The following is a 56,974-nucleotide window of genomic DNA, read 5'->3' as shown; positions in this document are numbered from 1 at the left end:
CGCGCTCCCGAACGATCGCGGCCGAGGTGAACAGGATCATCGTCATCGTGAGGATCACCCCCACAAGACCTGGCACGATATTGACTGCGGATCGCTGTTCGGGGTTGAAGTAGAGCGTCACCTCAAATGTCGGAACCTGCCGGTTGGCAGGTAGCCTCAGCAATTCGGTCAAGGGCATTGTCCGCAGGGATTTGATCGCGCTTGCCACCATCGTGTCCGAGCCATCGACGATCCAATGCGCGACGGGTCGACTGCTGGTTTGATCTGTTGAATTGGGCAAGCCTAGCCCGACAGACGGGCTGCGGGCAAGGCGTTGGCTGACGTCTGGGGGGATGATCAGTGCGGCCCGCACGCGGGATTGTGTGATCGCGCGCTCGGCCTCTTGTGGGGTTGCCAGTTGTTCGGTGACCGTCACGACCTGCGTGGCCTGAACCATCTGCGTCAACATGCGTGACAGCTCGGTTTGGGATTGATCGACAACAGCCACAGGCACGTGGCGCAGATTGGTGTTGATCGCGTATCCGAACAACAAAAGCTGGATCAGCGGGATCATGATGACCATGGCGAAGGTCATCCTGTCCCGCCGCAGCTGCAACAGCTCTTTCCTGAGGACGGCTGCGATCCGGCGGGCCGAGATCATTGGTCTTCCCCCCGCGTGGCGCTGACAAAGACGTCTTCTAGATTTGGCCTCTGGGGTGTCAGGGACAGATCGGAAAACCCCTCAAGCCGGGCGCGCAGCATGTCCACCGGCTGAGGCTCGGCTTTGTCCACCAGAACCCGCAAGCGAGAGCCGACCTGAGCGGTCGACAATATCTTTGGCGTGCCGTCCAGCTCATGTTTGACCTTGCGCAGATCCGGGCCTTCAATCTCGACAACGTCGGCTTGAAGATCATTCATAAGCTGGCGCGGTGATCCGTCCGCTTTCTTGACACCATGCTGAAGGATGGCCAGACGGTGGCAGCGTTCGGCCTCATCCATGAAGTGGGTAGAAACGATCATGGTGGCACCCTGATCGACGAGATCGAACAATTGCTCCCAGAATGTGCGGCGTGTTTCGGGATCAACAGCCGAGGTCGGCTCGTCCAGAAACAGCAGTTTGGGCCGGTGCAGGATCGTGGCGGCAAGGGCCAGCTTTTGCCGCTGCCCTCCGCTCATGCTGCCGCTGAGTTGATTTACGTTGGTCGTCAGGTCGTAGGTGTGTAGCAGCTCGTCGATCCGATCTTTCGCTGCTTTTACCGGGATACCGTAGATTTCCGCCGCGAACCTGAGGTTTTCCAGCACGGTCAGGTCGCGGTAGTAGGAGAAGATCTGGGTCATGTACCCGATCTCATTCTTCAGCGGTTCTGCCGCCTCAGGCATGGATCGACCAAGAACCGAGATGGATCCGCTGGTCGGTGTCAGTAGCCCAGTCAACATGCGCATGGTCGTGGTCTTGCCACAGCCGTTGGGGCCGAGAAACCCGTAGATCTGGCCTGTTCTGATCTCAAGATCCAGATCGTTGACGGCGGTGTTTGTTCCGAACTGCCGGGTCAGGCCGCGTGTCGACACAACGACATCCGTCATGGCATGGGAACCTGCACTGGAACCCCGGCAGGCAGGTCCGGCGACGCTGAGGGCAGATCAATTTCGGCCAGATAGACAAGCCGCGTCCGGTCATCTTGGTTCAAACCATAGTAAGGGGTGAAGGATGCGTCGTCGCTGATCCAACGGACCACGCCCTCCAGTGGATCATCCAGCCCGTCGACATTCACCTCCAGCGTATCGCCGGGTTTCAGGTTCACGCGATGCGGTTCGGGCACATAAACGCGGGCATAGGGTGTCTGCCCCGTGACCAGAACGGCCACGGGGCTGCCGGTTGTCACCCGTTCACCAAGGTTCCAGGGCAGCGAGTCCAAGACGCCGTCGCGTGTTGCGACAACGGTCAGATCCTCCAATATGGTCTGTTCCGCGTCAACCGACGCTTCGGCTGCGCGGACGTTGGCTTCGGCGACGGCGAGATCTTCGGGGCGGGTGCCGTTCTGAAGCTCTTTCAACGTTTCCTGAGCACCGACCAATTCGGCACGCGCAGAGTCCCGCAAGGCCAGATCATTTGCGACCTGCGCCTCGGTCACGACCGAGTTTTCAACCAAACGGGCATTGCGTTCATAGATTGCTTCAGCATCGGCCAATCGCGCGGTAGCCCCGGCGACCTTGGCTTGGGCAATTGCGATCTCTTCCTCGCGGGGCCCGACCTGCAGCTTCAAAAGGGTGGCTTTTGCTTTTTCCAGTTCCGCCTGAGCCAGGTTCAGCTTTGCGGTCTGCAATGTGGGATCAAGTTGAACCAGCGTATCTCCGGCCATGACGACCGAGCCTTCGGCAACTGGCAAATCGACGATGATTTCGCTGGCCGTCGCAGTCAATGCGACGCGGTCGCGTGCCAGAACACCTAGGGCCACGCTCGTATCCGAGGCAGAGCATCGGTCCAGAACCGCAGGCAGCATTGCCGCCAATATCAAGGGTATGGGGATCGACAAATTCAGCACGGGGTCCCTCCGGGTGTTAACCTCTGGTCGCGTTGGATGGTTTGTTGAACCATACAATCATGAAATCGGAATTGTATATGTTGTCTAGCCTTTCGCGAAGACCGCACCGATCATGCGATGCGTTGTGCCGGTTTCAAACCTTAAGCTTGTCCTGACACACCATTTACCTGCCATGCCTTCGGCAGTGTTGGATCAATGGGGTTCTCAAAAGCATCAAAAGTCAAAACGCGCGCTGTCATAGCGGGCGAAAAGAACATCGCAGTCATCAGACTCCTGACGAATGGGTCTGGGGAAATCCAGAATTTCAAACCCGTTCTGACCCATGAAAGAGACGAGCTCTGAGAACCTGTATCCACCCACATAACGCCGTTTTACATTCGCTTCGGCCAACACAAAGAGCGCTCTTTTTGCGCTAGATCTACCCTCAGCCCGCACAGTTGGCAAAGGATCAGACGAGGTATCGATCATGTCATGGGCCAGTCTGGTTGGTGTTCAAGAAGGGTGTTCATCAGCTTGTGGCTTATCACCTCGGGCGAGTGCATTTGCGCATGGTTCAAACAGGCCTGTCGCAGCCTCTGATACTCTGAGGTTTCAATCTGCAGCGATCGAATCATGGCCCGGACCAACCCTCGGGGCAAGCTTCGGTCATAGAGTTTTGTCTCATGCAGTTCCGGCGGCGTGATTTCTTTCATTTCACGCAAGGCAGGGCCGATGATCGGTAATCCGAAACTTAAGGCTAGTGAAACAGTGCCCGAGCTGAAAAGCTCGGAATAGGGGGCTAGAAAGAAATGCGCGTTCGAAAAGACTTGGGGGATCTCCTCATCCGGGATACGGTCGGTTCCGAGCGATATGTTCTCATTCCAGCCGAGGCGCCTCAGCAACCGTCTTTGGCTGCTGAAAGCCTTGCCATACATGTTCAGACGATCGTCATAGTCCCGCTTTGTCAGCTTGGCGGCGGCGTCCCGGATGCGCTCTGCCCCTTTTTCTCCTCGAAACATTCCGAAGAACAAAAACGCGTTTGGGCTGCGATCCGGCATGGGGCGCGCCAGCGTGATGTCTTGCGACTCATACGACCCGAGGTAGCTTGGATGGGAAATCACATGAATACGGCTCGCGTCGGCCCCGTATTCCGAGATCATGTGATCGCGGGCATGGGGGGCGTGAACGTGGATTGCGTCGGCCCGTTTGACTAGCGATTGGCGGGCTGGCGAAAACCGTCAAGGCTGATCACCTTGGCGGGCGGGCGTTAGACCAACCGACCACCGTGCGCGCGGTAGTTTTCAATCGACAGTTCCGCTTTGTGCAAAAGGTCCGTATTGTTTTGCGCATCTGCGTCACGGCCAAAGATCCGGTCATCCCAATGTAGATGGGTTACGGGGTGTTTGGCCGCATCCAAACCCAGAAGAGCACCTTTGCCGCCGCCCACAAACTCGACCCTGTCTGTCGCGCAGCGATACATCAGATCACGCTGATAGGGGTTTCCGTCGGCGGTCGGAATGTTGAGGACCTGCACCGGATTTCCGCCGTTCACAAGGACCCGCCGATTTCGTCTTGGGCGGTTTTTATTCTGGGGTTCGGCGAAATTGTCACTTGGCTCATATCTGCCCAGATCAAAGGGTCTGTTATCGACTGCATCCAACGAAATTGAATGCTCGGCGTTTGCAGGCTTGCTTGATGATTGGGGTGATAGCAACCCTTTTCTGCCAGCAACCCCGGCCTGGGCCAAGCGCGTGGTTGCCGGGGCAGGGGTCCCTGCTCAGTTATGGGCAGCCTGACCGTCGAACAGGGGTTTGCGGTTCCCAAGGTGACGCTCGACAAGCTTCGAAATTCGCTTGCCCTTTCCTGGCACCAACCTTGCCGTTAGCGGTCGAAAATCAATCGTCGCGCATTCTGGGAACAGCTCTTTGATCTCTTGCCGCGCTTCGGGCGAGATGGCCTGCATGGTCAGTGGCCCCAGAAAGAGGCTTTCCGTAGGCGTGCCGTTGGACCAGATGATCTCATGCTGATCGAACAGGATGTGGTGATACCGAACTCCACCAGACAGGTCGTCCAAAACATCGACACCGCTCAACGGCAGCAGTTTCTTCGCGGGCAGCAGGATATCCTGACAGTCGAACATCCGCTCAGCGATGGCTGAGGAAACCAAAATCCGGTGCTGAGGCGACACGATCAGATCGCGCCGCGGATAGCCAGGACCCAGCGCATCCGCCCGGATCATAATGGGCTTGAGATGCGGTTTGTCCTCCAGTTGGTTTTGGCTCAGGCCACGAGAGCCAATCCAGCAAACCGGCCGCAGCCCGTTGTCATATGTCAGGACCTGATCGCCGACCTTCAGGTCCTCGACCCGAACAAGCCCCTCTGATGTTTCGATCAGTGTTCCTGATGCAAAACAGGGTACATCCTCGAATTCACCGCTCGCATTGGTCGGGCCGGTCACGACCTGATCGATTTCGATGGTGTTGTCACCATCCTCGTTCCAAGCTGCCGCGATTGCGTCGGTGTTGACGGTCAGGCCGTTGAACAATTCCAGTGGAACAAGCGCGCCATCGTCGGACTTCACTCCGAAAAGGGCAATGGTCCCGTCCGGGTTCACCTCGAGCCGGACAACAGGATCAGTGTCCGAGTTTTGAAGCTGCCATACGGCGGGCGTATTCACCTCGTACCGGTCGCCATCTGCAAATCGCACGGTTTGACCGGAGGTTCCGCTTATCTGGAATTGCAGTTCATTGGGTGCTCCGGCAGGGCCGCCGACAAAAAGATCAACACCGTTGATCTGCACGCTGAAGCTGTTGTCGAGCAGCCTGAAGTCGATGACAAACCCCCCGCCGGGGGTTGTGTCGGTAAATGTGGTGGATGCACCGCCGATGATGCTGAAATCTGGCATTCAAGTCTCGTTTCAACCTGTAACCTGTTTTCCTTCCGTAGACGCGTAAACCCTTGCTTCTTCAAGACAGAAATTCGTTCATTTTGTGAAAAATTCGCCCTTGACGTCAGGTCCAATTGTTTTGGTTTTGCCTTAAACCGAAGTGAGAGTCCGTTAGTTGCGAGCCCTGACGCATGTGCGTTGCGAGCGCGCACCTCTCAATGGCTTGCCGCACTCAGGCGGCTTCGTCCAGAGTGCGCAAAATCCAATCTCTTACCTTTCGCGCATCATCGGACAGAGGGGTTTTCTTGGACCAGACCAGATAGAACCCTTTGCCCGTCGTCCATTGCCAATCGGATCGGGCGGCCAGAAGACCCTGATCTACAAGACGGTCGGTCAGGTGTTTCCAGCCGAAGGCAAACCCCTCACCGGCCATCGCCGCCTGCAGGACAAGCGCATAGTCATTCAGCCGCAGCCCCGTGTTCGGAACGGCCGTCCTGATCGAGAAATTGGCGAACCAATCGCTCCAACTCGGACGCTGACGAATGGGTTCTTCCAGGTGAATGAGGCGTTGAGACAGGAGATTAGGCAGGCTTCTCAGATCAACTGCGGCGGCCATGACGCGGGGCGCGGCCACGGGATAGATCGCCTCGGGCGCGATCAGGGCGCTTTCGCAATCCGCCCAGTTTCCATCCCCCAGACGCACCGCAAGGCTGATGTTTTCCGCATCGATATCCGGTTCCCGGTCACTGGATTGCAGGCGCAAGTCGATCTTCGGATGTTGGCTTTGCAGATCGGCCAGTCGCGGCATGATCCAATAGTTGTTGAAGGCCGTCGACGCGCTGAGGGTAACGTAGCCCGCCTGTTTGGTCTGACGAATGGACTCAACCGACAAGGCCAATTGCTCGAATGCCCGCGAGACATCAGCCAGCAGCCGCTCACCCGCTCCGGTCAGGACGACCTGACGGTGACCGCGGGTGAACAGGGGAGTTCCCAAGCCTTCTTCCAACCTGCGAATGGCAACGCTGACCGCGGGTTGCTGCACGTTCAGCTCCTGCGCCGCGCGAGTAAAGGACTGAAGGCGGGCGGCGGCCTCGAATACGACCAGATTGCGGGGGGATCCCAGTTGTTTCCAGAGTTCTTGCATAATTTGTGTTTATGCTAAGCATTCAAATTTTCAAGCGTCACATGTGTTTTCTTGGTGATTAATATGCACCAGAAAAATGGAGTGCTTCTAATGGCTCGGCGCGCACGTCAATCCCGTTCCCGCGGTTCCGAGGCCGGTTCGGTCCCGGCCTCCCCCTATATCCAACGAAAGTTGGCCTTCTTTGACCCTCTGAACGAGGAAGATCTGGCCCGTCTTGAGGCTCAGGTCGACTGGATTTTTAAGGACGTGGGCATCGCCTTCCGCGACGACCCCGAAGCGCTGGAGCTGTGGCGCCGCGAAGGGGCGCGGGTCGAAGGTGACATCGTGCGGGCCGACGCACAATGGATTCGCAGCCTGTGTGCCAGGGCGCCCAAAAGCTTCACTCAGGTCGCGCGCAACGCTGAGCGTTCGGTGGTCATCGGTGACGGCAATCAGGTTTTCGCGCCCGTCTACGGCGCACCATTTGTGCGTGATCTGGAAGGCGGTCGGCGCTATGGCGACATCGAGTCGTTCGAAAAGCTGGTGAAACTGACTTACCTGCATCCGAACTTGCACCATGGCGGTTTCGTGACCTGCGAACCCTGCGACGTGCCGGTCAGCAAGCGTCACCTCGACATGATGTTCGCGCATATGACCCTCAGCGATAAGCCGCATCTGGGTGCCATCACCGAGATGAGCCGCGCGCAAGACAGCGTTGACATGGCCGAGATCATCTTCGGCGCGGATTTCATGGAAGACAATTGCGTCATCATGGGCAACGTGAACACGAATTCTCCGTTGCTGGTCGACCGCGTTGTCACCGAAGCGGCGCGAGTCTATTCGACGCGCGGACAAGGCATGATCGTGGTTCCGTTCATCTTGTCCGGCGCGATGGGTCCAGTCAGCACTGCGGCCAGTGTCGCACAGGCCATGGCCGAGGCGATGATGGTCTGTGCCTACGTCCAACTGCTGCGCGCCGGCGCGCCCTTTGTTCTGGGTAACTTCTTGTCGTCCATGTCGCTGAAATCCGGCGCACCGACCTTTGGTATGCCCGAACCTGTGATCTCGAACTACGCCATTGGACAACTGGCCCGCCGCGCTGGTCTGCCGCTGCGCTGCGGAGGCTCTCTGACCGCCTCCAAGATCGAGGACGCGCAGGCCGCCTATGAATCTGCGGATTCGATGCATTCTACCATGCTGGCCGGTGCAAACTTCGTTCTGCACTCGGCCGGGTGGCTTGAAGGTGGTCTATGTACCGGGTTTGAAAAGCTGATCATGGATGCGGACCGTCTTGGCTCATACCAAAAAGTCCTCAGTCAAGGGCTGGACACCAGTGACGACGCCTTCGCCCGTGACGCCTATGGCGAGGTCGACGCAGGCGGTCACTTCCTCGGCTGCGCCCACACCATGCGCAACTACCAGACAGCATTCTACGAACCCAAGCTCAGCGACAGTGAAAACGTCGAGAGCTGGGAGGAGGGCGGCTCCAAAGACATGCGCCGCCGCGCCTATGAGCGCTGGAACCAGATGTTGAAAGAATACCAGCCCCCCGCAATGGACCAGGCCAAGAAAGACGAGCTGGCCGCTTATGTGGCCAAACGCAAAGAAGAGATCCCGGACGCCTGGTACTAAAACCGGGATCCCTTCATCTGGCCAGAAATACCTTCGGGGGTGAATTGAGCCACAGGCTCAAGAGGGGGCAGACAGCCCCCTTGCCCCATCACCACAAGAAAACGACACAGGAAATTCCCATGCCTGAGATTCAAAAAGACGAAACCACGTCTGGCAAAAAGCTGCCCTCCCACGCCAAGGTCGTTGTCATTGGCGGCGGCGTTGTCGGCTGTTCGATCCTCTTTCACTTGGCCAAGTTCGGCTGGAAAGACGTTGTCTTGCTGGAGCGTGACGAGTTGACATCCGGCTCCAGCTGGCACGCGGCGGGTCAGATTCACACGATCAGCTCGGACCCCAACATCTCGCGCCTGCAGAGCTATACCATTGATCTTTATAAAGAGATCGAGGAAACCTCGGGCCACTCGGTCGGCATGCACATCACCGGCGGTTTCTATGCGGCGTCGACCAAGGAATGGTACGACTACCTCAAGCGCGAGCGCTCGAAAGCGCGCTACATGGGCCTGCATCAGGAATTCATCAGCCCGCAGGAACTGGCCGAGCGTCACCCGCTGATCGACCCCAAACACTACCATGCCGCGCTCTGGGACGAACAGGACGGCGACGTGGACCCCTCGGGCGCAACCTACGCCTTCGCGAAATCCGCCCGTCACCACGGTGCGCAGTATTTCACCCATTGCGGCGTGACCTCGATGAGCCAGCGCCCCGATGGCAGCTGGGATCTGACCACCCCCAAAGGTGTCATCAACGCCGAGCAGGTCGTGAACTGCGGCGGCCTCTGGGCACGCGAAGTGGGCCATATGTCGGGCATCCACCTGCCCGTGCAACCGATGGAGCATCACTATCTGATCACCGACGCGATCCCCATGATCAAGGATCGCATGGAGAGCATGGGTGAAGCCGGTCGTTTGCCCGCGGGCATCGACTATGAGGCCAACATCTATTTCCGTCAGGAACGCCACGGCATGCTTCTGGGCACCTATGAGCCGAAATCGACCCCGTGGAAAGTGGATGGCACGCCATGGGATTTCGGCCATGAGCTGCTGCAACCCGATCTGGACCGGATCGCCGACCGTCTGGAAATGTCGTTCGAGCGTATCCCCGCCATCGGCAAATCCGGCATCAAGGACACGATCAACGGCCCGTTCACGTTTGGCCCCGATGGCAACCCGATGATCGGCCCGGTTCCGGGTATGAAGAACTACTGGGTCGCTGTGGGCGTCATGGCAGGCTTCTGTCAGGGCGGCGGTGTTGGCCTGACCATGGCCGAGTGGATGATCGACGGCGAGCCTTCGATCGACGTCTGGGCAATGGACGTGGCCCGCTTTGGCGAGTTCGCAACGCCGGACTGGGGCACCATCAAGTCCTCGGAAAACTATGAGCGCCGCTTCGTGATGACCTTCCCGAACGAAACGCTGCCCAAGGGCCGGATGCAGAAAACCACTGCGCTCTATGACCGTCTGGTCGAAAAAGGCGCCGTGATGGGGCAAGGTTTTGGTCTGGAAAACGCCCTGTGGTTTGCCGACAACGCCGACGACGCCCATGAAACCCCGACTTTCGAGCGGAACCGCAGCCACGACTATGTCGCGCGCGAAGTCAAAGCCGTGCAAGAGGCCGTCGGCGGTATCGAAATCGCCAACTTCGCCAAGCACGAGTTCAAGGGCGCTGGCGCGCGTGAATATCTGAACCGCACTTTGGCCGGTTACGTCCCGAAACCGGGCCGTCTGGCGCTGACCCCGATGCTGACCGAAAAAGGCCGCCTGTACGGAGACCTGACCGTGGCATGCCTGGGTGACGATCACTTCATGCTGTTCGGTTCCGGCACGATGCAGGACGCACACAGCCGTTGGTTCGAAAAGGACCTGCCTGCGGATCTGAGCTACGCCAATGTCTCGGATGACTGGCACGGGATCGCTCTGTCTGGCCCCAAATCGCGCGAGCTGCTGGCCCTTATCACCCGCGACGACGTCAGCGCCGAGGCGCTGAAGTTCCGTGATCTGCGCCAGACCTTCGTGGGCGGAGTTCCGGTGATCCTGAACCGTATCTCGTTCTCGGGCGAGCTGGGCTTTGAGATCTACTGCAAGCCGATGTACCTGCTGCGTCTGGCCGAGGCGATCGAAGAGGCCGGGGCCGATCTGGGCTATCGCTGGTACGGTGCACGCGCGCTGATGTCGCTGCGTCTTGAGAAAGGCTGGGGCGTCTGGACCACCGATTTCCGCCCTGACTTCAACGCGGTCGAATCCGGCATGGATGTCTTCATCAACTGGAAGAAGGACTTTGTCGGCAAGGATGCGACGCTGAAGTTCAAGGAAGATGGCGTTGCCCGCAAGCTGGTCACCATGACCATCGACGTGGACGGCATCGATGTCTCGAACGACGAGGCGATCCTGAAAGATGGCGAAGCGGTCGGCTATGTCTCGTCCGGCGGCTACGGCCACCGCGTCGGCAAGTCGATGGCGATGGGCTATGTCGCAATCGAGAGCGCCGCTCCGGGAACCAAGCTTCAGGTGGAAATCCTGGGTGAGTTCTACGACGCCGAAGTTCTGGGTGCACCCGCCTATGACGCCAATGGCGCCAATATGCGGACGTAAGAAAGGAAAGCCGGAATGGGTCGTCCCGAGATCAATTTTGCAGATGCAAGCACACGGGTGAATGAGCTGAACCGCTTCATTTTCCTGCTGACGCCGGGGTTCTCTGCTTTGGACCTTGGGGCCGGGATCGACTCATTGGGGGCGGCAAATGCCGCCTCCGAGCAGGCTATTTTCGAATGGAATATCGTCAGCGAAACTGGCGATGCGGTGACCTCATCCTCGGGGATGACGGTTTCTGTTGATGGCGGTTTGATCAAGACCCGCCGGGGCGATTGTATCGTCATTTGCGGGCCGATGACCGTGGATCGGTCGATCTCGAACGAGTTGAAATCCTGGTTGCGGCAGGCGCGCCGGTTTGGCGTTCAGCTTTGCGGCATCGGTGGTGGGTCCGGCATTCTGGCCATGGCTGGAGTGGCCAGCGGCCAGAGCCTGAGCGCGCATTGGAAACAGCAACCTGTGATGGTTGAGCTGTTTCCAACCGTGGAATCCAACTGCTCGGTCTTTGTGGATGAAGGCCCGATTGCGACCTGCGGCGGAGGTGTCACTACGCTCGATCTGTTTTCGTCGCTGATCGGTCAGGCCTGCGGTCAGACTGTTGCCTCCCGCGTGGCGGATCAATTGCTTTATGCGTCGGTGCGTCCAAAGGATGGCAGGCAAACGCAGACGGATCTGTTCCGCTTTGGCCGCCGTCATGAGAAACTGGCGACCGCCATCATGATCATGCGCGAAAACCTTGAAAACCCGTTGTCGCCCAGTGTCGTGGCCGAAAGCGCGGGCCTCTCGACCCGACAGCTTGAGCGCCTGTTTCAGCGCTACGTTGGCACAAGCCCAAAGAACTATATGACGCGTCTGAGGCTCGAGCGTGCGCGCACCCTGTTGCAGCAAACCGATATGCGGGTGCTGGATGTGGCCATCGCCTGCGGATTTGGCTCGGCCAGCTATTTCTCCAAATGCTTCCGCCGGTATTTCGGAACCTCTCCGCATACGCAGCAGAAGTCGGTCTGAAAGACCGAGCTTTAGTCCGAAAACCTGCTCTTACCCCGCGCTGGGCGAACCTTTGTGGTGCAGAATACGCCCAATCGTGTTCATGAGGATCTGTGCCGCCAGAATGGCGGTGCTGCCCGTGTGATCATAATCCGGGGCCACTTCGACCAGATCCAACCCCACAACATCACCGCGCTTGGTCAGACCGTCGAGCAGTTCCAGCACTTCATAATACAGAAAACCACCGTGGCTGGGTGTGCCGGTACCGGGTGCGATGGAGGGGTCGAACCCGTCGATGTCTATGGTGACATAGTACCTGGCGCCCTCCGGAATCCGGTCCAGAACGGCCTTGGTCCCCAGTTTGCGCAATTGCCGGACGGACAGGATGTCTGACCCCATACGACGGGCGTCCTCATAGCCCTCTTTTGCGGTCGACGAGACGTTGCGGATGCCGATTTGCGTCAGGCCCGAGACATAGGGTTTCTCCGCCGCGCGCCGCATTGGGTTTCCATGCCCGAACCGAACCCCGTGCCGTTCATCCACGAAATCCAGATGCGCGTCGATCTGAACAATGTGAATGGGGCCGTTCTTTTCGCAATCGGCAGCAAAGGCATCAACGCAGGGGATGTTGACCGAATGATCTCCGCCTAGAACCACGGGCAAGGCCCCGGCCTCAAGGCATTTTTCGACGCCGAGCTTTATGTTCTGGTGGCTTTTTTCAGTGCTGGTATGCACGATATCAGCGTCGCCCAGATCTACGATACGGGTGGTTTCCGCAGGCAGGTAGGTGATGTCATCCTCGTGGTCGTATGCGCCGCCATGCCCGAAGGAAAACAGGGTCGAGGCTTCGCGGATGGCCCGTGGGCCGAACCGCGCGCCGGGCCGGAACTGAGTGCCAAAATCGAACGGAGCGCCCAGGATCGCGACATCAGCGTCGATCGCATCCCAGTCGCTGACATAGGGATATTTGCCAAAGGTCGAGATCCCGACAAAGGGCAAGTTTAACCGACCGCCTTCATATCCATGTGCGCTCATTCTTCAGTCTCCAACCGCAATTCTTGCGCCATAGTGTGGGATATTTTTCCCAAGGGCCATAGGGTTGTGGAGAAGAGGGCGAAATCTATCGCCCCCCTCAGCGCATCACAAACGGGTTCGACATGGGTTGATCAGAGGTGTTCAGCCATACGGTCTTGGTGCGCGTGTAGTCCTGAATGGCCTCGATCCCGGCTTCGCGGCCATAGCCGGATTGGTTGTAGCCGCCAAACGGCGCGATAGGGGACACCGCTCGATAGGTGTTGATCCAGCAAATGCCGGCCTTCAATCGGGACGACACACGATGCGCGCGGGCGACATTTTCGGTGAATACGCCGGATCCCAATCCGAACGGGGTATCGTTGGCCAGAGCGATTGCTTCTTCTTCGGTGTCGAAGGGCAACAGGGACATGACGGGCCCGAACATCTCGACCTTCAGGGTCTCGGTCTCGGGTGATGCACACTCGATCAGAGTGGGTGCCATGAAGTTTCCGGGTCGGTCAAGCGGCGCGCCGCCAAACCGGATGCGCGCGCCCTGGTCGGTGGATTTTGCCAGAACCGCCTTGATGTTGTCGATCTGCGCGTTTGTGCAGAGCGGCCCAATATGGGTTGCAGCGTTCAATGGGTCGCCTACGGTGACGTCTTTCATCTTCTCTTCGATCTTGGCTGCCAAGGCCTCCAGAATTGGGCGATGTATCAAACCGCGAGATCCGGCGACGCAGCTTTGGCCGGAGGCTCCGAAATTGCCTGCGATCAGGCCATTGGCGGCCCCATCCAGATTGGCATCGTCAAACACCAAAATCGGGGATTTCCCACCAAGCTCAAGCGTGGTTACGGCGAAGTTTTCGGCCGAGTTGCGAACCACATGGCGCGCGGTTTCCGGGCCGCCGGTAAAGGCGATGCGATCCACGTCGGGGTGTCGGGTCAGGGGGATCGCGCAGTTTTCTGCATCGCCCGTGATAACCGAGACGACGCCGGGCGGGAAGCCCGCCTGCTCGACCAGACGCGCGAATTCCAGCATTGGCGCTGGCGCAATCTCAGAGGCCTTCAGCACCACCGAACACCCGGCGGCAAGGGCTGGACCCAGCTTGGTTGCCGTCAGGAACATCTGCGCGTTCCAAGGCACAATTGCGACGACCACACCGATTGGTTCGTTACGGGTAAAGACATGCAGGTTGGGCTTGTCGATCGGAAGCACCGCACCTTCGATCTTGTCGGCCAAACCAGCGTAGTAACGATAGTAGTCGCCGACATAGGCCGTCTGGCTTGCTGTTTCGGCCAGAAGCTTTCCGCTGTCTTTCGTCTCAATCTCGCCGAGGCGTTCGGCATTTTGTTCAATCAGCTCTGCAAGCCTGAACAACAGTTTGCCACGCGCGGTCTGCGTCAGATCCCGCCAAGCCGGGTTATTCAGGGATCGACGCGCCGCCGAGATGGCACGATCCACATCCTCGGGCGCGGCGCAGGCGAAACTGGACCATGCCTCGCCCGTAGCAGGGTTTTGCGAGGTCATGACCTGCCCGTTGGCGCCCTCGGTCCAGGTTCCTTCGATGAAAAGCTGATAGTGCGGGTTTTGTTGCATCTCGGGTCCTCACTGAAACTTTGGCATCACGTCGTCGATGAACCGGGACAGCGAAACGCGCTTGCGCTCAAAGCTCATGCCGCTGTCGATCCAGAACGAGTATTCATCATAACCAAGGTCTTCATAGTGCTTCAGGCGATCCGTGACCTGCCCAGCCGTGCCAACTGTCAGATCGCGGCCCATGTTTTCAGGGGCCATCATGGTGTTGGCGGCCATTTCCTCATCCGTCAGAGTTTGGATCAGCCCCTGATGTACGGGTCGCTTGTTCTGAAACCACGCGCCGAAATAATTGTAAAAGCGCGAAAGCTCTTGCGTGGCCTGATCCACATCGGCGGCGTCCTGCCCGACATAGGTGTGGTGAAGCAGCATGATCTTGGGGCGCGGCCCGTCATAGTTGGCACAGGCATCATTGAAGCGGCCCATCAAGCTCTCAATCTCTGCGTTGCCTTGCCAGAGAGGCGTGACCTGAATGTTGAAGCCATTCTGGACGCCGAATTCGTGGCTGTTCGGGTCGCGGGCAGCGATCCAGATCGGTGGCCCTCCGTCCTGTACGGGTTTCGGGGCGGAGGTGGTGGCGGGGAATTGGAAATACTCTCCCTCATGGGCGCAATCTCCCTCCCACAATTTGGGCAACAGGGGGGCGATTTCCCGCATGCGCTGGCCCGCGTCCCAGGCATCCATGCCAGGGATCAATCGCTCATATTCATAGGAATAGGCCCCGCGTGCGATACCCAACTCGATGCGTCCCCCGGTCATCAGGTCGGCTGCGGCGGTTTCACCGGCCAGTTTGATCGGGTGCCAGAAGGGCGCGATGACGGTGCCGGTACCAAGGCGGATGTTTTTGGTGTGATGCGCGATATCGACCAAGGACATCAATGGATTGGGCGCGATGGTGAAATCCATCCCGTGATGCTCGCCCGTCCACACCGCGCGCATACCGGCATCATCGGCCATTTTGCAGAGCTCAATGAACTCTTCATACAGTTTCTCATGAGGCTGTTCGGGGTTGAGCCGCTCCATATGAGCAAAGAGGGAAAACTCCATCATTCAGTCCTTTCCGAGAGAGTATGTATTTCGCCCCGCTGTGCATCGCCGAGATAGAGGGAAAAGTCGCGGGTCAGGCTTTCGAACGCAAAGCGGGACATCATGGTGGCGATGGCCGGGGTTGCGAATGTCAGGTTGGCAAGGTTTTCGATGGCAACCGCTTCAAGGGTGCTGTTGAGCGGCAAAGCCGGTGCCGACGCGAGCGTATAGACATGGTGGGTTGTGGCATCGTCATAGACAGAATAAACCGCACCCAACTGCGCTGTGATCCCGCGCGTCACCAAGTCTTGCTGTAGGCTTTCGCGCAGGGCTTGATGATCCGACAAGCTGATCTGCGGCGGGCGGTATCCGGATTCGGTTTTTTCCAGCAGCACCTTTCCGTCGCATTCGATGATCGCACCGCAGACAACGGATCGACCCGTGGCCTCCAATGCGCCGCGTTCAAGGCCGAGGCTGAAATACTGCCCGTTGGCGTATCCGAGGCCTCTGGTTTCGGTGTGGGAATACGCCTCAACCTCTCCGATCAGAATACAGTGATCTCCGGCCTCGATGGTCTGATGCGCCCGGCAGGAAAACGTCGCAACTGCGCCATCCAGAAGAGGAACGCCATGGGCGTCCAGCTGATGCGCGGTTTTGGCAAATCGATCGCCCTTGAACCCGGCGAAGGTGTTTGAGACATCCTCTTGCCCCTCAGCCAGAATGTTCACCGCGAAATGCGCGCAGCTCGCGAAGGCATCGTAGGAGGACAGGTTCTTGCCCGGACAAACCAGCAAAAGCGGCGGGTCCAGAGACACGGATGAGAAGGAGTTGGCAGTAAACCCCAACGGCGTACCCGAGGCATCGCGCGTCGTCACAACTGTGACGCCGGTCATGAAGCTGCCAAAGGCGCGCCGCAGGTCGCGAGGATCGAGACTGGTCATTGTTGCACCTCATTCAGAAAGGTTGAAAGGGCTGCGTTAACTTCTGCGGCATGGGTCATCGGCATCATATGAGCGGCGCCCTTGATGATTTGCGCCCGCCCGCTTGGAACAAGTTCCGCCATGGCGCGTGACATGTCCGGGGTCGAGTTGGGCTCAAGATCGCCCGTTATAAACAAGGCGCGGCAGGTGAGCGTCTTCAAATCGTCCCGGCGCGGGATCGGACTGTTGGCAAACACTGTATAGGCTTGCTTGTAGGCCGCAGGATCTGTCGCGGTCAGCCAAGTCCGGCAGGCAGCGCATTCGGGCGGATCAGTATCACCAAACCAACGCTGCAGAGTGCCCGTCGGATCACTTGGTGTTTGACCGTCAAGCGCTGCGGCTCGGGTTGTGACGGCCTGTGTGGCCTCGGCACTGCGTTCAAAAATGGCGTTCAGTGCAACGACGCCGGCGACATGTTGCGGTGCCTTGACCGCAAGATCGAGCGCGATCATTGCGCCCATGGAATGACCAACAACTACGGTTGGTCCGCCCAGTTGATCCAGAACGTTCAATGTAGCTTCGGTGTATCCCAACAACTCTGCGCTCGTGTTGCCTAGTTGGCTTTCGCCATGACCGGGCATGTCCGGTGCGGTCAGACGCGCCACGGATGCCAGCGCGTCCAATTGGGCGCCCCAGGCCTCGGCGCGCAAACCGACACCATGCAGCAACAGGACATTCGGTCCCGCGCCACTCTGGATTGCTGAGAGCCCGCCGATCTCAGACCGCGGCCGGGTTGTCCACGTCATGGCCCAAATCCTTGAGGTCCTGATAACGGTCACCAATACGGTGATGCGGCCGGCCCGAGGTTGCCGCACCAAGCACCACAACGATCTCATCGTCTCGTGGCGCATCGGGGATCGCAAATTGGATGGTCAGATAGTGCGAGCGCCGCCCGGCGTCGTTCTTGTCCATCAGCGGCACCATGATTGGAGCGTTCGCGGGCCCTCGGGTGTTGGTAAAGGCCAGATAAGACTTTGCGTCAACGGCCTGCCGGTAGTGATTGCCAAAGCGCAGAGTGTGAATGAGGCCCGAGGCATGCTCGACCTCGCCATTCAGACCAACCACGGCGGCCTTGCCATAAGCCTCAATCGTATCTCCGCTTCCGGCCAGCGCAATCATGCGCTTAGTCATCATTTCACCCAGGACGGGACCGTAGGCCTGAATCTCGGGCTTCAGGTCTTCGACATATCGGCCAGCCCATGGGTTGGTGACGACAGCGGCCACTGCAAACATTCGCCATGGGGTCTTTGCGGGGCGAAACCCCTCGACCAGTACCTCTTCGTCATAGGTTATGATTTTGCGTATTTCCGGCTGCATAAAACTTCTCCTGTCGCGCGGGCCGACGTTAGAAACGGGGCTGTTTTTTGACAAATGATAGAATTATGTGCTTTGACATTAACAAGACTAATGACTGGCTTGGCCTATGGCAAAATCACTTCCGCCCCTGACCTGGTTCCGATCCTTTGAGGCCGCCGCCCGCACGCTAAGCTTTACCGCCGCGGCCGAGGAAATCGGCCTGACGCAATCGGCGGTCAGCCAGCAGGTGAAATCGCTTGAATTGCGATTGGGCGCGCCCCTTTTCGTGCGCCATCCGCGCAGTCTGGCGTTGACGGATGCGGGGAGAAAGCTGTTGCCCGAGGTCGGCAAGGCGCTTGAGGCGCTGGCTGTTGCCGCCGGGCAGGTCGACACCAACGCTTCCGGAGACGTTCTGACAGTTGCGACCTCGGTCAGTATCGCGCAATGGGTTATCGCCCCGCATCTGCCCGCGTTTGCGCGTCAGCACCCGGACATCCGAGTGCGACTACTCAGCGCGATTTGGCCGGACGATTTCAATGCCTCACAGGCTAATGTGCAGGTGCGGTTCGGATCGAAGAAACAGGTGGGGCAGGGGGCTGTTCGCCTGATGCCGGACCGGCTTGTGCCTTTCAAATCTCCGGCCCTGTTGGGGGACATATCGGATCTGCCTCTGATCGAGGCTGTTGGGACGTCTGGCGGCTGGGGCCGGTGGTTGGAGAGTCAGGGGTTGCAAAGCCAGCCCACTGTCTTTGTGGATACTTTTGGCATGGCGCTTCAATTGGCGGCGCACGGGGGTGGCGTGGCTTTGGTGAGCGAGCTTTTGGCGAAACACGCACTTGATTCGGGCTTGGTCGAGCGCGCGCATGACGGCTCAATCGACAGCAATGAGGGGTATTTTATATCCGCGAATAGCTCGAACCCGGCGGCGGGGTTGTTTCATGACTGGCTGTTGGATCAGGTCGGTTAACGATCAGGAGAGTTGACAGATCAAGGGCGATCGGATCACGTCAGGCAAAAAGGCGGGGAGACACATGAAAATCGTTGCGAATTCACACCGGGGAGGTCCCAAACTTGCGCCCTCGGCCCCTTATCCGTCGACAGATGCGGCCCGCGTTGCGGCACTGTTGTCGATGTGCCCGGCGGCGAAAGAGACACCGTTGGTGGATGCCGCAGGCCTCGCCCCGGTTGCGCAGCTCTGGGTCAAGGATGAACGCGCGCGCATGAATCTGGGCTCGTTCAAGGCCCTCGGTGCGGCTTATGTGATTGCGCGCCATGCTGCCGAAGCCACGGATACGCCCGGCACAGACACGTTGGCGGGCTCGACCTACGTGACCGCCAGCGCTGGCAATCACGGGATGAGCGTTGCAGCGGGCGCGCGGATGTTTGGCGCGAAGGCGGTTGTCTATATCGCCGAGACGGTGCCTGAGAGTTTTGCCGCACGGCTGAAGGGTCAAGGTGCCGACGTGGTTCGCAGTGGGTCCGATTATGCAGCCAGCATGCAAGCCGCAAGCGACGCGGCTGACGAAAACGGGTGGACCTTGCTCTCGGACAGCTCATGGGACGGGTATTTTGATCTGCCGTGGACCTTGATGGAGGGGTATCTGCAAATGGCGTCTGAGGCGGTGGACCAATGCCCCGAAGTGCCGACTCACATCATGTTGCAGGCCGGTGTTGGTGGTCTGGCCGGGGCTGTTGCTGCCTACGCCCGCAAATCCTGGGGTGACGCGCCGAAAATAGTCGTGGTCGAACCTGAAGCCGCGCCCGCCCTGCAGGCCAGTATCGAGGCCGGGTCGTGCGTGTTCGCCGATGGGCCAGATAGCATTATGGGGCGTTTGGATTGCAAGGAGCCTTCGCTGATCGCGCTGAACGGACTGTCACGCGACGCCGACCTGTTCCTGACACTTTCGGACGAGGACGTATCCGAGAAATTGCCCGCCATGGCCGCGGCGGGGTTGGAGACAACAGCCTCGGGCGGCGCTGGGCTCGCAGCCGTTCTGAATGACCAGGCACGGACCGAATTGGGAATGACCGAGGCCTCGCGCGTGCTGTGCATCCTCTCCGAGACCGCGGAATGAGGGGGTTCGCGCCATCTGAGTTTGAAGCGCGTACCAAGCGCGCACAGAAGTTGATGGATGCGGCGGGCCTGTCGGCGCTTTTGCTGACAACCGAGACGGATCTACGCTATTTCACCGGGTTTCTGACCCGGTTCTGGGAAAGTCCGACCCGCCCTTGGTTCCTTGTCCTGCCCGCGACCGGCAAGCCGATCGCGGTGATCCCGTCGATCGGGGCAGCCCTCATGGCGCAGACATGGATCGATTATATCCGCACGTGGAGTGCGCCTGATCTGAAAGATGACGGTGTCTCTCTGCTATACGACGCGCTGGTCGAGGTGACGCCCTCAGTGGGGCGAATTGGGGTGCCGGATGGGCATGAGACGCACCTCCGTATGCCTTTGGCAGACCTTGAACGCTTGCGCGGCCAGCTTGGAACACGAGCGCTGACAGGCGACAGCGGCATCCTGCGCCAGTTGCGTATGGTCAAATCCGAGGCCGAGATTGCCAAAATCGAAACCGCCTGCAGCATTGCCGGTCGGGCCTTTGCCCGCGTTCCCGAGATCGCCGGGGAGAGGGTGCCATTGGATGAGGTATTCCGCCGCTTTCAGATGCTGTGTCTGGAAGAGGGCGCCGATTGGGTACCCTATCTTGCAGGCGGGGCCGAACAGGGCGGTTATGCGGATGTGATTTCACCAGCCTCTGGTGTGCCGCTGGCGCTTGGTGATGTGTTGATGTTGGACACCGGATTGGTTTGGGACGGGTATTTCTGCGACTTCGACAGAAACTGGTCAATCGGCCCGCCTCGGCCTGATGTGGCAAACGCCCATGCCCAGTTGATCGAAGCCTCGGATGCTGCGTTCGATATCGCCCGGCCGGGCGCAACCGCAGCGGATTTGTTTCATGCTATGAACACCGTTCTCACGGCGGATGCAGAGGGTACGGATGCGGGTCGTCTGGGCCATGGTTTGGGAATGTCACTGACCGAATGGCCCTCTCTGATCCCGACGGACAATACAGTTCTGGAACCGGGCATGGTTTTGACACTGGAACCGGGCATCGCTGTCGGTGACAAAATCCTGGTACACGAGGAAAACATCGTAATCACTGACGGCACCCCACGGTTTATCAGCCCGAGGATTGGGCCGGAGATGATGCAGCTATGACCCATGTCCCTTACACTCTGGACGCAGACGATCCAAACGCCTCGCCGCTTGGGCTGATCGTTTTGCAGGTCGATGAGACGCTTGAGCCTGAGTTCGGCGCATATTTCGCGGACCGTAAATACCCCCTTCACATCACGCGCATTCCCAGCGGTATTGAGGTTACGACCGAAAGCCTTGCCGAAATGGAGAAGGCGCTGCCCGCAGCTGCGCGTTTGCTTCCCAACGCGCGACCCTACAATGTTGTGGGTTATGGCTGTACCTCGGCCAGTTCGGTGATCGGGTCAGAGCGTGTCGCAGAGCTGGTCAAACAGACATGTAACACTCGCGAAGTTACGAATCCCCTGCGCGCGGCGACCGCCTGCGCCGCCGACATCGGCGTTTCGAAATTTGCTCTGCTGTCGCCTTACATTGAAGAGGTCAACATACCTCTGCGTACCGCGTTTCAGGCCAATGGCATAAGCATGGATGTGTTCGCAAGTTTCGGGGAGGCTGAAGAGGCCAAGGTGGCGCGGATCTCGACGGAATCCGTGGTCGAAGCTGCCTCTGAATTGGGAGCAGATTCAGCGGTCGAGGCGGTTTTCCTGAGTTGTACCAACCTGCGAACTCTCGCCGCGATACCGAAAATCCGGGAGCGGATCGGAAAACCTGTTTTGTCGAGTAATCAATGTCTTGCGTGGCATATGAGGCGCTTAAACGCTGTGCATTGACAGGTAAGTGTGTACTCAATTTTGGCAAAAGCACCATAACTTGTTGCCAAGTGCGTATCGCTTGGTCTTAACTGTGGATCACAGATCAATGAAATCCGAAAGCCTCGGGTAATCATTTGACGAAACAGGGGGTCTTGTGACCGGTACAACGAACGACGCCGCGTTTGTCGAATTTCAACGCGTTCAGAAGTCTTATGATGGCGAGAATCTCGTCGTTAAAGATCTCAACCTTGCAATGCCGAAGGGCGAGTTTCTGACAATGCTCGGGCCGTCAGGTTCAGGCAAGACAACTTGCCTTATGATGCTCGCCGGGTTTGAAACCGCTACCCATGGTGAAATCCTGCTGGATGGAAAGCCCATCAACAATATCCCGCCGCACAAACGTGGGATTGGCATGGTGTTTCAGAATTACGCTCTGTTCCCGCACATGACGGTGGCCGAAAACCTTTCGTTTCCTCTGGAAGTTCGCAAGCTGGGCAAGTCCGAGCGCGACGAAAAGGTCAAACGCGCTTTGGACATGGTGCAGATGGGTGCCTTTGGCGGGCGCCGTCCGGCGCAGCTTTCCGGTGGTCAGCAACAACGGATCGCTCTGGCACGGGCCCTGGTGTTCGAGCCGGAACTGGTTTTGATGGACGAGCCGCTGGGCGCGCTGGACAAGCAGCTGCGTGAGCATATGCAGTTCGAAATCACCCGACTGGCGCATGAGCTGGGCATTACCACCGTCTATGTGACCCACGACCAGACCGAGGCGCTGACCATGTCTGACAGGGTCGCGGTGTTCGACGATGGACGCATTCAGCAGCTGGCCCCGCCGGATCAACTTTATGAAGAGCCCGACAATAGCTTCGTTGCGCAGTTCATCGGCGAGAACAACACGCTGGAAGGTGTGGTCAAATCCATCGACGGCGACGGCTGTGTGGTGCAGCTGGATGACGGATCAGAAATTGATGCGGTGCCGATCAATGTGCACAACCCGGGCGAACGGACCAAGGTTTCGATCCGTCCGGAACGTGTCGAATTCAACAAGGATCGTCTGCATGCCGACGCGCATACGCTGAAGGCGACGGTCAAGGAATTCATCTATATGGGCGACGTATTCCGCTTCCGCATGTCTGTGGCGGGCAATGACGAGTTCATCGTCAAAACACGGAACGCGCCCGATGCCATTCGCCTGCAACCCGGTCAAGAGATCGATATCGGTTGGCTGGCCAAGGATTGTCGTGCGCTTGACGCATAGACCAAGCCGCGCGGCACAAGCGCGGTTACACTGAGGGACCGGCTGGCGAAAACCCGTGCGTCGGCTGACCATACAACAAACGGGAAATACTGGGAGTTTTACATGAAACCAACAAAGACACTGCTGACTGCAGCGGCTCTGGCAACAGCGGCCGGTGGCGTTTCCGCCGAAGAGATGACCATCGTCTCGTGGGGCGGGGCCTATTCCAAATCGCAGCTCAAGGCCTATCACGAGCCCTATTCGGAAAAAACAGGCGTCACCATCCTGAACGATGACAGCTCGGCCGAAGCGGTCGCCAAGCTGCGCGCGATGAACGAAGCCGGGAACATCACCTGGGACGTGGTTGACGTTGTTGCGGCGGACGCGATCCGTCTCTGCGATGAAGGTCTGGCGATGGAAATCGATCCGGACACCATGCTGGCCCCGGCACCTGATGGCACGCCCGCATCCGAAGACTTCGGTGACCTGCTGGTCAGCGACTGCTTTATCCCGCAGATCGTTTATTCGACCACATTTGGCTATCGCACCGACCTGGTTGGTGACACGCCGCCTACAGACGTCTGCGCCGTGTTTGATCTGGAAAACTATCCGGGCAAGCGTTCGCTGGAAAAGCGTCCGATCAACAACATGGAATGGGCTCTGATCTGTGACGGCGTTGCCAAGGACGACGTTTATGATGTGCTGGCGACTGCAGAGGGTCAGGATCAGGCTCTGGCCAAGCTCGACACCATCAAGGACAGCGTTGTCTGGTGGTCGGCCGGCGCGGATACTCCGCAGCTTCTGGCTGATGGCGAAGTCATCATGGGCTCGACCTATAATGGTCGTCTGTTCAGCGTGATCGAAGAACAGAACCAGCCCGTTGCTATGCTGTGGGACGCGCAGGTGTTCGATTTGGACGGTTGGATCATCCCGGCCGGTCTGAGCGAAGAGCGTCAGGCACGCGCACTGGACTACATCATGTTCGCGACCGACACCCAGCGTCTTGCGGATCAGGCCAAGTACATCTCGTACGGTCCGGCCCGTGCCTCGTCGGCTCCGCTGGTGGGTCAGCATGCCGATCTGGGTATCGACATGGCGCCGCACATGCCGACCGATCCGAACAACGCCAAGAACACGTTCCTGTATAACTACGAGTTCTGGGCTGACTACCGCGACGACATCGACGCCAAGTTCCAGGCGTGGTTGGCGCAATAAGCGTCTGATTTCATGACAAAGTCGGGGGCGGTGCGCCGCCCCCGGACCAAAGAAAACCCAAGGGGCACTGATGACTGACGCAAGCCAAAACGCCGGACCCATGCTGGCAGCGGATGGAACGCCGCTCAAGCAATCGCTGGCACGTTCGTTGAGGCGACAAAAGCTGCGGGCGCTGATGCTGGTGGCCCCTCTGCTATTGTTCGTGCTGTTCTCGTTCATCGTGCCGATTGCGTCGATGCTGTTCCGGTCGGTGGAAAACAGCATTGTGCAGGAAACTCTGCCCCTAACGGTCGAAGCCCTGCAAAGCTGGGACGAAAACAGTGGCGAACTGCCGGATGAGGCCGTCTATGATGCCTTTGTCCGCGACATGGTTGTGGCCGTTGACAACAAGACACATACCCGGCTGGGCTCGCGCCTGAACTACGAAGAGACAGGCATGTCCTCGATGTTCCGCCGTTCGGGTCGGAAAATGGGCAAGCTGGACCCCGAAACCGATGGGCCGTTCAAGGATCAGGTGATCGAAATCCACGAGGGCTGGGGCGAACCGCAGACTTGGGCGGTGATCAAGACGCACTCGCCCGCTGTGACGAACGGCTATTTCCTGAACGCGGTCGATATGCGCCGCACACCCGAAGGCGCGCAGGCGCAGCCTGAGGACAAGCAGATTCTGATCAAGCTGTTCGGGCGCACCTTGTTCATGTCACTGGTTATCACCGCGTCCTGTATCCTGTTGGCATATCCGGTCAGTTACCTGCTGGCGACCCTACCGATGCGGGTGTCCAACTTACTGATGATCCTTGTTTTGTTACCCTTCTGGACCTCGCTTCTGGTGCGAACGTCGGCGTGGAAGGTCATGCTGCAACAACAGGGTGTGATCAACGAAACGCTAGTCTGGCTCGGATTGGTGGCCGATGACGCCCGACTTGTCATCATCAACAACCAGATCGGTACGATCATCGCGATGACGCATATTCTGCTGCCGTTTATGATCCTGCCGATGTACTCGGTGATGCAAACAATACCCGAGTCCTACACGCGCGCCGCGAAATCCATGGGCGCGACGAATTGGACGACCTTCTGGCGCATCTATTTCCCTCAATCCATTCCGGGCATCGGCGCTGGGTCGATCCTCGTGTTCATTCTGGCCATCGGCTACTACATCACCCCCGAGATCGTGGGCGGCACCAAGGGCGTCTTCATCTCGAACCGGATTGCGTACCACATCTCGTCCTCGCTGAACTGGGGGCTGGCTGCAGCGCTGGGTACGATCCTGCTGGCCGTCGTGCTGTTGCTCTACTGGTGTTACGACAAGATCGTCGGCATTGATAACGTGAAGCTGGGATAACCGACATGGCCGCACTTACTCCGATTTCCCGCAAACCAATGTCCATGGTCCTGCCAAGCGTCGCGTTGGCAGGGGCCTTCGCCGGTGTCTTCGTTGGCGCAGGTAATGGTTCGATCCTTCTGGGCATCATTGGCGGAGCTGCCCTGATCGCGGCACTGGCCTGGATCTACATCGCTGTTCTGAAGAATGAGAATCTGGCCCGCTGGATCACCATTTTGGGCTTCGGCATCGCCGGATTTCTGATTTCGGGTCCCATGGGCGGCGTTCTGGGCCTGCTGGGCGGCTGGTTCTTCGCATGGTTCATCTACTGGCTATATGAGGGCCGTTATCGCCGTAAATTACTGCCGTATCTGACTGCGAAGCAGGTGTTCTATCACTACCTGTTCCGAGTGATCTGCGGTGCAATCTTCGTCTTCCTGATCACGCCGATCCTTGTGGTTCTGCCACTATCGTTCAACGCGCAGGACTTCTTTACCTTCACGCCCGAGATGTTGCGACTGGACCCCGAGGGGTATTCGCTGAAGCATTACCGCGACTTCTTCACCAACAATGAATGGCAGCGCAGCTTCAAGAACTCGCTGATCATCGCGCCAATTGCGACGGTGATCTCTGTCTCGCTGGGCACCCTGGCGGCCATCGGCCTGAGCCAGAGCCATGTTCCCGGCCGCCGTGCCATCATGGGTATCCTGATCTCGCCCATGATCGTCCCGCTGATCATCTCGGCCACCGGCATGTTTTTCTTCTACAGCGATATCGGCCGCTTCATGGAAGGCACGCTGGGTATGAACAAGAACTTCGTTGGCTATGTGAAGGTCATCCTCGCGCACGCCGTTCTGGGCATCCCGTTCGTCATCATCACCGTGACCGCCACGCTGGTCGGCTTTGACCGCTCGCTGACGCGAGCGGCGGCGAATATGGGCGCAGGGCCGGTGAGGACCTTCTTCAAGATCCAGATGCCTCTGATCCTGCCGGGTGTGATCTCGGGCGGTTTGTTTGCCTTCATCACCTCGTTCGACGAGGTTGTCGTGGTGCTGTTTGTCGGTTCGGCCAGCCAGAAAACCCTGCCATGGCAGATGTTCACTGGTTTGCGCGAACAGATTAGCCCGACCATTCTGGCGGTGGCCACGATCCTCGTGGTGATCTCGATTGCGCTGCTGACCACGGTCGAATTGCTACGCCGCCGGTCCGAGCGTCTGCGGGGGCTTTCCCCCGCTTGACGCAAGCGCGCGCCTGATCTAACGATTCACCTGTTCATCCCAGCCGCGATGGCGTCGCGGGCGCACTGGGATGATCGGCTCTCGGACCCCGAGACCGCCTGTCCTGAACGCCGGGACAAGTGGCCGGGTTTGCCGCCCGGCAAAGATGAGAGACCTGAACATGACAAATCGCCCCGAATTCTTTACCTGCCACAATGGCGACAAAGCCCCGCTGCCGTTCAGCAAAGGCGAATACGATCGCCGTCTGGGCAAACTGCGCGCAATTATGGCTGCGCGGGATATTCCCGTAGTTCTTCTGACGTCGATGCAGAACATCGCCTATTACTCGGGCTTTTTGTACTGCGCCTTTGGCCGGCCCTATGGCTGCGTAGTTACGCAGGACGCCTGCACCACGGTTTCGGCCAATATCGACGCGGGCCAGCCGTGGCGCCGCTCGGTCGAAGACAATGTTATCTATACCGATTGGAAGCGCGACAATTACTGGCGCGCGGTGGCCAGCCTGATCGGTGGCGCGAAACGGATCGGTGTCGAGAGCGATCACATGACTCTGGCCGCGCGCGATACGGCTTTGGCGATGCTGGGCCAGCCTGAACTGGTTGACATCGCGCCCGACACCATGGCGGCCCGTATGGTGAAATCCGCCGAAGAGATCGAGTTGATTAAAGGTGGTGCCCGCACCGCTGATGTGGGCGGAGCGGCCATCCACGCCGCCATCCGCGAAGGCGCAACCGAGATCGAGATCGCCATGGCCGGTCGCGACGCGATGGAGGCGGAGATCGCCCGCGCTTATCCCGACGCCGAATACCGCGACACTTGGGTCTGGTTCCAGTCCGGCCTCAACACCGATGGCGCGCATAACCCGGTCACCAAACGGGCACTGCAAAAGGGCGATATCCTGTCGCTGAACACTTTCCCGATGATTTCGGGTTACTACACGGCACTGGAGCGCACCCTGTTTCTGGGCGAACCCGACGCCGACAGCCTGCGCATCTGGAATGCCAACGTCGCCGCGCATGAGCTTGGCCTGAGCCTGATCAAACCCGGCGCGACCTGTTCCGGCATCACCGCCGAGATCAACCGCTTCTTTGAAGATGAGGGCCTGCTGCAATACCGCTCCTTCGGTTATGGCCACTCCTTCGGCGTGCTCAGCCACTACTACGGGCGCGAGGCTGGTCTGGAACTGCGTGAGGATATCGACACGGTTCTGGAACCCGGCATGGTCGTCTCGATCGAGCCGATGCTTTGGATCCCCGAAGGCCAGCCCGGCGCCGGAGGCTACCGTGAGCATGATATTCTAGTGGTCGAAGAAGACGCGGCCGAGAACATCACCGGCTTCTCCTACGGTCCCGGCCACAACATCATCGACGCGTGATACCAAGGGGGTGGGGCGTGTGCCTCACCCTTTGCCGCAAACACACAGAGTGCAGTCTAGGCCTGATAAAACGGATCCAGCTTGGCCTTGGCTTTTTCGTTCACGATTGGGATATAATTCAAGCGTCCGCTGGCAGATTGTGGAATGGCCTGCTCGAGAGCCTGAAGGTCCCGCACTGCCAAAACGACGGCATCTCCGGTTTCTCCGCCAAAACCCGCGATCTCTTCTTCTGTGAAACCGATCAGTTGAACGACGTCTTTGGCCAGAAACATTTTGACCTCAACAGATTGCGATAGCTTGAGAATTTCGTCCTTCAGCCGTTGGGCTGTCTGCGCAGGCATGGTAACGACGGCCATATTCGGTCCTGATTGATTGGGGTACGCTGTATTTGATCACACTACAGGAAAAAGATACTAGGGTTGTCAATTTAAGGATGCATTAATACGCATGAGATAGAATATCGTTATTCTATGCAGTTTAAGCGGTTTGGGAGAAGCAGTAGTGCCATTCCTATTTGATTGGTCAACTCTGGGCAGTGCGAACAGTTCGACCGTGCTGACAGACGGTTCGAACTCGTCGACGCTAACCGTGGCCTCTGATCCAGGGGTATTCTTCAATGGGTTTCTTGGTGGAAACCTGTTTGTTTCGGGCATCCCGGGCCCTGCGACATCAGAGGTGACGTTTTCAACCGCTGTTAAAAACGTGACGTTCGAAATTCTGGATCTGGACAGCAACGAATTCTCTTTCGACGATAGAGTGACGGTTCTGGCGTTTGATGTGAATAACAATCCGGTCCCTGTTGTTTTTTCCAACCTCAGCCCATTTCACGTCCAGACCGGCAACACGGTCGAAGCCAACGGGAATGTGTCTCCGGGTGTCGAAGGACCGGGCGCGCCAGATTCGCTGACCGTTTCAATTGCAGGCCCGGTGTCCCGGATTGAGGTCATCTTTGAAGGGGGTCTGTCTTCGGGTGCCAATACCGGTGCAATCGGCTTTGGTGATATCTCCGGCGATATTCTGTGTTTGTGCGCGGGAGCCATGATTGAAACGCCGAACGGCCCAACCGCTGTTGAAGATTTGTCCGTGGGGGATGTCGTTCTGACCAAGGGAAATGGCCCGCAGCGGTTGCGGTGGGTTGGTTCCAAGACAGTGGACTTTGCGGCCCAAGGTGTAGCTGCGGAAAAACTACGACCTGTCCGTATCTCTGCCGGCGCGCTTGGGCAGGGGCTTCCAGCAAAAGACCTGCTGGTGTCCAGACAACACCGCATATTGGTGTCTTCCAAAGTGTCCGAGCGTATGTTCGGCAGTCCCGATGTCCTTGTGTCGGCAATAAAGCTGGCCGCGTTACCTGGGATCTACGTGGATGAAGACATAACCGAGGTTGTCTATTACCACCTTCTCTTCGATCAACACGAGGTCATTTTCGCCGATGGTGCTCCTTCGGAGAGTTTGTTTACAGGCCCCGAAGCAATCAAGACAATATCGGAAGAGGCCCGAGAAGAAATCTTTATCCTCTTCCCGGAAGTGCAACGTCAGGGCTACGCCCCGGAAACGGCATATCCTGTACCAGCCGGTCGTTTGCAGAAGAAATTCGTCGAGCGGCATCTCAAGAACGGAAAGCTGGTTCTCGAGGACGCGTCCACGCCATCGAACCGCCTGCATTAGTTGTTCACAACTCGGTCATTTCGCTATTCGTTTCGAAAGTCCGATGTGGTGTAGTCTTCAACCTCCGCGATTGGTCAAGGCCCAGGCGCATTTTAGCTGGAAATTGCCTCGGAAAATGCGGTCAGGCGATCGCTCAGATCGCTCTGCCCATCGGCGCCGATGATCATGAAGCCATAGCCGTCTTCCGCCCAAGTGGCCGTTGCCAGCCCGCTGAGAACGGCAAGGTTCACATCCTTGTCCGGTGCCCCTGGCCCTTGACGGATCACGCAAAAGGCAAAGGGCCGCCCCTGATCATCCGCAAAGACGACCTGAACCAGTGGCTTTCCTTTGAAAGACAGAACCTGAGCGCGCTTCAGCTCGGCCCCCGGCAAGGCGCTCAGGGCTGCGCGATTCAGGGACCGGCCTAGCGTGGCCTCGGCCTGAGCAAATTGGGCCTCAAGCGCCTCTGGTGCGGTGTCCAGAGTGGCAATTGTTTCAGGCACATAGAGCGATTGGTAGATCGCCGCCTGCTGCGCCCAACCCAACGGCGCGGGTCGTGTCGCCCACAACGTCGCCGAGACCGCCACAATCGCGACCGAGGCCGCGACGGCCAGCAGTCGAAAGGGTTGAGACGCGGGTTGAGACGTCGCGCGATCCGGTACTGTGATCTGAGGCGCATCCTGCGGAACATCCTTGAAGACCGAATGCACAACAGGTGCAAACGGATCAAGCGCCATCAGACGCTGTTCCAGTTCTGGGTCGGCTTCGACCGCGCTCTCGATCTCTTGCGCCTCGGTCTCGCCCAGATTTCCATTCAGATACGCCAACAGCGTTTCATCGGAAAACGTCATTTGCCACCCCGTCGAACGGCGTCCGCAGCCTCGTGCTGCATCACGGTTTTCAGTTTCTGCCGAGCCGTAGATAGTCGGCTCATGATTGTTCCAATCGGCACCTCAAGCAAGGCTGCTGCCTCGCGATAGCTATACCCTTCCACGAAGACAAGCATCACGGTCTCGCGCTGTGCTTCTGGCAGGTGCATCACTTGAGTAAACACTTCAGCCGCGAAAATATTCGTTTCTGAATCGGGTCCTGTTGCAATTAATTCGGTTTCGGGGGTCACAGACAAGGCCTGCGCCTTGCGAACCGAGCGCGCGCGCACCTCATTCAGCCAGATCGAGCGGCAGATCGTCATCAGCCAGCTGTCCAGCCTGTCGTGGGATGTCACCTGATGGTGACGCTCAAGCGCGCGCAGGCATGTGGATTGCAAAAGGTCGTCGGCCACATCTCGGGCCCCCGACAGGGCAAGCCCGAACCGCCACACGCGTTTCGAATGCGTCTGGATAGCGCCGCGCACGGCCTGTTCCGAGCTGATTTCACCACTCATCGAATAAATCGCGACCTGTGTGTGTTTGTCTTTCACGGACCGGGCCCGCTGGGTCAGAAATTACATAGCCTGAGGAGAAATGAAATGAAACTTCTGTTGAAAGCAGTCACGATTGCGTCTGCAATTGTTGCAACCCCGGCCCTGTCGGAAAGTTGGACTCTGTCCTCGGATGCCTCGCACCTGGCTTATGGCACGATCAAGAAAGACACAGTGGGCGAGGTCAATTCCTTCTCCGGGTTGAGCGGTCATGTCAGCCCTGATGGCAAGGCCGAGATCGAGATTGATCTGTCCTCGGTAGAAACCAATATCGACATTCGCAACGAAAGGATGATCGAATATGTATTCCGCAAGGCAGGCACCGCTGCTTTGACCGCTGAATTCGACATGGAGGAGGTCTCGGGCCTTGCCGTGGGCGCATCGTCGATCATCGATGTCGAGGCTGCGTTGTCTCTGGTCGGGACCGAGATCGAGTTCGACGCTGAGATGTTCGTGATCCGACTGACCGAGACATCGGTGATGGTTTCTACCAATGATATGGTTTTCCTCAGCACTGAGGATGCAGGCGTGGATGCAGGCGTCGACAAGCTGATGGAACTGGCCGACCTGCCCGGCATCACACGGACCGTACCGATCACCGCACGTCTTGTGTTTACCATGGACGAAAACAAGGCCGAAGCCGCGCCCGTCGCTCCCGTTTCAATCGCCGCAGTGGAGGGGGACCTCAAAGCGGGCAAGAAGGTCTTTCGCAAATGCAAGGCCTGCCATCAGCTGAAAGAAGGCCGCAATGGCGTAGGACCCTCGCTGTTTAATGTGGTGGGTGCATCTGCGGGGCAAGTGGACGGGTTCAAATATTCCGGCCCGCTCGCCAATGCTGATCTTGTCTGGACGCCGGAGAAACTGGCGGCTTTTCTGACCGACCCCAAAGGGTTTCTACCCGGCAACAAAATGCAGTTCCCCGGCCTGAAGAAAGAGGCCGACATCACCAATGTCATCGCCTACATGCAGGATGAGGTACAGGGCTGACGGAAATAAAAGGCGGTGTGGCAGACTCTGCCACACCCGCTGGATGCGCGTTAGGCGCGGCGCTTATTGCACAAATTGTTCTGCAACGACTTCTCCGAACTTGTCGAAGAATTTGCCGGATAGCTTTTTGGCCGTCCCTGCAATCAAGCGGCTGCCCAATTGTGCGATCTTACCGCCGATCGTCACCTTGGCGGTGTAAGACAGAACCGTCTCATCTCCGTCAGCGGTCAAGGATACATCCGCGCCGCCCTTGGCAAAGCCGGCAGCACCGCCTTTGCCTTCGCCGGACAGCGAAAACGCATCTGGCGCCTGTGAGTTGTCCAGCGTCACTTCGCCGTTGAAGCGGGCCTTGACCGGGCCGATTTTCAGGACGACTTTGGCCTCGAGGTGTTCGGGCGAATGCTGGATTAACTCTTCGCAGCCCGGGATGCATTCACGCAGCACATCGGGATCGTTGAGTGCGCGGTAAACGGCGTCCTTTGGGGCCGCGATGCGTATTTCGTCAGTGAGCTCCATCTGGGGGGTCCTTTTTCAACAACATTTCGGAAAGACACGGAGGGCTTTTTCGGTCGCCTCCTCCGTGGTCAACTCGGGCTGCGCCGTTTTGAAAGCGTTCAGCCAGTTAAGCCATTTTCTCATCATGGGATGTCTCCTGGGATTTGTCAGAATTGCGCCACATGATGATTTCAGCCAAAATCGAAAGCGCGATTTCATGCGGGTCGATGGCGTGGATATCCAACCCTGCGGGCGATTTCAGTCGCTTGGTCTGCTCTGTGCTCAGCCCTTGTGTTTCCAGTTTGGCGCACAGCACTTCGGCCTTGCGGCGGCTTGCAACCATCGACACGCGGCGCGCGGGTGACTGCAGTGCAGCTTTCAATGCCGCTCCGTCGCCTTTGCCTTGCGACGCCACCACAACAAAATCTCGCGATTCAACGCCCAATGCGTTCAGATCGTCGGGATCAAAGGGGGTGTATTTCACCGTGTTTTCAGCACCCTCAGGCAAACACACGCGCAACCCAGCCAGTGCCGCATGGGACGCCAACGCCTGCGCAATCGGAGAGTCTCCGAATATGATCAAGCGCGGAGCGTGTTGATAGGGTTCGATCAGCATGTCCACTGTCCCTCCGGATGGGCACCCGCTTTTGTAGGTCTGAACACCGTCCGGGTCGGCCATAGACACAACCTTGTCCGAGGGTTTGACGCGGATCATTTTCGGCTCACCTGACACCTGCGCCTCTTGCGCTGCGGCGCGAACCGCGCGTTGCACGCAGGCACCCCCCAGATGGCCTAGAACCGTACCGTCGCGGGTGATGGCGGCCTTGCCTCCGGCCTTGGCCGAGGTCGCATCGGCGGTGCGCAGCACTGTCGCTACGCAAAAGGCATCGCCGGTGCGGCGCAGCTCTTCAATCGTGTCGAAAATGTCGAAACCTGCCATCGGTATATCCTTTCACAGTTTTCTGAATTCGGGTTCCAGCGCCGCCAGCGCCTCAAGCGTATTGGCGGGCAGATGGGCGTCCAGATGGGGTTCTGCGGCCTGCATGGCAGCGGCAACAGGTTGGTAATTCTGCCAGCCTTTCAGCGGGTTCAGCCAGACGACCCGGCGCGCTTTACGTTGAATCCGTTCCAGAACCTGCCCCAACGCCTGCGGAGCAGTGCTGCAATACCCGTCCGACAGGATCAGTACGATTGTCCGTCCGTTCAGCGCCCGCGCGCCGTAGCCGTCCAGAAAGCTTTCGAGACTTCCAGAGATATCGGTCCCGCCACCAAACCCCTCGGCCATCAGTGAAAGCCGTCCCGCAGCGCGGATTGAGTCGTGATCGCGCAAAGCGTCTGTCACGCGCATCAGACGGGTGTGGAACAGATAAGTGTCGGCTTCGGTTCCGCTGCCGATCAGGCCCTTGAGAAACGCCAGAAAAACACGGGAATAGACGGTCATCGACCCACTGACATCGCATAGTGCAACGAGCCGCATCGGTCGCGGCGGTCGCGCACGGCGATAGAGGTCCATCGGCTCTCCACCCCGCGCCAGACTGGCCCGCTGTATCCGCCGCATGTCCAGCGTCCGGCCACGTGATGCTTGTTTACGTCGGCGAGATCGGCGGTCGCGGATCGCCCGGGCCAGCTGTGTTGCGGCCCGTTCGGCCTGTCTCAGCGACTCGTCATCCATCAATTCGCGCAAATCCCGGCGCGACAGGTTGGCCGTTCGGGTCGCAATCAGCTTCCCATCCATCCCTTCGGCCTCACCGTCGCCCGGATCAGGAGTGGCGGCTGCCTGATCTGTATCCGTTTGCGGATCCTGTTCGTCTTGTGTTTGCTGCTGCCAGATCTTCGGTTTCGCGGACTGCACCCGTACATGTGCGGTCTGAGCTGTCCCACTGCGCTGCTTGCCGACATTGAACCAGTAGGCGTCGAACAGCTCATCAAAGCGTCGCCAATCCTCGGCGCTGCCTGTCAGCAACACGCACAAGGCCTGCCTGGCCTGTGTCGTGTCGGTTGCCTTGACCGCCGACAAGGCGGCCAACGCGTCACCGGTTTCGGCGGGACCCACACGCAATCCGTTCATCCGCAGATGGGACATGAAACCGCTCATGCGGTCCGCCAAGCCCGCCGCGCGTGAGGGGAACCGGGTGACCTGCATCACGCGACCTTCCCGATCAAGCGATCCAGAACCTCAGGCGGGGCGGCATCATAGTCGGCGGCGGTTTTCAGCAGGCAGACAAGCGTCGCCTGTACCTCGCCCCGAGACTGGGCCATGTCGTTCACACCTAAGCCCGACAGGGCGGCGGCCCAGTCCAGCATCTCGGCAATGCCCGGCGTTTTCTCGAGGTCTTCCTTGCGCAGGGCCTGAACAACCCCGACGATCTGACGTGCCAGCAACCCTTCAACAGAGGGCATACGCGCCTTCAAGATAGCCATTTCCGTCTCGCGCGAAGGATAGCCGAGATAGCTATACAAACACCGCCGCCGCAACGCGTCGGACAGGTCCCGTGTGCCATTGGCCGTCAGGATCACAATCGGGCGGGAGCGTGCCTTGATCGTCCCAAGCTCTGGGATCGTGATCTGAAAATCTGACAAAATCTCAAGCAGATAGGCCTCGAACTCCTCATCCGCGCGGTCAATCTCATCAATCAAAAGAACCGGAGGGTCGTCTTCACTGATCGCCTCCAAAAGGGGTCGTTTCAGTAGATAGTCATCAGAGAACAACTGCGCTTCGCTTGTGCCACCTTGGGCTTCGCTCGCGCGTATAGCCAGCAATTGACGTTGGTAGTTCCACTCATAAATTGCGTGGTTGGCATCCAGCCCCTCATAACACTGCAAGCGGATCAAGCGCGCGTCGTGTTGGGCGGCCAGAGCCTTTGCGACTTCGGTCTTGCCAACGCCCGCAGGCCCTTCCAGCAGCAAGGGCCGCCCCAAAGCCTGCGCCAGATGCAGCGCCATCGCCAACCGATCATCAGCGACATAGCCCTGCGCGGCCAATCCGTTCTGCACGTCACTCAAAGTCAAAACCAGGATCCATTCTTCATCTGGCTAAATATATCTCGGGGGAGGTTCGGAGGGGGCTGGCCCCCTCCGTTCGGTCGGATCGGTCAAGCCGATCCGAACCCAATCACCCATGCATCCCCAACCCATTGGCGATCTTCCAGATCCGCCAGTGGTCATGCGGCATATGGCTCTGCACCAACCCGAAGGGTCGGAACGCATCGTGCACCGCATTCGAGAAACAGGGAACGCCACCTACATTCGGGCTTTCCCCAACCCCCTTCGCGCCAATCGGATGGTGCGGGGAAGGGGTCACCGTGTAGTCGGTGATATAGTTCGGCGTCTCCCACGCGGTCGGCAGGAAGAAGTCCATCAGCGTGCCGGTCTTCACATTGCCCATCTCATCATAGGCAATCTCCTGCCCCATTGCGATGGCCAAGGCCTCGGTCACACCACCATGGACCTGCCCGTCAATGATCATCGGGTTGATCCGGGTGCCGCAATCATCCAGCGCATAGAACTTTCGCACGTCCCACTCACCGGTATCCACGTCGATCTCCATGACGCAGATATAGGCCCCGAACGGGTAGGTCATGTTCGGCGGGTCATAATAACTGACCGCCTCCAGACCGGGTTCCAACCCCGGTATCGCTTGGTTATAGGCGGCAAAGGCGATTTCTTTCATAGTCTTGAACCGCTCGGGCGCGCCTTTGACACAGAACCGATCCACGTCCCATTCGACATCGTCGTCGTGGACCTCAAGCAGATAAGCCGCGATCATCTGCGCCTTGGCGCGGATTTTGCGCGCGGCCATGGCAGTCGCTGCACCGGCAACGGGCGTGGACCGAGAGCCGTAGGTTCCCAGACCGTAGGGCGCAGTATCGGTGTCGCCTTCCTCCAAAGTGATATCATCGGCGGGTAGACCGATCTCACTGGCGATGATCTGGGCAAAGGTCGTGGCATGGCCCTGACCCTGTGAAATCGTCCCCAACCGCGCGATGGCGGACCCGGTCGGGTGGATCCGGATTTCGCAACTGTCGAACATACCAAGCCCAAGAATATCGCAGTTCTTCACTGGCCCGGCACCCACGATTTCGGTGAAATGCGTCAGACCAATGCCCAGCAGTTTGCGGGTTTTACCAGCCTTGAAGTCCTCAACCCGCTGTGCCTGTTCCGCCCGCAGACCTTCGTAGTCGACGGCCTTCAATGCCTTGTCCCAAGCGGTATGGTAATCGCCCGAGTCATACTCCCAGCCCAGAGCCGACTGGTACGGGAACTGATCGGCCTTGATGAAGTTTATCCGGCGCAGCTCGGCCGCGTCCATGTTCAGTTTGATGGCTAGAACCTCGATCATGCGTTCGATGAAATAGGCGGCCTCGGTCACGCGGAAGGAACAGCGATAGGCCACCCCGCCCGGAGCCTTGTTGGTATAGACACCATCCACGGCCAGATAGGCGGTGGGGATGTCATACGACCCCGTACAGATGTTCATGAAGCCTGCAGGGAATTTGGTCGGGTCCGCACAGGCGTCAAAGCCGCCATGGTCCGCCGTGGTGTGACACCACAGGCCGGTGATCTTGCCGTCCTTGGTGGCCGCGATCTTGCCCTGCATCCAGTAGTCGCGGGCAAAGGCGGTGGACATCAGGTTCTCCATCCGGTCCTCGACCCATTTCACCGGCTTGCCGGTGACAATCGAGGCCACGACCGAGCAGACATAGCCCGCATAAGCTCCAACCTTATTGCCGAAACCGCCACCGATATCGGGGCTGATGACGCGGATATTGTGTTCGGCGATGCCTGAGATCAGCGACACAACCGTCCGGATCGCGTGCGGTGCCTGAAACGTGCCATACAGCGTTAATTTTCCGGTCACCTTGTCCATGCTGGCAACCGAGCCGCAAGTCTCCAACGGGCAGGGGTGGGTGCGGTGATAGTACACCATCTCCTCGGCGACCACGTCAGCTTCGGCCAGAATGGCCTCGGTCGCATCCTTGTCGCCTTGTTCCCAGGTGAAGATGTGGTTGTGATGCTTGCGAGGACCATGCGCACCTTCGGTCTGACCTTCAAGGTCTTCGCGCAGGACCACATCGGATTTCAGCGCCTCAAACGGATCGGTGATCACAGGCAGTTCTTCGTAGTCAACCTCAACCAACTCCACCGCATCGGCGGCGATATAGCGGTCTTCGGCGACCACAAAGGCGACTTCCTGGCCTTGGAACAGCACCTTGCCGTCGGCCAGAACCATCTGCTTGTCACCCGCCAGCGTTGGCATCCAATGCAAGCCCAGCGGGGCCAGATCCTCGGCTGTCAGAACAGCGATCACGCCCGGCATCGCCAAGGCGGCCTCTTTGTTCACGCTGATGACGCGGGCATGTGCGTAGGGGGAGCGCACAAAGTCGCCGAACAGCATCCCATCCAGCTTGATGTCATCGACATAGTTGCCCTTGCCTTGGGTAAAGCGCACGTCCTCGACGCGTTTGCGCGAGCTGCCCATCCCTTTGAGATTGGCGGCGCGTTCTTCGGGGGTCAGAGTTTGGTCGTTCATTCCGCAGCCTCCTTCTGAGCGTTCAGCATGTCAGCCGAGGCCGAGATCGCCTTGACGATGTTCTGGTATCCGGTGCAGCGGCACAGGTTCCCGGCCATCCCGAAACGGATATCCTCTTCTGAGGGGTTTGGATTTTCCTGAAGCAAACGGTGCGCGCGAGTAATCATGCCCGGCGTGCAGAAGCCGCATTGCAGCCCGTGATGTTCGCGGAACATTTCCTGCAAAACGCCAAGGCTGCCATCGTCATTGGTGAGGCCTTCGACGGTGGTGACATCGGCTCCGTTCACCTGCGCCACAAAAGTCGTGCAGGATTTGACGGATTTGCCATCGATATCCACGGTGCAGGCCCCGCAATGGCTGGTCTCGCAACCAATATGAGGACCGGTGATTTTCAGATCTTCCCGCAGGAAGTGGATCAACAGCGTGCGCGGCTCGGCCAGACCTTCGACCTCTTTGCCGTTCACGGTGAGTTTGACGTGCATTTTCGACATGGTTTCCTCCCCTCAACCCGCGCGGCTTTGCGCACGGTCGATGGCGCGGCGCAGCATCACGCTCGCCACATGTTTCTTGAATTCGACGGGTCCACGGTTGTCCGCCACGGGTTCAATGGCATCCAGCATCGCGGCAACACAGCCGTCCGCATCGCCATTGGCCAATTCAGCGCTGGCGCTTTCGGACCAGATCGGAGTGTCCGCCAGATTTGTCATCGCAACCGAGGCCGTGCCGTTACCGACCATTACGGCGGCGGCGGCCGTCGCATAATCCCCGATCTTGCGCTTTTGCTTCTCATACGCCTGACCGACACCGGCCCCTGGCACAGGGATCGAAATCCGGGTCAGGATTTCCTCATCCTCGCGCGCGGTGAAATAGGCGGCCTCGTAAAACTCACGCGCGGCGACACTGCGTGACCCATCGGGGCCGGACAATTCAAATGACGCGTTCAGGCATTGCATCAGACCCGGCATGTCATTGCCAGGATCACCATTGGCGACATTGCCACCGACGGTGCCCATGTAACGGACCTGAGGGTCGGCGATCTGCAAGGCCGCCTCGCGGATCAGCGGAATGGCAGTGGCGAGACCGTCATGGGTGATCAACTCATGCTGCGTCACCATGGCTCCTAGGGTCACGGTATCGGACCCGACCTCGATGCCTTTTAGTTCATCGATGGCCTGAAGATCGATCAGGTGGCCCATCTCGGCCATGCGCAGCTTCATCATCGGGATCAGGCTGTGCCCGCCCGCGATCACGCGCGCTTCGTCTCCGTGTTCTTGCAAAATGCCGATGGCCGAGGCGATGTCGCCTGGCCGGTGATACTCAAAACCGGCTGGTATCATGTTTTCCTCCCTGGGTCCAAGCGGTATACCTTGGGGTACCTTCAATCAGGAAAGAGGGGTGCGCTCAGCGTTTCCAGCCGCAGGGAACGGGGCGCGCAGCTTGTTTCACGAAATGCGAATGAGCTGCACGAGTTGCGATCACAGGCCCAAAGCGTCGCGGATGTCTGAAAGTCGAGATCGGCTGACAGGTACCTTGCTGAGGGCCTCGACAGAGTCGAAATAGCATGTCCCGTTGTCTTTGTGCCTCTCGAAGCTTGAGACATGTTTGGGGTTCACCAGATAACTTCGGTGGGCGCGGAGGAAGCCATCGGGTTGCAAGCGTGTCTCGGCCTCGGTGATGGACCAGGGGCAGAACAGTTTCTCGGAATCGATATAGAGAATGGTGTAATGCCCCTCGGCCCGTATGGCGGCAATTTGGGCGGGTTCGGCAAAGAAGGTTTGACCTTCGCGCTCAAACGGCACCCCGGCGCGTAAGGTTGGGGTTGGTTCTGGTTCAGGGGCGGGTATTGGGACTGATGCGGGTTCAGGCTTGGGTTCGATGAAGGTGATCCCGGTCAGCAGGAAGGCCCCACAGATCAGGAAGACTGCAACCGTGACGCCCATTGCCAGAATCTGGTTGTCCAGCGCAGGCCCGGCAGCCCCGGCAGTCTCGGTTGCGACGAAATCCGTGAGACCGGTTGCGATGAAATGCATGGAAAACACGGCAATGCCGAAACAGGCTGTGCCCAGCAGGATGTTCCGATGGGTTCGGCTGTCATAGGCCACCCAGATCGCCAGAACCGACAGAACAACCGAGGCCGCGGTCGACAAAACGATATCGAACAGGCTGTAGACGGGTCGGCACAGCTGCATCCCGGCCATGCCGACATAGTGCATGACAACGATCCCAAGCCCCACGATCACCCCCGCGCCAACGATGGTCGGCGGTGTTCTGGGACGGAAATGCAAAAGCAGCAGCGCCAGCCCCACCATAAGGATGGCAACCAGCGCCGAGATCAGCGTCACCAGCGCGTCGTAATAAAACAGGATCGGCAGTTGCAGGCCCAGCATGGCAACGAAATGCATGGACCAGATACCGCCACCCAGTATCACGGCTGCGAGGGCGACGATGAATTTGCGCCGTTGATTGTCCAGTTTCGACGCGCCATGCGTCAGGTACAGACCGGTAAAGCCGGCCATCAGCGCCACGGCCAACGAGGCCGCCACGAGCCACGCATTGTGCGAATAGTCCAACATTGAGATGCCGCGCCCTCCCCAGCGCGATCATGACGTTATCAAACTGAAATTCTCCGCACAATCTTTGTTGGACACAGCGGAAGACACCTGTTTCGAATGAGGCGCATAAACGGGTCTCGCCGGTTTTTAGGCTACAGGTCAGCCCCGCTTTTTCGGCGCAAGGTAGGTCCATGTCGGCCCGGCTGTCTCGCCCGATCCGTCCGGCAATGGGATGCGCATCAGTTTTTGCGCCAGCGACTTGATCGAATACATCGTTGGAACAAGGTCGCGCAAAGCGGATTTATCTTCGTTGAAGGCGATGTGCAGACCGTCCAGCAAACCGGACCACGCGGCGTTGAATTCGGCCGAGATCGCGGCGATTTCGGGGGCGGGCTTGTAGTTCTCCTCGCTTGGGTCGTCTTTCATCGGAGAGACTGCGCTCCAATCGACGATAAGGTCAGCGCCAGTCGGAGGGTCGGTCACAAGATCTTCGGGGCGATAGTAGCGGCTATGTAGGATTTCGTTGAACTTGAAGAAATGTGCAACGTCCTCATGGCCAGCTGGCCCCGGAATGGTGTCTCCGTCGCCAGCTTTGCCACCCAGATCTGCGCCTTCACCTTCTTCCATGATCTTTTGGATGGCATCAAAAGCCGCCTTGCGACGTTGCGCGGGGGTGCCGGTGATCTCGACAACTTCACCGCCCGCGCCGAAATAGTCGTCATTGGAGATCTGGCGCGCGGGGTCGCCAATGAAGATCTCTTTGTCCCCGAACTCCTTACACGCTTCTTCCAGCAGCTTCCTGACATAGGCGTAGAACCCGCCGATGGTGGAATAGTGCCCCCTCAATGCCCTACGGAGGTCTTTCGGCGCGGTTTCGATCTTGCGAAAGCTTTTGACCTGTTTGGGCGAGAATTTGCGCAGACGCACCTCTGGCCCGGCGCCGTTCAAAAGCTCTGTCGGGTATTTCGGCAGCAAGTTGGGATTGTTCAGCTGAGGCGTACCCCCGATCGCGTTCATCACATTCGCCGCAAGAACCATATGCAGCATCTCTTCGACCATGACCTGACGGATCACCTCGATCGGCTCGGCGTTGACGATAGTCGGCTCGGACCGGTCGTATTGCCCCTGCTCCAGGATCGAATAGCAGGCCGTCGCGTAAGGCGGGATTGTCGAAAGCTCCAGCATCAAAGCGTCTTGCAGATGTTTGCAGAGATTTTTGCGCGCGGCGTCCAGTTTCTTTTTCGAACTCATTTCGCACCCCCTTTCTGAACGGCCTTCTGGATGGCTCTGGCGGCCCTGAAGGCCATGGCAGACATCGTCAGCGTCGGGTTGGACGTGGCAATCGTGGGCATCGAGCCCGCGCCCACTAGCCACAGATTGTCGTGGTCCCATGCGCGCATCTCGTCATTGGTGACCGAGTTGTGCCTGTCGGTTCCAATCCTGTGCGTACCGACCAGATGGCCTGCACCGAAGAAGGTGTAACCCTTTCCATCATAAGTTAAATACCCCGCATCCGATGGGCTGTAGGAGGTATGGTTCTTGATACCCAGCCGCTGGAAAATCTGCGCGCAGGTGTCATTGGCGGCGGCCAGCCCGGCGCGGGAATAATCGTCCAGATCATAGCTGATCACCGGGCGGTATTCGCCCATTGGCGTGCGGTAGGCTGGGTCGATGGTCACGCGGTTGCTAGCTCTGGGCAGTTGCTCAACCATAGTGCCAATTCGGACCTGCCGCTGGACATCGTGATAGAGCTTGTCGCGCAGGGCGGTGCCGTAGAGGTTGTCTTGCTCGACCAGTCGCGCCACGTCGGAGTTCGGAGAGCCAGCGGCAAAGTTCCATCCCCAATTACCGATCTCCAACCGGAAAGCTGCATTCTTGTTCCTAAAGTTTCCGTCCCGGAAATTGGCATAGCTCGAGGTCGATCCCGGGCCGCGAAACGGTCCAACCGGCTCGGGCGCGGCGCCCCAAGTCATCATGTAGGGGTGGTCCATCAGGTTGCGGCCCAGCTCGTCACTGCTGGTGCAAATTCCCGAGGCCAGCGCTAGAGTGACGTTTTCCACCGCACCGCCAGCCAGCACATATTGCTTCCCTCTGGCCCGGCGCAGTTCGTACTGAGGCACACCGGGGAACGGGTATTTCTTGTAAACAATACCAGATACACGCCCGCTTTCGGCCAGTTCGACCTTTGAGGCGATGGCCTGCGTGATCGTCTCCATCTGATGCTTGGCTTCGTTCTTGGCATCTTCGAGCGTTTTCATCGCGTTGTATTTGGCCTGGATCGGGCAGATCGGAATGCAGCTTGAGTTCCCCTCGCATCGCTGACCCATATAGGCGAATGGTCCGGTCGCGCCGCGCGGGCGGAATTGCTGCCTGCGCTTGTCGCCAACCTGAATGCCCTTGGCCGTTCTTGGCTTGCGCGGGGTTGAGTTCCGACCCTGCGGCGTGCGCGAGACTTTCAGTTGAACCGTGCTGGTCGCATCCTCACCGATTTCGATAGGCATCCCGTCTGCCTTGGCAAAGAAGCCATCCACGTAAGACGACGGAATCGAATGCATCGGGTAGTCGTATTCCTTGTCGAAATACCCGACATTGTCGTGCCGTCCTGACGTGCGAATACCCAGTGCCTTGGGCGTCTGTTCGTCGGCATCGGCCGAGACACCGATCTCCCACTCGGCGCGCTCATAGTCCGCGCGCAGGTCCTGATAGCCAAAGGGCCAGTCAACGCCTTTGCCGAAACGGCTTTGCATCTCGAAATCCGCAGGCATCATACGCAGGCTTGTGCCCAGCCAATGCAGTGAGGTTCCACCAAAGGCCATCAGATAGTTACTGCCAAAGGGCAGGGGGCCGCGTTGCACGAAGTACCCGTTCGTATCGGGCTCGGTGCCCCGTACCGCGGTGATGTCTAACACCGAAGGCGACGGCAGGGTTGGTAGGTTCGGATAGGGAGAGTTCGGCGTCTTGGCCAGCGACAGATAGTACTGATCCAAGTAAGAGCGATAGGTTTCCCACGTCTTGCCGTGGTCTTCCCCGGCTTCGAGGATCAGAACCGAATGACCGGCCGAGACCAGCTCTTTCGCCAGAATGCCCCCGGCAAACCCGGCTCCTACAATGACCACATCATAGGTCCGGTCGTCATCTGCAATCGCGCTCATTTGCCTGCCCCCCGCTGTTTTGGAGGTTCAAGGCCCCATGCGCCAAAGCCCTGTTGCTTGGCCCCTTGGGGATGCGCTCCGATGGCGTCCCAGACCAGCCCTTCCTTGTAGGACCGGGTCGAGATGATCTTGACCACATCAAACCGCGACGCGCCGTAGCTTTCGCGCCATTCCTGTGAAAGCGGCACCCATTGGCCGGTATACCAAAGCTGAATCAGCGTGCGCGACAGTGGGCCGAGGCATTTGTCCGACAGATAGGTCTGACGCACGATCCGGTCGTCGTCCTGCTTGCCCAGCTCGTGGGAATGGGACAGGAACTCCTTGAGGATTTCGGCGGGCAACACTTGCCGGAACTGATGCCAATATTCGCCTGCGCATCCGGTGCCCTGCAGTTCGGCGCTGCTATAGCCAGTCAGGGCGGCGCTCACGGTCAGAAAGGCTTGAAACTCGGGGGTGTCATCATGCGTCTTCATGGCGATCCCCATCAATTGCGTCCACATAGAAGCCACGCGGCTCAAAGCAGGCGGGCGGGCTTTCAAAGACCTGCACGGCCACCGGTGTCATATCGGTGAACAGCGTGTGCATGTCGCGGGTCATCGGGAAATCGTTGTTCCCCAGTTTCAGCTTGAAGCCTTTTGCGATGCGTTTGCCCTCTTTCGTGGTCAACATCGCGGTTTCAAACAGGCCCGAGATGGTCCAGCGGGTCCAAACGGTGCGTCCAAGCCCGGTAGCGAACTCAGGGATCGGAGTGCAGTTGGTTAGAGTCCAGTGATCGCCCTTGAGTTTGCCCAGATCGGCCGTCAGATCGTAAACGATGGTTTGCGGATCGTCGGGATTGACCAGTTGGATCCACCATTTCTTGGGTGAGATCGGAGGGTGTCCCTTCATCTTGGCATTCAGCGAAGGAACCTTGTAGTTGAACTGGCCCAGAAACTTGGGCTCTCCGAACGCTTGCCGCCCGGCTTTGACGGCCATGGCGTTGTCGGCGGCCACATGAACCCGCAGATGGCCGATGGTTTTCGTCTGATCGCGGCCGTGAAGATACTCAGTCAGGGACATCTTCGGCACGCCCGGCACACGGTTCTTGGGATAGGCCAGTAGGTTGAATTCGACCTCGTTCACGAAGCCCAGCGAGTTGTCATAATGCGCGGTATAGCGTTGGAAGTTCAGCAGGATGACGGCCTTGTTCTCGCCGTCTTCATCGGGAAATTCGGCGACACACAGGCCGGTGCCTTTCACAAACTGGCGGGCAACTTCGACCGAGGTGTACCAATACATCCATTGGCATTGCAGCGAGGCATAATAGAAGGGGAACGTGTCAAACTGTTTTGGCAGTTTTGGCATGACGCCGGTGACATCCGTCTGATGGCACGGGTCGCTTTTGGCTTTTTTCTTTGTCATTTGGCTGTGATCTCCCCCACTGGCTGTGACAATTCTACTTGCTCAAATTCCGCCCGATCATGCCTCCGGCTGTTTTGTTTTTAGGGTTTTGAAAATGGCTTTTGCCTCGACCAGCGCGGGCGCCTTGGTCTTGTCGGCGGCCACGGCCTTCGAGATCTCACCAAGGCAGTTTGACGAGGTCTCAAGCTCGGCCAATTCTCGAATGACATGCAAAAGCGGGCCGTAATGGCCAAGCTGCAACGCCACCATGGCAGCGTTTTTTAGGTGGTCGATCCCGGCGCTGTCGTCCCCATGGGCCATGGCCCACCGACCGCGCAGGCAGGTCAGCCCGACGACCCAGAATTTCTCACCGCTGTCGTTGGCGAAGGCTTCGGCTTCGTCCAACAGTTCCTCGGCCAGTTCCAGTTTGCCGTGTAGAATAGCCGCATCCGCGTAGAGGCACAGGAAGAAACTCAGACCAAGGCGGCAGCCGGTATCGCGCCATTCGCGCAGGCCCAGGGCGATTTCTTCCAAGGCCTTTTCACCATCCGTGCTTCGGCGCACCCAGCCATTCATGACCCGCGCCCAACCGCGCCAGAACTGGAAAGAGTATTCCTCGGACAGGGCGATCAAAATGGCCGAACTGTCCTGCACCGTCGCCTCATCGCCCCGGAAATGGGAAATCCATCCAAGGAAAGCATTGGCGAAGGACTGGCTGAACGGGTGCGCGGTTTCTTCTGCATGGACCAGCGCTGCTTTGATCGCTGTCAGCGCGCTGGATTCGTCGCCTGACAGCCAGTAGGAAAGCGCGCGATAGCCCTGAAGAGCCACTGCAAGGTCAACCACATCGAAATCGAGGCCCATGAAGCGATGTTCGATGGACAGATTGACCTCAAGCCCGGCCTCAAGATGTTTCAACGCATCTTTCGGATGGCCCAGATAGGTCTGAAGCGATCCCATCGAACGTTCTGCCGAGACAATGGTCAGCGGGCTCGATAAATCCTGACAGAGCGAGACCAGTCGGTCTGCATTCTGTTTCGAGATCTCATATTCCCCGCCCAGCATGGTCGAGCGGAACTGTCCGTAGACAACTTTGAACAACCGCTCTGTTTCGCCATATTCGCGGCACAGGGACTGCGCCCGCGCATAGGCCGACAAAACCGATTTATGCGCATAGCCCCGGACGAAGGCCAGAGGCACAGCGATCATGATCTGCATGTCTATTTCGCGCCGGTCGCGTTCCTGCGATTGCGGCATTTCCTGCAAGCATTCCAAAGCGTGCTGCAAATGGGTGATCGCCTCGACATTCGCCGAGTGGTCCAATGCCTGCCGCGCGGCGGTCATCAGTTTGCCTTCGGCGGCGGGATAATTGCCGGCGCGCCAGTAGTGATGGCCCAGAATTTCAGGCTCTCGAGCGACTGTTTCGGCGTATTTCTCCTCAAGAACTGCAGCGATTTGGCCATGCCATCTTGAGGCTGTCGAGCGCAGCATGGATTGATACGCGGCATCCTGCACCAGCGCGTGGCGGAACCGGTAAGCATCTGCCGTACCCGGCTGGCCTGCGGGTACGATCAGTTCGGTCTCAAGCAGTTGGTTCAGCGCTTCGGTGATGTCGTTTTCGGTCCAGTCCAGAACCTCGGACAGTAGCTTGCGCTCAAAGTTTCGGCCGATTGCGGCGGCGACCTGCACGATCTCGCGGCTGGCCGACAAACGGTCCAATCTGGCCATCAGCGAATCCTGCAGCGATTCTGGGATCGCCATGGACAATTCGGCCTGACTCTGTCCGCGGTTCACCAAGAGACCGGATTCCATCGCCATCTTGGTCAGTTCTTCGACGAATAGCGGCACGCCATCGGTGCGGTCGGCCAATTGACTGAGAACTTCCGGCGACGGCCGCACGCCCGAGATGCTTTCAACCAGCTTGTAGATGTCGCGGCGCACAAGCCGATTGAGCTCCAGACTGGTGACATGGGACTGGTTGCGCCATGGCGATTGGAACTCGGTCCGGGCGGTCATCAGGATCAGGCAGCGGCGGTTCGACACCTGTTCGATCCAGCCGTTGACGAATTCCAGCGTCGAGGCATCGAACCAATGCACATCGTCGAGCAGCAGCAATAGCGGCTGATGCTGCTCCAGACCCGCGCATAGCTGCAAAAGCGCCTCGATCAATGCGCCCTTCTCCCGCTCGGGCCCCATTGGCGCGACCAGAGAGGTGTTGTCTTCCAGCCCCATCAGGCGCAGGATAGGCGCGGCGCAGGTTTCAGTATCAAGGTTCAGATCGGTCAGAAACCGGGTGACTTTGTCCCGGCTTTCCTCAGGAGGCGCATTGGGCAGCATGCCCGTCAGCGTCGTCAGCGCATTCTTGATCGGGAAAAACGCGCTGCTTTGATGCAAGGGCGATCCGAACAGGGTGAACTGGGTGGAGTCCTCGCTGGTCAGTTTGTCCTTCAGTCCAAATGCGATCTTTGATTTGCCAACGCCCGCGTCGCCGGTCAGCAGCAGAACCTGCCCCTCTCCGTCCAGCGCGCCGTCCCATCTGGACTGGACCAGAGCGATTTCAGCTGTGCGCCCGATAGTCGGCGTCTTGTCGTGCGCGAAGTCCTTGCGCCCGGTGTCAAAGCCGGAAATCTTCGGACCGACCACATAGAGCTGCAACGGTGTGCTGACACCCGCCAAGGGCGGACTGCCGATCGAGGTGAAATCCAGACGCTCTCCGACCAGTCTGCGGGTCACTTCCGAAACTACAACCTGACCCACATCCGCAGCAGCCTGAATCCGCGCGGCAACGTTTGGTGTATCGCCAAACAGCCAGACCTTTTCCGAGCTCGATGTGCCGGCTGCCGTACCCACCACCACAGGTCCGGTGTGGATACCGATCCGCACATTTGTCGAAACCGATTTGTCCGTTAGCCCTGCATTCCCGTCGCGTGTTGCACCCGCGATCTCAAGCGCGCAAAGAGCGGCGGAATAGTGGCTGAGTTCCTGCGCGGTGGGATAGCCGAAGATGGCGACCACACCGTCTCCGGCATAGTTGGCAATCTCGCCGCCGAACTTGGTGACGGTCCGGCCAACCAACTCGCGGTATTGCGTGATCAGTTCACGGTAATCCTCGGGGTCGAGTCTTTCGGACAAGGCCGTTGAACCCACCAGATCGCAGAACATGACGGTCAGTTGGCGACGTTCGGCCACGTCTTCTGGTGCGTCCTTGGGAGAGGGCAAAGGGGCAGCCGGTGGAGGACTGTCCTGACCCTGCAGCGAAGCCCCACAAGCGGTGCAAAACTTTGCATGTGCCATCGCTGACGCACCACAGGACCCACAGGCTAGGGTCAGTGCATTGCCGCAGCCGTGGCAAAAGTTGGACCCGGCAGGATTGGCCGCGCCGCATTCGCTGCAATTAACATTCGGACGTCCCAATATGGCTGCCCCTGAGCGCTGAAATTGCGCCGTATATGAAACAAAGAAACAATTTCGCTTTCTTTAGTATCACATAATCTACAATTCGTCGCCCTTGAATTGTGCGCGGGTTTTGTGCGCCCGCAAAGGGTTACTCACTGGTGCGGGCTGGCACTGTGGTTAGGACCCCGCTTGCGGTCGCAGAAACCCTCCAATTCTGTCGATGTTTTCGACCAGAAAGAACGGGCTGTCAGAGCCTGGTATGGGCTGAAAAAGCTGCCCATGGTCTTTTTTGAATGCGGTAAAGATCGGGCCGGTCACATGGTTCATAAAAGCTTGGAAGTCCTTGTAGATTTCGATGAAAACGACGGTGCCGTCACTGGAAGGCGGTGCCGAGTTTTCGCCGCCCGTGTGGATGAGGTAGCCCCAGGTGTCCTCTTCCTGCTTCACATCTTGGGCCAATTGCTTGAGGGCTGCGATCCCCTCGGCCTCTTGTTCGGGTTTCAAATACCAGGTCGCGATTATGCTATACATATCGATAGTCCTTTCGAGAGGCAGGTCAGCGTCTTATCCGTGATCATCCCTGCATAGACGGGTCAAATTGATTGATCTTTGTGGCGCGGCAGCCCTCGGGAAATGAGGGTTCAATATGCCGAAATAAAGCCCGCAATAGGTTCGCTGGATGAGGGCCACGCACCCCTTATGCTAGCATATTGTGCGCCGGGCTGGCAAAACTCAGATGTTGCCTGAGGGTGTGAGCGGTCCTGACTGTCACTGAGCGACGGCCCGAATATCAACCCCTTGTGGAGATCTGTCGCAGAGGTCCGTAGGCCGCTTTGAACTGCTCCTTGGCTGCCTCGTAATCTGCGGTTTTGCTGCCGTCGGGCAGAACGCGTTCACCAATGCTGGGGGGGTTTAGAATGTCCTCCGGGGACGCTCCGGTTTCTGCGATCTGGGCAAGACGTGCAGCCCCGAGTGCCGCGCCGAACTCTCCATCTTTGGGCAACTCGATTGGGACGTTCAGAACGGTTGCGATCAGCTTGACCCAATAGTGCGATTTTGTACCGCCGCCGATGCCGATCAGCCGATCAATCCGCGCGCCAGTCTGCACCAGCGCGTCATACGAGTCGCTCAGGCCATAGGCGACCCCCGCAAGCACGGCGCAGGTCAGATCGCTCTGGTCGGTGTCTTTTCCCAGCCCGGTAAAGCCGCCGCGAATGTTGGCGTCGTTGTGCGGGGTGCGCTCGCCTGAGAGGTAAGGGTAGAATTGCACGCGTCCCGGCGCGCTTAGCTCCTCGCCCAATGCGCGCGTTAGGTCGGCGGGTTTTTGGCCGGTGATCTGCCCCAGCCAGTTCAGGCTGTCGGTTGCAGACAGCATAACGCCCATCTGATACCAGCGATCGGGCACGGCATGGCAAAACGTGTGCAAAGCCGAGGCGGGATCGGGGTGGTAGCCATCGCGCGCAGCCAGCAGCACTCCGGAGGTGCCAAGAGAAATGAACCCGTCCCCCTCGTTCAGAGCACCCAAGCCACAGGCAGCTGCGGCGTTGTCTCCGGCGCCGCCTGCGACGGTCACGCTATTGCGCAGACCCCAACGGCTGGCAAGATCAGCGCGAAGGGTACCTGCGGGCTGACATCCCTCGACCAGACGAGGCATCTGAGATTCTGACATCTGTCCGGCGGTCAACAGCTCCTCGGACCATGTACGCCGCGAGACATCCAGCCAGGATGTGCCAGCACTATCCGACATGTCAGCGACGTAATCGCCTGTCAGATAGAAGTTCATATAGGCCGCAGGCAGCAGAACCTTCTCGATACGGGCGAAGTTTTCCGGTTCATGTTCTTTGACCCAGAGCAGTTTGGGGGCCGTAAAGCCGGGGAAAACGATATTGCCTGAAGTCTCGCGAATACCGGGCAGGGCGTCCAGATGCTTGGCCTCAGCATCCGCGCGTGTGTCATTCCACAGGATGCAGGGTCGGATCACTTCACCTGCGGAATCCAAAAGCGTTGCGCCATGCATGTGGCCCGCCACGCCGACGGCTCGCAGATCGGCAAATTCAGGATGGGCGTCGCGTAGCGCGGCAACCGCCCCCTCCAGAGCTGCGACCCAATCGGCGGGGTCCTGTTCACTCCATCCGGGGTGTTTGTGCTCGGACGTGCAGGAACGCTCTGCCGAGCCGAGTACGCTGCCGTCTTCGGCCAAGAGCAGGGCGCGCAGCCCGGACGTTCCCAGATCAATGCCAAGGTAGCTCATGCTGCGTCGCCTCTGAATTCACATATTTGCAAACGGTTTATTCTGTTTTTGAGGAGTCTGCAAAGCGCGTATCAGCCCCCGATGTAGCTGCCGGTCTTTGGGCGATAGAAAATCTTCTGATCATGCAGCTTGCCCAGAAGATCATGCATCCGGCGGATGGTGTCTTCGTTGGTCTCATTCGCCTCAATAGAATAAGAGGCCATCGCCTGTCGCAGGGCCTGTTCGATCAGTTCCATATCCTCGATGGAGAGTTCGAACATGTCATTATATTGCGGCATTTGAGGTCCTCCGGCTGCGGGTGTGAAACCAAAGCATGCCCGGAAAACCCCGAGTTTACCAGATTACGGTCCGTATCAGTCCCTTTGCATCCGCGCTGCATAATACTGTGCAATGGCTTGGGTCCGGTTTTTAACGCTCAGCTTGTCGTAGATGTTCGACAGGTGGAACTTCACGGTGTTCGTCGAAATCTCGAGCTCTTTTGAAAGTTCGCGATTGGACATGCCCTGCGCCAGCGCCTCGAGGATGGTGCGTTCCTTGCGTGACAGGCTTTCGATCGGGTCCTGCTGCATTTTTCGGACGTCGATGAACGGAAACACCATCTTGCCCGCGGCCACCTTCTCGCAGGTGTCCAGAAGCCCTTCAACCTCGCCCGAGCGTGCGGCAAACCCGGCAGCGCCGGCCTGCATCGCCAGTCGTGGAACGTCGGCATTGGCGTCACCATAGACCACGAAGCGCGGTGCGCTGGCCTGATCGCGCAGCACCTCGATCAGTTTGGCAGCGCCAAGGGCGGGCAATGTCCAGTCCACTACGCCGACCTGAACAGGCACGCGCATGACCGTTCCAAGGAACCCCTCAGCCGTGGCCGAGGTCGCGACCAATGAGAATCGCGGGTCGCGTTCAAAGATCTCTGACATCGCCGACAGGACCAGAGGGTTGCCGTCTGCCAGCATGACGTCGATGGGCTTTGATGGAGCTTCAGCCATATGAATTTGCCCTTAAAGCTAAAAAACTGCCCAAATGGGTGGGTAAGTTTTTGGTATACTATCGTATTTTTACACCTTTGGGTGGGTAATATCCCATCCTATTAGGCATGCTAAATCAGTAGTAAATTACGTTGCGTGATCTGGCAAGAGCACGTTTTCTACTCGGCAACTCAACCAAACGGGCCGCTGAGCCTGAGAAACAGCCGAGGAAGCCGCACAATGACTTTCCAGATTTTCCCTCCGCTCGAAATCCCCGAGACCCTTGCAGCGGGTCCCGGACCCGGCAACACGGATGCCCGCGTTCTGCAGGCCTTTGCAGGGGCAGGGGTCGCCGATCACATGCAAGGCGACGTTCTGCGAGGAATGATCGAGTGCAAGCATATGCTGCGCGAAATCTGGGGCACGCAGAACGCCTATACCTTCGCCGTCGCCGGAACGGGTTGGAGCGCGCTGGACACCATGTTCTCGGCCGTCATGCCGGGCGACAAGGTTGTTGCTTTTACCAACGGCACCTTCTCGGGCATCGACGCGCTGACCTTGCGGATCAAGGCAGCGACGCCCGCCGAACACGCAGCCAATCCGCTTGACCCGCAAGCTGCCAGCGTCACGGTGATCGAGGTTCCGCATGGCCAGCCGGTCACCGGCGAGATCGTCGAAGCGGCCCTGGCTGAGCACAAGCCCAAATGGGCGTTCATGGCCCATTGGGAAACCGGGTCCGGCCGGATCAACGACATTCGCGGCTTTTCGGACGCGTGCGAGCGTCACGGCGCGATGGGTCTGATCGACGCGGTGTCGTCGCTGGGCGTGGATGACTTCTCGATCGACGACTACCCCGGCATCGCAGGCTGGGCCTCGTGCCCGCAGAAAGGTCTGTGCTGCCTGCCGCTGACCTACGCTCCAGTTAGCTTTACCGATGCCTTCATCGACAGCCTCAAGACCAGCGGCGCCTACACCTATGTGCACAACCCGATTTTCGAGGCGCGCCATTGGGGTATCGTCGAAGGTCAGGATGTCGAGAAAGGCACCTATCACCGGACGCATTCGGGCTATGCCGTGGCCGCCTTCCACGAGGCGCTGCGTCTGACCTTGCAGGAAGGGCTGGCCAAGCGCGCAGCGTCTTACCGCATTCACGAACGCGTCCTGCGCGATGCCGTGGTCGAACTGGGGTGCGAGGTCACCTCGGACATGCCGAGCTTGATCGTTCTGAACCTGCCGCCAGAGCTTGCCGGTCGCGAGATGGAGTTGGTGCAGAATTGCCGTGCGCGCGGTTTTGGCATCTGGCCCACGCTCAGCGCGCCTGTGCAGGTGCGGATCGGTATCCTCAACCAATTGAACCGGAAATCCGTCAGCCGGATCGTGCGCCTGTTTGCCGAGGCGATGCGCGAGTTGGGCGGGCAGATTGACCGGGACGCAATCGAAGCCCTGCTGGAAAGCCGCTACGGCACTTCGATGGCTGCTTAATTTCACTGCAAGAACGGGAGGATTGCAGATGGATATTCACGAATATCAGGCGAAAGAACTACTTTCGAATTTCGGTGTCGAAGTGCCGCCCGGTGCTTTGGCCTATAGCCCGGAACAGGCGGCCTATCGGGCGCGTGAACTGGGGGGCGACAAGTGGATCGTCAAAGCGCAGGTCCATGCAGGCGGGCGCGGCAAGGCCGGTGGGGTCAAGCTGTGCAACACCGAAAATGAGATCTACACAGCCTGTGATGACATGTTCGGCCGCAAGCTGGTCACGCATCAGACTGGTCCTGAAGGCAAAGGGATCTACCGCGTTTACGTGGAAGCTGCGGTGCCGATTGATCGCGAAATCTATCTGGGTTTTGTGCTGGACCGCTCGAGCCAGCGTGTGATGATCGTTGCGTCCTCGGAAGGCGGGATGGAGATCGAAGATATCTCGGCCGAGCGCCCAGACAGCATCGTGCGTTCGATCGTTGAACCCGCAGTGGGTCTGCAAGAATTCCAGGCCCGTGAAATCGCGTTCCAACTGGGGCTGGAGCCGAAGCTGATCCAGCACATGGTCCGCACGCTGCAGGGCTGCTACGCCGCCTTCAGCGATCTGGATGCCACTATGGTCGAGATCAACCCTCTGGTCATCACCGGAGACGACCGCGTTCTGGCGCTGGACGCTAAGATGAGCTTTGACGACAACGCCTTGTTCCGTCACCCGCAGATCGCCGAACTGCGCGACAAAAGCCAGGAAGACCCGCGCGAAAGCCGCGCTGGTGACCGGGGCCTGTCCTATGTTGGTCTCGACGGCAATATCGGCTGCATCGTCAACGGCGCCGGTCTTGCGATGGCGACGATGGACACGATCAAACTGGCTGGCGGAGAGCCTGCGAATTTTCTCGATATCGGTGGCGGCGCCTCGCCCGAGCGTGTGGCCAAAGCCTTCCGTCTGGTTCTGTCGGACGACAATGTGCAGGCCATTCTGGTGAACATCTTCGCCGGTATCAATCGCTGCGATTGGGTGGCCGAAGGCGTCGTACAGGCGCTGAAAGAGCTGGATATCGACATCCCTGTCGTCGTGCGCCTGGCCGGTACCAATGTGGAAGAGGGTCAGAAGATCCTTGCCAAATCCGGTCTTCCGATCATCCGCGCCACCACTCTGATGGAGGCCGCCGAACGCGCCGTGGGCGCATGGCGCAACGACCTTACCCAAGGCACCAAGATGAGGGCCGTGCAATGAGCATTCTTCTCGATCGTAACTCGCGCGTGATCGTGCAGGGTATCACCGGCCGTATGGCGAGGTTTCACACCAAGGACATGCTGAACTACGGCACCAACGTCGTGGGCGGCGTGGTTCCCGGCAAGGGTGGTGAAACCGTCGAAGGCGTTCCGGTCTTTGACACCGTCAAACAGGCCGTTGAAGCCACCGGCGCGGATGCCAGCCTTGTGTTCGTTCCACCGCCCTTCGCGGCTGACTCAATCATGGAGGCCGCAGATGCCGGTATCCGCTATTGTGTCTGCATCACCGACGGTATTCCGGCGCAGGACATGATCCGCGTGAAGCGCTACATGTACCGCTATCCCAAAGAGAAGCGCATGGTCCTGACTGGGCCGAACTGCGCGGGCACCATCTCGCCGGGCAAAGCGCTGCTGGGGATCATGCCGGGGCATATCTACCTGCCGGGCAACGTGGGCATCATTGGTCGCTCGGGGACGCTGGGCTATGAGGCCGCAGCCCAGTTGAAAGAGCGCGGGATCGGAGTCTCGACCAGCGTTGGCATCGGTGGCGACCCGATTAACGGCTCGTCCTTCAAGGATATTCTCCAGCGTTTTGAAGAGGATGAGGACACCCATATCATCGCCATGATCGGTGAGATCGGAGGCCCGCAGGAGGCCGAAGCCGCCGAATTCATCCGCGATCACATCACCAAGCCTGTGGTGGCTTATGTTGCTGGTTTGACCGCTCCGAAAGGTCGGACCATGGGTCATGCCGGTGCGATCATCTCGGCCTTTGGCGAAAGCGCCAGCGAGAAGGTTGAAATCCTGTCCGCCGCAGGAGTGACCGTGGCCGAAAACCCCGCGGTGATCGGCGAAACAATCGCCCGTGTGATGGAGGCTGCGTGATGGTCAAACCCTCGGTTCTAGTCACCCGTCGCTGGCCTGCCGCCGTCGAGGCGCAGCTGGCCGAGAACTACAACACGGTGCTGAATACCGGGGACAAACCCATGTCCCCGGCCGAAATCCGGCACGCGCTGAAATCCTATGATGCGGTCCTGCCGACCGTCACAGACACCCTTAGCTCCGAGGCTTTGGACGTTCCCGGTGCGCAGACGAAAATCCTGGCAAATTACGGCGTTGGCTACAGTCACATCTGCGAGTCCTCAGTGCGTGGGTTGGGCATGACCGTCACCAACACACCGGACGTGCTGTCCGAATGCACCGCCGATATCGCAATGACCTTGCTGCTGATGGTGGCGCGCCGCGCGGGCGAAGGGGAACGCGAGATACGGGCGGGCAACTGGACCGGCTGGCGCCCCACGCATCTGATCGGCACCAAGGTCAGCGGCAAGGTGCTGGGCATCATCGGCTATGGCCGCATCGGGCAGGAAATGGCCCGGCGTGCCCATCACGGCTTCGGCATGCAGATCGTTGTCTACAACCGCAGCAAAATCGCGCCCGAGGTTCTGGCCCAGTGCAATGCCACGCAGGTCGAAACCGTGGATGATCTGCTGCCGCAATGCGATTTCGTCTCGCTCCATTGTCCCGGCGGGGCCGCAAACCGGCACATGATCAACGCGCGCCGTCTGGATCTGATGAAACCGGATGCGTTCCTGATCAATACGGCCCGTGGCGAGGTGATCGACGAACGCGCCCTGATCCAATCCCTGACCTTCGACATGATCGGAGGCGCAGCTTTGGACGTGTTCGACGGAGAACCCCGCATCAACCCCGACCTTTTGCAATGTGACAACCTTGTGATGCTGCCCCATCTTGGCAGTGCCACCCGTGAGGCGCGCGAGGCGATGGGATTCCGGGTGTTGGACAACCTCAGCGACTTTTTCGAAGGCCGCGAACCGCGCGATCGCGTGATCTAACACGCCCGCATATCACTTCTCTGCTCTGACCTCTATATGGGGTCGGGCCTTGGACCGCTCAGGAGGAAAGCGTCATGAACGCCCCCAATCGTATCGATGGTTTTTTCACCCAGTCTTTGTCGGACCGTGATCCTGAGCTATTTGGCTCGATCACGTCCGAGCTGGGCCGTCAGCGCGACGAGATCGAGCTGATCGCGTCGGAAAACATCGTCTCTGCCGCCGTGATGGAGGCGCAGGGCTCGGTGATGACCAACAAATACGCCGAAGGCTATCTCGGCCGTCGCTACTATGGCGGCTGCCAGTTCGTCGATATCGCCGAAAATCTGGCCATCGATCGCGCGAAAGAGCTGTTTGGTTGTGGCTTTGCCAACGTGCAGCCGAACTCGGGCAGCCAGGCGAACCAAGGCGTGTTCCAGGCGCTGATCCAGCCCGGCGACACCATTCTGGGCATGAGCCTCGATGCCGGTGGTCACCTGACCCACGGCGCGCGTCCGAACCAGTCGGGCAAGTGGTTCAACGCCGTGCAATACGGCGTGCGCAAAGAAGACAACATGCTCGACTACGATCAGGTCGAGGCGCTGGCCAAGGAGCATAACCCCAAGCTGATCATCGCAGGCGGCTCGGCTATCCCGCGTCAGATCGACTTTGCCCGCATGCGCGAGATCGCCGACATGGTCGGCGCCTATTTGCACGTGGACATGGCGCATTTCGCCGGTCTGGTGGCCG

The 56,974-nt window shown here is 58.8% G+C and carries 53 protein-coding genes (1 of these 53 cut by a window edge); 19 read left to right on the top strand and 34 right to left on the bottom strand.

Features of this window, described 5'->3' with window-relative positions:
* From ACR0J4_RS17705 to ACR0J4_RS17670, 8 genes are all read right to left on the bottom strand, one after another.
* A protein-coding gene (locus ACR0J4_RS17705; protein WP_170473775.1) for an ABC transporter permease crosses the window boundary here: on the bottom strand, positions 1-640 show its 5' portion. It extends 506 nt beyond the left edge of the window; only the first 640 of its 1,146 coding nucleotides appear in the window; its start codon is at positions 638-640; its stop codon lies beyond the left edge, outside the window.
* Positions 637-1,563, bottom strand: coding sequence for an ABC transporter ATP-binding protein (locus tag ACR0J4_RS17700; protein WP_170556026.1), 927 nt, complete (start codon positions 1,561-1,563; stop codon positions 637-639). The genes ACR0J4_RS17705 and ACR0J4_RS17700 overlap by 4 nt, the downstream gene beginning before the upstream one ends.
* Positions 1,560-2,522 (bottom strand): HlyD family secretion protein, encoded by a 963-nt coding sequence (locus tag ACR0J4_RS17695; protein ID WP_480668759.1) that lies wholly within the window; start codon positions 2,520-2,522, stop codon positions 1,560-1,562. The genes ACR0J4_RS17700 and ACR0J4_RS17695 overlap by 4 nt, the downstream gene beginning before the upstream one ends.
* A 213-nt stretch (positions 2,523-2,735) precedes the next feature.
* The gene (locus ACR0J4_RS17690; protein WP_170640147.1) at positions 2,736-2,990 is read right to left on the bottom strand and encodes a hypothetical protein; all 255 of its coding nucleotides are present in this window, start codon (positions 2,988-2,990) and stop codon (positions 2,736-2,738) included.
* Positions 2,987-3,661 carry a glycosyltransferase gene (locus tag ACR0J4_RS17685; protein ID WP_480668758.1) on the bottom strand — a complete coding sequence of 225 codons (675 nt, stop codon included), beginning with the start codon at positions 3,659-3,661 and terminating at the stop codon, positions 2,987-2,989. The genes ACR0J4_RS17690 and ACR0J4_RS17685 overlap by 4 nt, the downstream gene beginning before the upstream one ends.
* Positions 3,662-3,768: 107 nt before the next feature.
* Complete coding sequence (locus ACR0J4_RS17680; RefSeq protein ID WP_170556028.1) at positions 3,769-4,053, bottom strand: hypothetical protein; 285 nt, start codon at positions 4,051-4,053, stop codon at positions 3,769-3,771.
* 225 nt (positions 4,054-4,278) lie between these two features.
* A complete protein-coding gene (locus ACR0J4_RS17675; RefSeq protein ID WP_170640151.1) occupies positions 4,279-5,406 on the bottom strand; it encodes a Hint domain-containing protein in 1,128 nt (375 codons plus the stop codon).
* A 214-nt stretch (positions 5,407-5,620) separates the two neighbouring features.
* On the bottom strand, positions 5,621-6,532 hold the full coding sequence (locus ACR0J4_RS17670; protein ID WP_170640153.1) for a LysR substrate-binding domain-containing protein: 912 nt from the start codon (positions 6,530-6,532) through the stop codon (positions 5,621-5,623).
* A 90-nt stretch (positions 6,533-6,622) separates the two neighbouring features.
* Here ACR0J4_RS17670 and ACR0J4_RS17665 point away from each other — a divergent pair, with 90 nt between their 5' ends.
* From ACR0J4_RS17665 to ACR0J4_RS17655, 3 genes are all read left to right on the top strand, one after another.
* The gene (locus ACR0J4_RS17665) at positions 6,623-8,143 is read left to right on the top strand and encodes a trimethylamine methyltransferase family protein (protein ID WP_170640155.1); all 1,521 of its coding nucleotides are present in this window, start codon (positions 6,623-6,625) and stop codon (positions 8,141-8,143) included.
* A gap of 119 nt (positions 8,144-8,262) precedes the next feature.
* The gene (locus ACR0J4_RS17660; RefSeq protein WP_170556032.1) at positions 8,263-10,731 is read left to right on the top strand and encodes an FAD-dependent oxidoreductase; all 2,469 of its coding nucleotides are present in this window, start codon (positions 8,263-8,265) and stop codon (positions 10,729-10,731) included.
* A gap of 15 nt (positions 10,732-10,746) precedes the next feature.
* Positions 10,747-11,736, top strand: a complete 990-nt coding sequence (locus tag ACR0J4_RS17655; protein ID WP_170747404.1) for a GlxA family transcriptional regulator — start codon at positions 10,747-10,749, stop codon at positions 11,734-11,736.
* Between the two features lie 30 nt (positions 11,737-11,766).
* On the opposite strand, the gene speB is transcribed toward ACR0J4_RS17655, so the two are convergent.
* The 6 genes from speB to ACR0J4_RS17625 form a co-directional block, all read right to left on the bottom strand.
* A complete protein-coding gene (speB, locus tag ACR0J4_RS17650) occupies positions 11,767-12,750 on the bottom strand; it encodes an agmatinase (protein ID WP_170640159.1) in 984 nt (327 codons plus the stop codon).
* A gap of 97 nt (positions 12,751-12,847) precedes the next feature.
* Positions 12,848-14,326, bottom strand: a complete 1,479-nt coding sequence (locus tag ACR0J4_RS17645) for an aldehyde dehydrogenase (RefSeq protein WP_170640161.1) — start codon at positions 14,324-14,326, stop codon at positions 12,848-12,850.
* 9 nt (positions 14,327-14,335) lie between these two features.
* Positions 14,336-15,370 carry an LLM class flavin-dependent oxidoreductase gene (locus tag ACR0J4_RS17640; protein WP_170640163.1) on the bottom strand — a complete coding sequence of 345 codons (1,035 nt, stop codon included), beginning with the start codon at positions 15,368-15,370 and terminating at the stop codon, positions 14,336-14,338.
* Positions 15,370-16,290, bottom strand: a complete 921-nt coding sequence (locus ACR0J4_RS17635; protein WP_170640165.1) for a flavin reductase family protein — start codon at positions 16,288-16,290, stop codon at positions 15,370-15,372. The genes ACR0J4_RS17640 and ACR0J4_RS17635 overlap by 1 nt, the downstream gene beginning before the upstream one ends.
* Entirely contained in the window at positions 16,287-17,075 is a 789-nt protein-coding gene (locus tag ACR0J4_RS17630; RefSeq protein ID WP_170640167.1) for an alpha/beta fold hydrolase, read from the bottom strand. The genes ACR0J4_RS17635 and ACR0J4_RS17630 overlap by 4 nt, the downstream gene beginning before the upstream one ends.
* Positions 17,047-17,646, bottom strand: coding sequence for an amino acid synthesis family protein (locus tag ACR0J4_RS17625; RefSeq protein WP_170640169.1), 600 nt, complete (start codon positions 17,644-17,646; stop codon positions 17,047-17,049). Before ACR0J4_RS17625 ends, ACR0J4_RS17630 begins: the two co-directional genes overlap by 29 nt.
* Before the next feature lie 106 nt (positions 17,647-17,752).
* Here ACR0J4_RS17625 and ACR0J4_RS17620 point away from each other — a divergent pair, with 106 nt between their 5' ends.
* The 9 genes from ACR0J4_RS17620 (at position 17,753) to ACR0J4_RS17580 (ending at position 27,914) form a co-directional block, all read left to right on the top strand.
* Positions 17,753-18,592 carry a LysR family transcriptional regulator gene (locus ACR0J4_RS17620; protein ID WP_170640171.1) on the top strand — a complete coding sequence of 280 codons (840 nt, stop codon included), beginning with the start codon at positions 17,753-17,755 and terminating at the stop codon, positions 18,590-18,592.
* Positions 18,593-18,656: 64 nt separating this feature from the next.
* Entirely contained in the window at positions 18,657-19,700 is a 1,044-nt protein-coding gene (locus tag ACR0J4_RS17615) for a pyridoxal-phosphate dependent enzyme (RefSeq protein ID WP_170640173.1), read from the top strand.
* Positions 19,697-20,842: a M24 family metallopeptidase gene (locus ACR0J4_RS17610; RefSeq protein WP_170640175.1), complete on the top strand. Its 1,146-nt coding sequence runs from the start codon at positions 19,697-19,699 to the stop codon at positions 20,840-20,842. Before ACR0J4_RS17615 ends, ACR0J4_RS17610 begins: the two co-directional genes overlap by 4 nt.
* Positions 20,839-21,549, top strand: coding sequence for an aspartate racemase/maleate isomerase family protein (locus tag ACR0J4_RS17605; RefSeq protein WP_170640177.1), 711 nt, complete (start codon positions 20,839-20,841; stop codon positions 21,547-21,549). Before ACR0J4_RS17610 ends, ACR0J4_RS17605 begins: the two co-directional genes overlap by 4 nt.
* 136 nt (positions 21,550-21,685) lie before the next feature.
* Positions 21,686-22,786: an ABC transporter ATP-binding protein gene (locus ACR0J4_RS17600; RefSeq protein WP_170556042.1), complete on the top strand. Its 1,101-nt coding sequence runs from the start codon at positions 21,686-21,688 to the stop codon at positions 22,784-22,786.
* A 102-nt stretch (positions 22,787-22,888) separates the two neighbouring features.
* Positions 22,889-23,980 (top strand): extracellular solute-binding protein, encoded by a 1,092-nt coding sequence (locus ACR0J4_RS17595; RefSeq protein ID WP_170380379.1) that lies wholly within the window; start codon positions 22,889-22,891, stop codon positions 23,978-23,980.
* A gap of 70 nt (positions 23,981-24,050) precedes the next feature.
* Positions 24,051-25,325 carry an ABC transporter permease gene (locus ACR0J4_RS17590; protein WP_170640179.1) on the top strand — a complete coding sequence of 425 codons (1,275 nt, stop codon included), beginning with the start codon at positions 24,051-24,053 and terminating at the stop codon, positions 25,323-25,325.
* Between the two features lie 5 nt (positions 25,326-25,330).
* The gene (locus ACR0J4_RS17585; protein ID WP_170640181.1) at positions 25,331-26,542 is read left to right on the top strand and encodes an ABC transporter permease; all 1,212 of its coding nucleotides are present in this window, start codon (positions 25,331-25,333) and stop codon (positions 26,540-26,542) included.
* A 160-nt stretch (positions 26,543-26,702) separates the two neighbouring features.
* Positions 26,703-27,914, top strand: coding sequence for an aminopeptidase P family protein (locus ACR0J4_RS17580; RefSeq protein ID WP_480668757.1), 1,212 nt, complete (start codon positions 26,703-26,705; stop codon positions 27,912-27,914).
* A gap of 56 nt (positions 27,915-27,970) precedes the next feature.
* On the opposite strand, the gene ACR0J4_RS17575 is transcribed toward ACR0J4_RS17580, so the two are convergent.
* Positions 27,971-28,270, bottom strand: a complete 300-nt coding sequence (locus tag ACR0J4_RS17575) for a hypothetical protein (RefSeq protein ID WP_170380383.1) — start codon at positions 28,268-28,270, stop codon at positions 27,971-27,973.
* A gap of 145 nt (positions 28,271-28,415) precedes the next feature.
* Between ACR0J4_RS17575 and ACR0J4_RS17570 the strand changes: the two genes are divergently transcribed.
* Positions 28,416-29,579 carry a Hint domain-containing protein gene (locus ACR0J4_RS17570; RefSeq protein WP_480668756.1) on the top strand — a complete coding sequence of 388 codons (1,164 nt, stop codon included), beginning with the start codon at positions 28,416-28,418 and terminating at the stop codon, positions 29,577-29,579.
* 92 nt (positions 29,580-29,671) lie between these two features.
* Here ACR0J4_RS17570 and ACR0J4_RS17565 read toward each other — a convergent pair whose 3' ends face one another.
* Together ACR0J4_RS17565 and ACR0J4_RS17560 are read right to left on the bottom strand one after the other, a co-directional pair.
* On the bottom strand, positions 29,672-30,409 hold the full coding sequence (locus ACR0J4_RS17565) for a hypothetical protein (RefSeq protein WP_170556046.1): 738 nt from the start codon (positions 30,407-30,409) through the stop codon (positions 29,672-29,674).
* Positions 30,406-30,978, bottom strand: coding sequence for an RNA polymerase sigma factor (locus ACR0J4_RS17560; RefSeq protein WP_371811923.1), 573 nt, complete (start codon positions 30,976-30,978; stop codon positions 30,406-30,408). The genes ACR0J4_RS17565 and ACR0J4_RS17560 overlap by 4 nt, the downstream gene beginning before the upstream one ends.
* 48 nt (positions 30,979-31,026) lie before the next feature.
* Here ACR0J4_RS17560 and ACR0J4_RS17555 point away from each other — a divergent pair, with 48 nt between their 5' ends.
* Complete coding sequence (locus ACR0J4_RS17555; protein ID WP_170747403.1) at positions 31,027-31,965, top strand: c-type cytochrome; 939 nt, start codon at positions 31,027-31,029, stop codon at positions 31,963-31,965.
* A 63-nt stretch (positions 31,966-32,028) separates the two neighbouring features.
* Here ACR0J4_RS17555 and ACR0J4_RS17550 read toward each other — a convergent pair whose 3' ends face one another.
* From ACR0J4_RS17550 to ACR0J4_RS17470, 17 genes are all read right to left on the bottom strand, one after another.
* The gene (locus tag ACR0J4_RS17550; protein ID WP_170556048.1) at positions 32,029-32,481 is read right to left on the bottom strand and encodes an SRPBCC family protein; all 453 of its coding nucleotides are present in this window, start codon (positions 32,479-32,481) and stop codon (positions 32,029-32,031) included.
* A gap of 106 nt (positions 32,482-32,587) precedes the next feature.
* Positions 32,588-33,400, bottom strand: a complete 813-nt coding sequence (locus ACR0J4_RS17545; RefSeq protein ID WP_170556049.1) for an XdhC family protein — start codon at positions 33,398-33,400, stop codon at positions 32,588-32,590.
* A gap of 12 nt (positions 33,401-33,412) precedes the next feature.
* Positions 33,413-34,603, bottom strand: coding sequence for a VWA domain-containing protein (locus ACR0J4_RS17540; protein WP_170640188.1), 1,191 nt, complete (start codon positions 34,601-34,603; stop codon positions 33,413-33,415).
* On the bottom strand, positions 34,603-35,469 hold the full coding sequence (locus ACR0J4_RS17535) for an AAA family ATPase (RefSeq protein WP_170640190.1): 867 nt from the start codon (positions 35,467-35,469) through the stop codon (positions 34,603-34,605). Before ACR0J4_RS17535 ends, ACR0J4_RS17540 begins: the two co-directional genes overlap by 1 nt.
* A gap of 103 nt (positions 35,470-35,572) precedes the next feature.
* A complete protein-coding gene (locus tag ACR0J4_RS17530; protein WP_170640192.1) occupies positions 35,573-37,990 on the bottom strand; it encodes an aerobic carbon-monoxide dehydrogenase large subunit in 2,418 nt (805 codons plus the stop codon).
* Complete coding sequence (locus ACR0J4_RS17525; protein WP_170435943.1) at positions 37,987-38,481, bottom strand: (2Fe-2S)-binding protein; 495 nt, start codon at positions 38,479-38,481, stop codon at positions 37,987-37,989. The genes ACR0J4_RS17530 and ACR0J4_RS17525 overlap by 4 nt, the downstream gene beginning before the upstream one ends.
* A gap of 12 nt (positions 38,482-38,493) precedes the next feature.
* Positions 38,494-39,327: an FAD binding domain-containing protein gene (locus ACR0J4_RS17520; protein ID WP_170640194.1), complete on the bottom strand. Its 834-nt coding sequence runs from the start codon at positions 39,325-39,327 to the stop codon at positions 38,494-38,496.
* 138 nt (positions 39,328-39,465) lie between these two features.
* Positions 39,466-40,563 (bottom strand): MHYT domain-containing protein, encoded by a 1,098-nt coding sequence (locus tag ACR0J4_RS17515; RefSeq protein ID WP_170640195.1) that lies wholly within the window; start codon positions 40,561-40,563, stop codon positions 39,466-39,468.
* Between the two features lie 138 nt (positions 40,564-40,701).
* Positions 40,702-41,793, bottom strand: coding sequence for a ferritin-like domain-containing protein (locus ACR0J4_RS17510; RefSeq protein ID WP_170640197.1), 1,092 nt, complete (start codon positions 41,791-41,793; stop codon positions 40,702-40,704).
* Positions 41,790-43,694: a GMC family oxidoreductase gene (locus tag ACR0J4_RS17505; protein ID WP_170640199.1), complete on the bottom strand. Its 1,905-nt coding sequence runs from the start codon at positions 43,692-43,694 to the stop codon at positions 41,790-41,792. The genes ACR0J4_RS17510 and ACR0J4_RS17505 overlap by 4 nt, the downstream gene beginning before the upstream one ends.
* Positions 43,691-44,167 carry a hypothetical protein gene (locus ACR0J4_RS17500; protein WP_170640201.1) on the bottom strand — a complete coding sequence of 159 codons (477 nt, stop codon included), beginning with the start codon at positions 44,165-44,167 and terminating at the stop codon, positions 43,691-43,693. Before ACR0J4_RS17500 ends, ACR0J4_RS17505 begins: the two co-directional genes overlap by 4 nt.
* Positions 44,154-45,095 (bottom strand): hypothetical protein, encoded by a 942-nt coding sequence (locus tag ACR0J4_RS17495; RefSeq protein ID WP_170640203.1) that lies wholly within the window; start codon positions 45,093-45,095, stop codon positions 44,154-44,156. Before ACR0J4_RS17495 ends, ACR0J4_RS17500 begins: the two co-directional genes overlap by 14 nt.
* A 57-nt stretch (positions 45,096-45,152) precedes the next feature.
* Positions 45,153-48,488 carry an adenylate/guanylate cyclase domain-containing protein gene (locus tag ACR0J4_RS17490; protein ID WP_170640205.1) on the bottom strand — a complete coding sequence of 1,112 codons (3,336 nt, stop codon included), beginning with the start codon at positions 48,486-48,488 and terminating at the stop codon, positions 45,153-45,155.
* Positions 48,489-48,647: 159 nt separating this feature from the next.
* Positions 48,648-49,001: an antibiotic biosynthesis monooxygenase gene (locus ACR0J4_RS17485; RefSeq protein WP_170640207.1), complete on the bottom strand. Its 354-nt coding sequence runs from the start codon at positions 48,999-49,001 to the stop codon at positions 48,648-48,650.
* Positions 49,002-49,260: 259 nt separating this feature from the next.
* A complete protein-coding gene (gene xylB / locus ACR0J4_RS17480) occupies positions 49,261-50,721 on the bottom strand; it encodes a xylulokinase (RefSeq protein WP_170640209.1) in 1,461 nt (486 codons plus the stop codon).
* 71 nt (positions 50,722-50,792) lie between these two features.
* Complete coding sequence (locus ACR0J4_RS17475) at positions 50,793-50,999, bottom strand: hypothetical protein (protein ID WP_170473656.1); 207 nt, start codon at positions 50,997-50,999, stop codon at positions 50,793-50,795.
* A 75-nt stretch (positions 51,000-51,074) separates the two neighbouring features.
* Entirely contained in the window at positions 51,075-51,704 is a 630-nt protein-coding gene (locus ACR0J4_RS17470) for a LuxR C-terminal-related transcriptional regulator (protein ID WP_480668755.1), read from the bottom strand.
* Positions 51,705-51,923: 219 nt separating this feature from the next.
* Between ACR0J4_RS17470 and ACR0J4_RS17465 the strand changes: the two genes are divergently transcribed.
* The 5 genes from ACR0J4_RS17465 to ACR0J4_RS17445 all read left to right on the top strand — a co-directional run.
* Positions 51,924-53,165, top strand: a complete 1,242-nt coding sequence (locus ACR0J4_RS17465) for a pyridoxal-phosphate-dependent aminotransferase family protein (RefSeq protein ID WP_170640211.1) — start codon at positions 51,924-51,926, stop codon at positions 53,163-53,165.
* 28 nt (positions 53,166-53,193) lie between these two features.
* On the top strand, positions 53,194-54,393 hold the full coding sequence (locus ACR0J4_RS17460; RefSeq protein WP_170556060.1) for a malate--CoA ligase subunit beta: 1,200 nt from the start codon (positions 53,194-53,196) through the stop codon (positions 54,391-54,393).
* Complete coding sequence (gene sucD, locus ACR0J4_RS17455; protein ID WP_170380404.1) at positions 54,390-55,277, top strand: succinate--CoA ligase subunit alpha; 888 nt, start codon at positions 54,390-54,392, stop codon at positions 55,275-55,277. The genes ACR0J4_RS17460 and sucD overlap by 4 nt, the downstream gene beginning before the upstream one ends.
* On the top strand, positions 55,277-56,248 hold the full coding sequence (locus ACR0J4_RS17450) for a 2-hydroxyacid dehydrogenase (RefSeq protein ID WP_170640213.1): 972 nt from the start codon (positions 55,277-55,279) through the stop codon (positions 56,246-56,248). The genes sucD and ACR0J4_RS17450 overlap by 1 nt, the downstream gene beginning before the upstream one ends.
* A 74-nt stretch (positions 56,249-56,322) precedes the next feature.
* Positions 56,323-56,974, top strand: a 652-nt coding sequence (locus ACR0J4_RS17445; RefSeq protein WP_480668754.1) for a PLP-dependent aminotransferase family protein, incomplete at its 3' end; no start/stop codon positions are given.

This window comes from Ruegeria sp. B10, from assembly GCF_056539825.1.
The sequence above is the reverse complement of the archived record's forward strand: the minus strand, read 5'-3'. Positions and strand labels throughout refer to the sequence as shown.

Excerpts from the sequence above, each read along its gene's own strand:
- ACR0J4_RS17665 (WP_170640155.1), top strand. The coding sequence starts at position 6,623 with ATGGCTCGGCGCGCACGTCAATCCCGTTCCCGCGGTTCCGAGGCCGGT.
- ACR0J4_RS17575 (WP_170380383.1), bottom strand. The coding sequence starts at position 28,270 with ATGGCCGTCGTTACCATGCCTGCGCAGACAGCCCAACGGCTGAAGGAC.
- ACR0J4_RS17505 (WP_170640199.1), bottom strand. The coding sequence starts at position 43,694 with ATGAGCGCGATTGCAGATGACGACCGGACCTATGATGTGGTCATTGTA.
- ACR0J4_RS17615 (WP_170640173.1), top strand. The coding sequence starts at position 18,657 with ATGAAAATCGTTGCGAATTCACACCGGGGAGGTCCCAAACTTGCGCCC.
- sucD (WP_170380404.1), top strand. The coding sequence starts at position 54,390 with ATGAGCATTCTTCTCGATCGTAACTCGCGCGTGATCGTGCAGGGTATC.
- ACR0J4_RS17550 (WP_170556048.1), bottom strand. The coding sequence starts at position 32,481 with ATGGAGCTCACTGACGAAATACGCATCGCGGCCCCAAAGGACGCCGTT.
- ACR0J4_RS17585 (WP_170640181.1), top strand. The coding sequence starts at position 25,331 with ATGGCCGCACTTACTCCGATTTCCCGCAAACCAATGTCCATGGTCCTG.
- ACR0J4_RS17555 (WP_170747403.1), top strand. The coding sequence starts at position 31,027 with ATGAAACTTCTGTTGAAAGCAGTCACGATTGCGTCTGCAATTGTTGCA.
- ACR0J4_RS17460 (WP_170556060.1), top strand. The coding sequence starts at position 53,194 with ATGGATATTCACGAATATCAGGCGAAAGAACTACTTTCGAATTTCGGT.
- ACR0J4_RS17580 (WP_480668757.1), top strand. The coding sequence starts at position 26,703 with ATGACAAATCGCCCCGAATTCTTTACCTGCCACAATGGCGACAAAGCC.
- ACR0J4_RS17675 (WP_170640151.1), bottom strand. The coding sequence starts at position 5,406 with ATGCCAGATTTCAGCATCATCGGCGGTGCATCCACCACATTTACCGAC.
- ACR0J4_RS17690 (WP_170640147.1), bottom strand. The coding sequence starts at position 2,990 with ATGATCGATACCTCGTCTGATCCTTTGCCAACTGTGCGGGCTGAGGGT.
- ACR0J4_RS17450 (WP_170640213.1), top strand. The coding sequence starts at position 55,277 with ATGGTCAAACCCTCGGTTCTAGTCACCCGTCGCTGGCCTGCCGCCGTC.
- ACR0J4_RS17495 (WP_170640203.1), bottom strand. The coding sequence starts at position 45,095 with ATGACAAAGAAAAAAGCCAAAAGCGACCCGTGCCATCAGACGGATGTC.
- ACR0J4_RS17475 (WP_170473656.1), bottom strand. The coding sequence starts at position 50,999 with ATGCCGCAATATAATGACATGTTCGAACTCTCCATCGAGGATATGGAA.
- ACR0J4_RS17670 (WP_170640153.1), bottom strand. The coding sequence starts at position 6,532 with ATGCAAGAACTCTGGAAACAACTGGGATCCCCCCGCAATCTGGTCGTA.
- ACR0J4_RS17525 (WP_170435943.1), bottom strand. The coding sequence starts at position 38,481 with ATGTCGAAAATGCACGTCAAACTCACCGTGAACGGCAAAGAGGTCGAA.
- ACR0J4_RS17620 (WP_170640171.1), top strand. The coding sequence starts at position 17,753 with ATGGCAAAATCACTTCCGCCCCTGACCTGGTTCCGATCCTTTGAGGCC.
- ACR0J4_RS17530 (WP_170640192.1), bottom strand. The coding sequence starts at position 37,990 with ATGAACGACCAAACTCTGACCCCCGAAGAACGCGCCGCCAATCTCAAA.
- ACR0J4_RS17540 (WP_170640188.1), bottom strand. The coding sequence starts at position 34,603 with ATGCAGGTCACCCGGTTCCCCTCACGCGCGGCGGGCTTGGCGGACCGC.
- ACR0J4_RS17685 (WP_480668758.1), bottom strand. The coding sequence starts at position 3,661 with ATGATCTCGGAATACGGGGCCGACGCGAGCCGTATTCATGTGATTTCC.
- ACR0J4_RS17610 (WP_170640175.1), top strand. The coding sequence starts at position 19,697 with ATGAGGGGGTTCGCGCCATCTGAGTTTGAAGCGCGTACCAAGCGCGCA.
- speB (WP_170640159.1), bottom strand. The coding sequence starts at position 12,750 with ATGAGCGCACATGGATATGAAGGCGGTCGGTTAAACTTGCCCTTTGTC.
- ACR0J4_RS17655 (WP_170747404.1), top strand. The coding sequence starts at position 10,747 with ATGGGTCGTCCCGAGATCAATTTTGCAGATGCAAGCACACGGGTGAAT.
- ACR0J4_RS17625 (WP_170640169.1), bottom strand. The coding sequence starts at position 17,646 with ATGCAGCCGGAAATACGCAAAATCATAACCTATGACGAAGAGGTACTG.
- ACR0J4_RS17510 (WP_170640197.1), bottom strand. The coding sequence starts at position 41,793 with ATGAGTTCGAAAAAGAAACTGGACGCCGCGCGCAAAAATCTCTGCAAA.
- ACR0J4_RS17500 (WP_170640201.1), bottom strand. The coding sequence starts at position 44,167 with ATGAAGACGCATGATGACACCCCCGAGTTTCAAGCCTTTCTGACCGTG.
- ACR0J4_RS17700 (WP_170556026.1), bottom strand. The coding sequence starts at position 1,563 with ATGACGGATGTCGTTGTGTCGACACGCGGCCTGACCCGGCAGTTCGGA.
- ACR0J4_RS17545 (WP_170556049.1), bottom strand. The coding sequence starts at position 33,400 with ATGGCAGGTTTCGACATTTTCGACACGATTGAAGAGCTGCGCCGCACC.
- ACR0J4_RS17470 (WP_480668755.1), bottom strand. The coding sequence starts at position 51,704 with ATGGCTGAAGCTCCATCAAAGCCCATCGACGTCATGCTGGCAGACGGC.
- ACR0J4_RS17465 (WP_170640211.1), top strand. The coding sequence starts at position 51,924 with ATGACTTTCCAGATTTTCCCTCCGCTCGAAATCCCCGAGACCCTTGCA.
- ACR0J4_RS17605 (WP_170640177.1), top strand. The coding sequence starts at position 20,839 with ATGACCCATGTCCCTTACACTCTGGACGCAGACGATCCAAACGCCTCG.
- ACR0J4_RS17590 (WP_170640179.1), top strand. The coding sequence starts at position 24,051 with ATGACTGACGCAAGCCAAAACGCCGGACCCATGCTGGCAGCGGATGGA.
- ACR0J4_RS17595 (WP_170380379.1), top strand. The coding sequence starts at position 22,889 with ATGAAACCAACAAAGACACTGCTGACTGCAGCGGCTCTGGCAACAGCG.
- ACR0J4_RS17485 (WP_170640207.1), bottom strand. The coding sequence starts at position 49,001 with ATGTATAGCATAATCGCGACCTGGTATTTGAAACCCGAACAAGAGGCC.
- ACR0J4_RS17630 (WP_170640167.1), bottom strand. The coding sequence starts at position 17,075 with ATGACGTGGACAACCCGGCCGCGGTCTGAGATCGGCGGGCTCTCAGCA.
- ACR0J4_RS17520 (WP_170640194.1), bottom strand. The coding sequence starts at position 39,327 with ATGATACCAGCCGGTTTTGAGTATCACCGGCCAGGCGACATCGCCTCG.
- ACR0J4_RS17645 (WP_170640161.1), bottom strand. The coding sequence starts at position 14,326 with ATGCAACAAAACCCGCACTATCAGCTTTTCATCGAAGGAACCTGGACC.
- ACR0J4_RS17515 (WP_170640195.1), bottom strand. The coding sequence starts at position 40,563 with ATGTTGGACTATTCGCACAATGCGTGGCTCGTGGCGGCCTCGTTGGCC.
- ACR0J4_RS17635 (WP_170640165.1), bottom strand. The coding sequence starts at position 16,290 with ATGACCAGTCTCGATCCTCGCGACCTGCGGCGCGCCTTTGGCAGCTTC.
- ACR0J4_RS17640 (WP_170640163.1), bottom strand. The coding sequence starts at position 15,370 with ATGGAGTTTTCCCTCTTTGCTCATATGGAGCGGCTCAACCCCGAACAG.
- ACR0J4_RS17565 (WP_170556046.1), bottom strand. The coding sequence starts at position 30,409 with ATGACGTTTTCCGATGAAACGCTGTTGGCGTATCTGAATGGAAATCTG.
- xylB (WP_170640209.1), bottom strand. The coding sequence starts at position 50,721 with ATGAGCTACCTTGGCATTGATCTGGGAACGTCCGGGCTGCGCGCCCTG.
- ACR0J4_RS17660 (WP_170556032.1), top strand. The coding sequence starts at position 8,263 with ATGCCTGAGATTCAAAAAGACGAAACCACGTCTGGCAAAAAGCTGCCC.